This window comes from Leclercia adecarboxylata (assembly GCF_006874705.1).
In the GTDB taxonomy this organism is placed as follows: Bacteria; Pseudomonadota; Gammaproteobacteria; order Enterobacterales; family Enterobacteriaceae; genus Enterobacter; species Enterobacter adecarboxylatus_C.
The window spans coordinates 4,068,585-4,125,834 of the sequence record NZ_CP035382.1 but is presented as its reverse complement, the minus strand read 5'-3'; the positions used below and the strand labels follow the sequence as shown (position 1 = coordinate 4,125,834).

Sequence of the window (57,250 nt, the reverse complement as noted above, 5' to 3'; positions counted from 1 at the left end):
GTCAGGACTGGGCAATACGCTGGGCTGGGCCTGGGCGTGGCCGCTGAACCGTCGCGTGCTTTACAACCGCGCCTCGGCGGACATCAACGGCAAGCCGTGGGATCCGAAACGGATGCTGATCCAGTGGAACGGTGCGAAGTGGACCGGGAACGATATTCCGGACTACAACACCGCCGCGCCGGGCAGCAATACCGGGCCGTTTATCATGCAGCCGGAAGGGCTGGGGCGTCTGTTTGCCATTGACAAGCTGGCGGAAGGGCCGTTCCCGGAACACTACGAGCCGATGGAAACGCCGCTGGGCACCAACCCGCTGCACCCGAACGTGATTTCGAGTCCGGTGGTGCGTGTCTACGAGGAAGATGCCGTGCGGATGGGCAAGAAAGACAAGTTCCCGTATGTCGGCACCACCTATCGCCTGACCGAGCATTTCCACACCTGGACCAAGCATGCGCGACTCAATGCTATCGCCCAGCCGGAACAGTTTGTCGAGATCAGCGAGACCCTGGCGCAGACCAAAGGCATAGCCAACGGCGATCGCGTGAAAGTCAGCAGCCAGCGCGGGTTTATTCGCGCCGTGGCGGTGGTTACCCGTCGTCTGCAGGCCCTTAACGTTCACGGCCAGCAGGTGGAAACGGTCGGTATTCCGCTGCACTGGGGCTTTGAAGGGGTGGCGCAGAAGGGCTATATCGCCAACACCCTGACGCCATCGGTAGGGGATTCCAACTCGCAAACGCCGGAGTACAAGGCGTTTCTGGTTAACATCGAGAAAGCATAAGGAGCGAATAAATGTCGATGGAAACACAAGACGTCATCAAACGCTCCGCCACCAACGGCTTTACCCCCGCGCCTCGTGCGCGGGATTACAAAGCGGAAGTGGCAAAGCTTATTGATGTCTCCTCCTGCGTGGGCTGCAAAGCCTGCCAGGTGGCCTGCTCCGAGTGGAATGATATCCGCGACGAGGTGGGCCATTGCGTTGGCGTGTACGATAACCCGGCCGATCTGAGCGCCAAATCCTGGACGGTGATGCGTTTTAGCGAAACCGAGCAGAACGGCAAGCTGGAGTGGCTGATCCGCAAAGACGGCTGCATGCACTGTGAGGATCCGGGCTGTCTTAAGGCCTGTCCGTCCGCCGGGGCGATTATTCAGTACGCCAACGGCATTGTCGATTTCCAGCAGGATAACTGCATCGGCTGCGGGTACTGCATCGCCGGGTGTCCGTTCAACGTGCCGCGCCTCAATAAAGAGGATAACCGGGTCTATAAATGCACCCTGTGCGTGGATCGCGTCAGCGTTGGTCAGGAGCCAGCATGCGTGAAAACCTGTCCAACCGGGGCGATTCACTTTGGCACCAAGAAGGAGATGCTGGACGTTGCCCAGCAGCGGGTCGATAAGCTGAAGGCGCGCGGCTATGCCAACGCGGGCGTCTACAACCCGCAGGGGGTAGGCGGGACGCACGTGATGTATGTCCTGCACCATCTCGACCAGCCGGAGCTGTATCACAATCTGCCGAAGGATCCGGCGATCGATACCTCTATCAACCTGTGGAAAGGGGCGCTTAAACCGCTCTCCGCGGCGGGCTTTATCGCCACCTTTGCCGGGTTGATTTATCACTACGTGGGCATCGGGCCGAACAAAGAGGTGGATGACGATGAGGAGGAGCACCATGAGTAAGTCAAAGATGATCGTGCGCACGAAGTTTGTCGACCGCGCCTGTCACTGGACGGTGGTGATCTGCTTCTTCCTGGTGTCACTGTCGGGGATTTCATTCTTCTTCCCGACGCTGCAGTGGCTGACCGAGACCTTCGGTACGCCGCAGATGGGGCGTATTCTCCATCCGTTCTTCGGGGTGCTGATTTTCGTGGCGCTGATGTTTATGTTCGTGCGTTTCGTGCATCACAACATCCCGGACAAGCAGGATATTCCGTGGCTGAAGGGCATTGTTGAGGTGCTGAAAGGCAACGAGCACAAAGTCGCGAAAGTGGGCAAGTACAACGCCGGACAGAAGATGATGTTCTGGACCATCATGAGCATGATTTTTGTGCTGCTGGTGACCGGGGTCATTATCTGGCGTCCGTACTTTGCCCAGTATTTCCCGATGCAGGTGGTGCGCTATAGCCTGCTGATCCACGCGACCTCGGCCATTATTTTGATCCACGCCATCCTGATCCATATGTATATGGCGTTCTGGGTCAAAGGCTCGATTAAAGGGATGATTGAAGGGAAGGTGAGCCGCCGCTGGGCGCAGAAGCACCATCCGCGCTGGTACCGGGACGTGGAGCGACTGGAAGCGCAGAAAGAGAATCGTGAAGGGATAAAATGAGTGCCCCCCGCTCCGGACGGTGTTTCGGAGCGGGTATTTTGGGAGGTCAGGTGTTGGTGAACAATGCGTCGATGGTGGCGACGATATCTCTCCTGGCTGTATTGAGATGACAAATAAAATCCTTGTGTTTGATCTGGGATTTATCAATATGACTTATCATCGGAGCATAAATATTTAAAGTATCAAACTCAATATTCACTTGTGGGGCGATGTGACTGTACCATCGAGGTATTTTATGGTGTCTCATTAATGGCATAATAATGCGCGTACTAAGATCGTCATAATGGTCGTTTTGCACAACGACGTAATATGGCAACAAGTTCCTCGTATTAGTCGATGTATTCCGATAAACATTAAATTGTTTGGTCATCAGAGCACCCTGAAAAATTCATCATCTGTTAACATTCCATGTTCTGCTACAATTTCATTCATTATGCGCATGAATTCCTTATCACGCTTCTGTTGCTCGATGCGCTCCTCTGCTGTTAATACGGGGCGTGGTGGGACGCCAGTTAAATGATCCTTACCTGCGCTCTTTTCTTTGATGGCCATTTTCATTATTCGTTCTCCTGTTCTGGTGCAGTCATTATCAATCGCCAACAATAAAAAACAATACCGTTCCGCCTGGTAATTCAGGAATTGCGAGCACGCTTCCAGACCAAAGTAACAGGCTGAAAACAGACAGGGTTATTGTGAATCACCCTCCCGATAATTAACCAGGAGGGCGGTAATCATCAGAACTTCTCGTCAATATAACGGAACGGATAAGCGGTCGGTTTAACTTTGCCGATTTTACGTTTCGGTAATTTAACCTCATCTTCCGGCAGGTCTTTATAAGGAATCTGCGTCAGCAGGTGAGAGATAATATTCAGCCGCACGCGCTTTTTATCCTCGGAGCGGGCGACAAACCACGGGGCCCAGGCGGTATCGGTGGCCGCAAACATCGCATCGCGCGCCTCGGTGTACTCATCCCAGCGGTTAAAGGATTTAACGTCCATTGGCGACAGCTTCCAGGTTTTGCGCCCGTCGTTGATGCGGTCGCGCAGACGGCGCTCCTGCTCTTTGGGCGTCACTTCCAGCCAGTATTTGATCAGAATAATGCCCGCATCGACCATCGCCTTTTCGATGATAGGCGCACCGTCGAGAAACTTCTCGACCTGTTCCTCGGTACAGAAGCCCATCACGCGCTCCACGCCCGCACGGTTGTACCAGCTGCGGTCGAAAATCACGATTTCACCTGCCGACGGCAGATGCGGCACATAGCGCTGGAAGTAGAGCTGACTTTTCTCTTTCTCGGTGGGGGCCGGCAGCGCGACCACCCGGAATACGCGCGGACTGACCCGTTCGGTCAGGGCCTTGATAGTGCCCCCTTTACCTGCGCCGTCGCGTCCTTCAAAGACGACGCACACTTTCAGGCCCTTGCTCACCACCCAGCGCTGCAACTTAACCAGCTCTACATGCAGGCGATGCAGCTCTTGTTCGTACTCCTTACGCTTAAGCGGGACGGGAGGGGCACTCTTCGCAACGGGTTTGCTTTTCTTCTTTTCTTTATCGGCCATGATGCGTTCCTTTACGGGAGGTCTGACGGTACGGTGAGACATAACACTTTGAAGTGTAATCAGGGCTGAGCACCCTGGCGGAAAATATTCACCGCCTGGCCGAATTGATGGAGGAATCGGCCAGCGGCGCGATTTGAACTGGCTCACCATACAAGATTGGTCGATAATGGCTGTTGCAATTTTTTAACAAGTGGTTGTGGTATGAAAAAGACGGTGTTTTCGTTAGCACTTGGTACCTTTGGCCTGGGCATGGCCGAATTCGGCATTATGGGTGTGTTAACCGAGCTGGCGCGTGATGTAGGCATTACGATTCCCTCCGCCGGAAATATGATTTCGTTTTACGCCTTCGGGGTGGTGATAGGGGCGCCGATCGTCGCGCTCTTTTCCAGTAAGTTCTCCTTAAAGTCGATCCTGCTGTTCCTGGTGACGCTGTGCCTCGTTGGCAATGCGATTTTTACCTTCTCCACCTCTTACACCATGCTTGCTATCGGGCGGCTGGTCTCCGGTTTTCCGCACGGCGCGTTCTTCGGTGTCGGCACCATCATCCTCTCGCGCATAGCGCCGCCGGGCAAAGTGACGGTAGCGGTAGCGGGGATGATCGCCGGGATGACGGTGGCTAACCTTGCGGGCGTGCCGCTCGGCACCTGGCTGGGGCATCAGTTTAGCTGGCGCTACACCTTCTTCCTGATCGCCGCGTTTAACCTGTTGGTAATGCTGTCAGTTGTCCTCTGGGTACCGCAGACCTTTGATAAAACGCAGCTTCGCCTGAGTGAGCAGTTTCACTTTCTGAAAAAGCCGGAACCGTGGTTTATCTTCGCCGCCACCATGTTTGGCAACGCCGGCGTCTTCGCCTGGTTCAGCTTTGTGAAGCCGTTCATGATCAATGTGTCGGGCTTTTCCGAAGGGGTGATGACCGCGATCATGATGCTGATGGGGCTCGGCATGGTGCTGGGGAACCTGTTCAGCGGCAAGCTCTCCGGGCGCTACAGCCCGTTGCGGATTGCGGCGATAACCGATCTGGTGATTGTCCTGTCGCTGCTGCTGTTGTTTGCCTTTGGCGGGCTGCCTGCGGCCTCGCTGGTGATGGGCTTTATCTGTTGCGCCGGTCTGTTTGCGCTGTCGGCTCCGCTGCAGATCCTGCTCCTGCAAAATGCGCAGGGCGGGGAGATGCTTGGAGCGGCGGGGGGCCAGGTGGCGTTTAACCTCGGCAGCGCCATTGGCGCGTACTTTGGCGGGATGATGATCACCCTGGGCTTTAGCTGGAGCTACGTGACTCTGCCTGCGGCGGTGCTGTCGTTCTGCGCGATGTCCTCGCTGTTGATATACGGGTATCTGAAATCCCGTCGGGGGCAGGCTGACGCACAGGCGTTAGCCTGAGCAACGAGCGTGCTGGTTGCCCGGCGGCGCTGCGCTTGCACGGGCCTACGGTTCCATAAATCCGCGGTTTTGTAGGCCGGGTAAGCGCAGCGCCACCCGGCATAAAGCGCTCACGGCAAAGACGGTTCACCCAGAGTCAACATCAGCCGGTTAGCCCAGGCGAAGAACGCCGCTGACTGCACCAGATCCAGCTGGGCCAGGGTATCCAGCCCCTGACGTTCCAGCTCGGCCAGATGCCCCGGCGTTACCGCCGGCGGCGTCACCGACAGCGCGGCGGCAAAATCAATCCCCGCCTGCCAGCGTGGCGACTGCCCGCTGCTCAGGGACTGTCCCGGCTCTACCGCCAGCAGCCTTTCCACGGCATCATCATCTTTCGACAGCTGGCTGGCCTTACGCGCATGGACAGAGGCGCAGTAAATGCACCCATTCACTTTGCTGGTCACCGCGGCGGCCAACTCTCGCTCCGCACGAGACAGTCCACCAGGGGTATAGAAAATCCCTTTATCGGTGAGCGTTCGCTGCTCCAGCACCGGCAGATTGCGCCCCAGCAGGCGGAAATAGTCCGAGTCGGTATGGCCGAATTTGGCGAGGATCGCCTGTTCATCGGCGGTAAATTCCGCCAGCGGTTTGGGTGTCAGCCACGGCTCCCAGCCCAGCTCCAGCTGGGTAAATTCGACCGGCGCGGCTTTACCATTTTTGGTCAAAGGCACGGTGTGCCAGTGGCCCGCCACAACGGGGACATCGCTTGCCGCCACCGTTTTGTCATTAAGAAGACGCAGCCCAACGAGCAGGCGACTCTGGAAACTGACAAAGGCAATCAGCTGCGCCAGGGTCACAATACCTTCTTTGCTCCAGCCCGCCAGGGTGAGCGCATTGATCGCCCCCGGGGTGGCCTGGACCGGCGAGAAGGTCAGCAACCGGGCAAAGGCCAGGGCGGGGGTCAGGCGCACTGAGGTCGGGTCGGCCAGACCAAACCCGGCATAGTGGGCCGCCAGTGCGTCGACGTTGTGCCATTTCGCCACTTTTGCCGCCACGGCAAAGCGTTCGTCCAGCACAAAGTCGGCATCCTGCTGACTGAATAACGTTTCGTAACTCCCCTGAGCGTGACGCGTTGCCGCCTCGCGGGTGAGTCGTGCCTGTTCCAGCGGGGAACCCGGGGCAATCTCCGCCAGCCCAGCGAGAATATCCTGACTTAAAGCCATGGTGACTCCTTATAAAAGATGAGGGGCGATCTGCTCTGCGATTAACTCAATTGAACGTAAAGTGTCCTGATGCGACGGCTCAACCGAATGCACCTGGAATGAAATGTCGGTAGCGCGCGCCAGGACCGAATCCTGCGCCAGCGAGGCGAGGACCGTCTGCGGCGCGCCGATATGGGCATCGAACTGGCGAACGTGATCCGTGACGGTGTCACCGATCAGGGCGTGCCCGGCAGCCTGATGCTGCTGCGCCTGACGGGTCAGACCCGGTTCGGCCACCTTCAGCGCATATGCATCGCTGTCGGCGACAAATGCGGTACGCGAAGCCAGAATGCGCGGGGCCACGCCGGACGGCAGGGCGTCAAGATAGGCGTCGATAATCGGGTTCTGGATCGCATCCAGCGGCAACAGAAGATTGTCCGCCGGGCGCGGCTGGGTGCGGGAGAGCATCAGCCCGTGGCCCTGCTGCGCGGCACGCACCGCCCCCTCGACTGAAAAAGTCGCGATCCACACCCGCTCCGTCAGTCCTGGGGCGGGCGGATAGAGATGGTTATCGGGATGGGTCAGCGAATCCCCGCGCCAGGCGCTGTGGATCAGGTGCAGGTGATCGGCGAAGGTCGCCGCCCGTTCGTTAATGGTCAGCCCGAACGGCAAAAACGAGGTCGGCGTGCCGCCGGAACCAAACCCCACCTCCAGCCGTCCGTCGGATAAGAGGTCCAGCACCGCCGTGTCCTCCGCTACCCGCAGCGGGTTCTCCAGCGGCAGGGTGATAATGGCCGTGCCGAGGCGAATGCGGGTGGTGAACGCCGCCACATGGGCGAGGAACACCAGCGGCGACGGCAGGCCGCCCTCATGCTCGTGGAAGTGGTGCTGCGCGATCCATGCCGTGTCAAAACCGTAGCGTTCGGCATGGCGGATCTGCTCTGTTGCCAGGCGATAGCGTTCCAGGGCTGGCGCATCGTCCAGCAGGCGGGTGAAGAAACCCAGGCGTTTACGCGTCATGCGTACTCCTTCTGTGAAAAGTGGGGAATGGCGTCGATCAGCTCGCGGGTGTAGTCGTTTTGCGGCGAGGCGAACAGCGACTCGACTGCGCCATGCTCAACGACCTGACCGCTGCGCAGCACGGTAACGCTGTGGGCAATGCGCCGCACCGTCGCCAGATCGTGAGTGATAAACAGATAGGTCAGGCCCAGCTGCTGTTGCAGCTGCTGGAGCAGGGCGAGGATCTGCGCCTGCACGGTGACGTCCAGCGCCGAAGTGGCCTCGTCCAGCACCAGAATGGTCGGCTCGAGGATCAGGGCCCGGGCAATGGCCACGCGCTGCCGCTGTCCGCCCGAGAGTTCCCGCGCGGTGCGGGTTAACAGCTCCGGCGGCAACGCCACCCGCCGGGTGACGCTCTCCACCCGGGCGGCGCGTTCGGCCTTGCTGACCGGAGCGAAATTCTTCAGCGGCTCTTCGATGATCTCAAACAGCGTCTGGCGCGGATCCAGCGAGGCAAAGGGGTTCTGGTAAACGAACTGGATCTTCTGCCGCAGCTGGCGACGCGCTTCATGGCTCAGGGTGGTGGCGTCGATATCATCGATAATCACCTGGCCGCTGTCGGCCTGCTCAAAGCCCAGCAGAATACGGGCTAGGGTGGTTTTACCCGAGCCCGACTCGCCAACCAGCGCGTGGGTGCTGCCGCGCAGAACGGCAAAGCTAACCCCATCCAGAGCCTGCAACTGATGGCCTTTGCCCAGCGCAAAGCGTTTGCTGATCCCCTCGGCGCGAATAGCCGGAGAGGCCAGCGGACGACCCGATACCGGGGCGATAGTTAACCGCTGTCCGTTCAGATCGCTCAGCAGCTGGCGGGTGTAGGCGTGCTGCGGGGCCCGTACCACGTCGGCGGTGGCACCATGCTCCTGCACCTCGCCGTTACGGAACACCAGCAGCCGGTCGGCCCGCTGGGCCGCCAGGGCCAGGTCGTGGGTGACGAACAGCACCGCGGTGCCGGATTCGCGGCGCAGCACGTCCAGCAGATCGAGAATGCGTTTCTGCACCGTCACGTCCAGCGCGCTGGTGGGCTCATCGGCGATGATGACGTCCGGGCGCAGGGCGATAGCGATAGCAATCAATACCCGCTGCTTCATGCCGCCGGAAAGCTGATGCGGAAACTGCTTCATCCGCTGCTCCGGGTGGCTGAGGCCCACTTTAGTCAGCAGGGCCAGCACCTGATTATCGCACTCGGCCTTACCGATCTTCTGATGCAGACGCAGGATTTCACCCACCTGTGCGCCAACAGTTTTTACCGGATTGAGGGAGTTACCCGGATCCTGCGGCACCAGGCTGATGCGCGCGCCGCGCAGGCTGTCGAGCCGCTTCGCCGACCACTGGCTGAGATCTTCCCCGTTCAGACGGATGCTGCCAGCGTCGCGGCGGGCGTTGTCCGCCAGCAGGCCAATGATCGCCTGGGCAGTGGTGGTTTTCCCGGAGCCGGACTCGCCGACAAAGGCCAGCAACTCGCCGCGCCCGAGGGTAAAGCTGACATTATGTACCACCTCGCGCCACTCCCGCCCCGTGCGGTAGCTGAGGGTCAGGTTTTCAACAGATAATACGGTCATGAACGGCCTCCGCTTAACTGACGGCTGATACGGTTGGTCGCCAGCACCACGGCAATGACCACCAGGCCGGGGAAGGTGGTTAACCACCAGGCGGTTGAGAGATAGTTACGTCCTTCGGCAATCAGCAAGCCCCATTCCGGGATCGGCGGCGGGGTGCCGTAGCCCAGGAAGCTAAGGGTCGAGAGGGCCAGGATCGCCTGACCAAACTGCAACGTGGCAAAGGCCAGCACCGCGGTTAGCGAATTGGGCAGAATGTGGCGCCACAGCACCGTCCAGAAGGTGCCGCCGCTGCCAAACGCCGCTTCGACATAATCGCTATGGCGAATGCGCACCACTTCACCGCGCGCCAGGCGGGCAAAGCTTGCGATCGACGCCACCCCAACGGCAATGGCGGCATTCACCGTGCCAAAGCCCAGAAGAATGATTACCGTCAGCGACAGCAGCAGCGAGGGGATGGCGAGCAGAACGTCCACCAGCCGCATCAGCACTGACTCCACCCGTCCGGCAAAGGCCCCGGCAATCACGCCGATGGCGGTGCCAATAAACAGCCCCATCGCCACCGCCACCAGCGCGGCGCTCAGGGAGTGCGAGGCGCCATAGATGATGCGGGTATAAACATCGCGACCCAGCTGGTCGGTACCGAGCCAGTAGTCAGCCTGGGGTGCCAGCCGCTGCGCCCCGGCAATGCCTTCAATCGGGCTGTAGTGGGTAAACAGCCCCGGCGCGATGGCCGCCAGGGCGGCAGCGGCAATAATGGCGTACGCCAGCCACAGTCCAGGCTGCCAGCGCCATCCGCGCCAGGCCGGGATGCGCTTGCGCGCCGCAGCAGCATAATCAACAAGGCTCATGCAGCACCTCCGGTAACGGTTTGCAGGCGGGGATCGAACAGCGGCATCAGCAGATCCACCAGCAGGTTAATCAGCACAAAGCCGAGGGCGGAAATCATCACCACCGCATGTAGCACGGCGATATCCTGGTTGTTCACCGCCTGCTGGGTCAGCAGCCCCAGCCCGCTGCGGCCGAACACGGTTTCGGTGATCAGCGCCCCGGCAATCAGTTCGCCCAGCAGCAGCCCGGCGATGTTCAGCACCGGCAGCAGGGCATTGCCCGTGACGTGCCGCCAGAGGACCGCGGTTTCACTCAGCCCTTTGGCCCGCGCCACGGCAACGAACGGCTGGGCGGCCACCTGATCCAGACTGCGCATCAGGATCTGCGCCAGCGGGGCGGAGATGGGAATGGCGACGGTGACAATCGGCAGGATCAGCCCCTGCAGCGGGGTCGGGTTAATCACCGGGATCAGCCGCAGCTGGAACGAGAACAGCTGAATCAGGGCAATCCCCAGCCAGAAGGTCGGCAGGGAGATAAACAACACCGGCAGGGACTGAATGGCGTTGCTTAACCAGCGCAGCCCCGGCAGGCGCGAGGCCAGCGCCAGGGAGAAGGCCAGCACCACCGCCAGCGCAAAGGCGGGCAACGCCAGGCTTAAGGTGTCCGGCAGATTAGTGGCAATCAGCTCGCTCACCGCCACGCCCGCCTGCACCGAGAAGCCAAAATCGCCGCGCAGCATCGCCCCGAGGGTGTGCTGATACTGTTGCCACAGCGGGGTGTCGGCCCCGTAGGCGATGCGCATCTCTTCGATTTGCGCCGGGCTCAGACCGAGATCCGGGTTCTGGAACTTGATCAGCACCGCATCCCCCGGCAGTACCTGAAGCAGCACAAACGACAGGGTGAACGCCGCCCATAACACCAGCAGCCCCAGCCCGGCCCGTCGCAGCAGATAGTGACTCATCGTCGACTCCTTAATGTTTCTCGATCCAGGCGCCGTAGAACGACGGGCGACCGACCGCTTCAAAACTCACTCCTTTCAACCAGGGCGCACCGGCAAACACCTGCGGCTCTTCGAAGATTGGGATCACGTAGGCGTTATCCAGCAGATAGCGCTGGGCATCGCCGGTAAGCTGGAGGCGTTTCTGCGGGTCCACTTCGGCGGAGATATTCACCAGCAGCTCGTTGAGCTTGTCGTCGCGGAAGCTGTTCACCTTGTCGCTGGAGCCGCCTTTTTGCAGTAGGGCGTCGCGGTTATTCGGGTAGAACATGCTCTTCACCACGTCCGGGTCGGCGCGGCCCACTTCCGAGACGGTGAGTGGGGTCTTCAGCGGGTCGAGGTTGTCGAGAACGTGGCTTCCGGCATCACCGGCCTTCACGTTGAGGGCGACGCCCACCTGACGCCACTGCTGGGCCACCAGCTGCAATACCTCTTTATTCTGCGGCTGCGGCAGGGATTCATAGATAGTCAGGGCCAGACGCTGGCCGTCTTTGGCGCGGATGCCGTCGCTGCCCGCTTTCCAGCCCGCCTCATCCAGCAGGCTGCTGGCTTTGGCCGGGTCGAAGGTCAGCTTGTCGCTGAGATCGACATAGCCCGCGGCGGAGTCGGCTATGACCGATTTGGCCTGCGGATAGTTAGGCGAGAACAGGGTCTCAACCACCTGCTTCGCGTTGGTGGCGTGCAGCAGCGCCTGGCGCACCCGGATGTCGGCTACCAGCGGATTATCCGGGCGGAAGCTGATGCTGTCGTTTACCCCGCGGGTGGGGGCGGCGTAGATGTGGTATCCCTGATCGGTGGCCTGTTTTTCGTCATAGGCCTGCACCTGGCGGATAAAGTCGGCCTGTCCGGCCAGCAGTGCGCCGACGCGAACACTGTCCTCCGGGGTCACCAGATAGGTGATGCCGTCCAGGTTCGCCGGGCCCTGTTGGGCGAGGTTTTTCGGGCCCCAGGCGTAGTCTTTCCGCGCCTGAAGGTTCACCTCCCGGCCCAGTTTTTCGTCTTTCACCACGAACGGACCGGAACCGATGATATGTCGGGCATCACCCAACTCTTCAAAGTTACGTTGTAACGTGCTCAGGGAGACCAGACCCGAGCCGATAGTAGCGGTGCCCTGCAGGAAGCCCGGGGACGGCTTTTTGAAGTAGAACTTCACGGTCTGCGGATCGATCACTTCGCTGCGGTCGTAGTTGTTGATCACTTCCGATACCGGCAGGCGCTGGGCCTTGTTGCCTTTGCCGTAGGTATCAAAGTTCTTCGCCACTGCGTTCGCGTCCAGCGGTGTGCCGTCGGAGAAGGTCACGCCGGGGCGGAGCTTAAAGGTGTATTCGGTTTTATCGGCATTGGTGCTCCAGCTCTCGGCGATCCACGGCTCCACTTCCAGGGTCTTAGGGTTCTGCCAGGTGAGTTTGTCGGTGATCTGGTTCAGGATCCCGCCGTTGGGGTAAAACCCGCCCGCCGGGGGATAGAGATTGGTGTGAGCCTGTTGCTCCAGATAGACCAGCGTGCCGCCTTTAACCGGGGTATCGGCAGCATACGCCGCCGTCGTCGCAAGAATGAGCGCCGTCAACAGCGGCAGGCAAAATGGGGTTTGCATGGTGAATTCCTTATGTTTTTTCTTGTTAGCGTCGAATGCATCTTCGGGCGGGGCAGAAAAGAAAGGAACCAAGGAATTGAGCTAAGGATTTGCGGAAAATGGCAATAAAAAACCGCGCCGGCGGGGGCGCGGTGAGTCGTCTCTAGACAAATTTCGCCAGCGGATCGGCGGCGGCAAAGGCCATGGCGCGGTCTGCTGCGGGCGGGTAGATCAGTTCGTTGGTGATGGCGATTTTGATTTTCTTCGCCTCGTCGCGCACGCATTTCACTTTCTGGTCCCACCCCTCGCTGTAGACCGCGCCCCAGCCGCCCAGATCGAGACAGGTGACATAGTTCACCTGACGATAGGGATAGGGGGCCACGTCCAGCAGGCTGGCGGCGGCGTTGTGCCCGGCAAACTTGCCCAACTGGATGGCGTGTTGGCAGGTCATTAGCGCCGTGTTGCCGAGATCGTCGGTACGGGCATGGGCCATATCTCCGGTGGCATAGACCTCTGGATGGGCAGGTACCTGCAGGCTCTCGTTGACGATTAAGCGTCCCTGGCCGTCGCGTTCGCCCGCAATCTGCTGGCTGAGGGGATGCGCTTCCACGCCTGCCGTCCAGACGACGGTGGCGGCAGCGATGCGCTCGCCGTTTTTCAGCGTTACGCCTGTATCATCAATAGCTTTGATCTCACTGTTTAGCCGCCACTCCACGCCCAGTTCATTGCTCGCTTCTTCAATTGTATTGCGCAGCTCTTCACTGTAACGCCCGCCAATTACTGCGCCGCGCTCAACTACGATAATTTTAGTCTGCGTATTTTCGCCGAAACGGGCCCGCAGACGGGCAGGGAGTTCGGTCGCCAGTTCAATGCCGGTAAAACCGCCTCCGCACACTACCAGGGTGTTGCGTTCCGGCGTAGAAGGGCGTAGGGCCAGTGAATCGAGGTGATTTTCAAAAATCTGTGCGGATTCCAGCTGGTCGATATCAAACGCAAATTCGGCCAGACCGGCAATGGCAGGGCGTCGGGTCTGGCTGCCGGTCGCCACGATCAGACGGTCGTAAGCGGCCAGCGTCACGTTGCCCTGGCTGTCGCGATACCAGACACTTTTCTGCTTCGTATCAATACGTTCAGCGGATCCAGCAATAAAGTGAATGTTCAACTCAGCAAAAAGTTCGCTTAACGGGGCAGCAAAGCCCGCGACCTGCTCTTCATAAAAGCGCGGACGGATCCGCAGCTCCGGACGGGGCGCCAGGACGCTGATCTGCAGGTCGTCACGGCCCGTAACATCGGCCAGGCGCGCGGCGCTTACCGCAGCCCACATTCCCGCAAAACCGCTGCCCACAATTAAAATTTGCTTCTTCATCTTCGATCCTTTTTCTTATCAGACCCCGTGGCCGACGTGACTACAACTATACTTGTCGGAGTTAACTGCGACAACATCTTTCTGAGTTAAATAGCCGTGCACCGTAAAAACAGAGGGTTAGATGAAGAGAGGATTGTGACTGTCTTTCTTTTACGAAACGCGGCTATAATGACCCGGAATAATAACTTCGGAGTTAAGCATGGCTTTTTACAGTTCCGGCGTGGAGTACGGCATTCATAGCCTGATGACCATGGTGGATGCGAAAGGGAACGACTGCGAGATGAGCGTCAGGGAGATGGCAGCGCTACAGGGCGTGCCTTACGACTATCTGGGCAAGATTTTCACGCGTCTGTCGCGCGCCGGGCTGGTGAGCAGCACTGAAGGAAAGGGCGGCGGTTTTCGGCTGGCGCGGCCTGCGGAACTGATCACCGTGCTGGATGTGGCCCACGCCATTGATGGCGAGAAAAATACGTTTGAGTGTCGTGAAGTGCGTCAGCGGCTGGCGGTGTTCGACGAAACGCCTCCGGCCTGGGTCTGCGACGGACCGTGCGGCGTGCGCTCGGTGATGGACAGCGCCCAGCAGCGGATGGAAGAGGAGCTGGCGCGGCATACCATTCTCGACCTGGCGCGCAAAATGTACCGTAAGGCACCGGATACTTTTCAGATTGAGGTGCAGGAGTGGATTGCGGATCGGCGGAATTCGTAGGCCCGGCAAGCGTAGCGCCGCCGGGCATGCAGTGTTACAGGGGAGTGCGGCCCGTTCCCCCTCATCCTGACCCTCTCCCTCAAGAGAGAGGGAACAAGATTACGAACGGAAATCAATCACCATACGGCCGCGGATCTGGCCTTGCTCCATCTCTTTGAAGATGGCGTTGATATCGCCCAGCGGACGCAGCGCCACTTTCGGCACAACCTTGCCTTCGGCGGCAAACTGGAAGGCTTCGGCCAGATCCTGGCGGGTGCCGACCAGCGAGCCCACGACCTGAATGCCATCCAGCACCAGACGCGGAATATCGAGACTCATCGCCTCAGGCGGCAGACCGACCGCCACCACCCGGCCACCGGCACGAACCGCATCCACTGCCGAGTTAAAGGCCACTTTCGCCACTGCCGTCACTACCGCAGCGTGGGCGCCGCCGGTTTTTTCCTGAATGAATTTAGCGGCATCGTCGCTGCGGGAGTTGACGACCAGATCGGCGCCCATGCTGGTCGCCAGCTTCAGCTGCTCATCGTTAACGTCAACAGCGATCACTTTGGCGTTGAAAACGTTTTTGGCATATTGCAATGCCAGGTTACCCAGCCCGCCCAGGCCATAAATTGCAATCCACTGGCCGGGTTTGATCTCTGACACTTTCACCGCTTTATAGGTGGTCACCCCGGCGCAGGTAATGCTGCTGGCGGCGGCGGACTCCAGCCCGTCCGGCACTTTTACCGCATAATCGGCGGTAACGATGCACTCTTCTGCCATTCCGCCGTCCACGGAGTACCCGGCGTTTTTTACGGTACGGCACAGGGTTTCATTGCCGGAGTTACAGTATTCGCAGTGGCCGCAGCCTTCGAAGAACCACGCCACGCTTGCGCGATCGCCCGGTTTCAGCGAGGTGACGCCCGGACCGACTTCCTTAACCACGCCAATGCCTTCATGGCCGAGGATCACCCCGGTTTTATCGCCAAAATCGCCGTTTTTAACGTGAAGATCGGTGTGGCAGACGCCACAGCACTCCATCTTCAGCAGCGCTTCGCCGTGCTTCAGCGGGCGCAGGGTTTTCTCGGTCACTTCTACCTGATGGTCTTTAGTCACGACAGCAGCTTTCATATGTTTCTCCATTTTCATAATGAGGATCTGCGGGGCAGGTATGGCGTCCAACAGCGCGACATACTCCTTAAGGATTAATTTTTTTAATGATTGAGGCAAGGGCTGTGAAACATAATGTCATCATTTAACGCAGATTTATCGGAACGGCGATAGCGGATGCTGTAATAGCCATAATGAATGCATGGTAAATATTTCTGCAGTAAATCTGTCATGTTTCTGACATTTCGAAACCGTAAGGTGTGGTCTTCTTAAAAACCGAAGAGTTAACAAGACAATGCATCTGGTAAAAAAACTTCTCGCAGTGAGCGTCCTCCTGTCAGCTTCTGTGCAGGCACAAAATATTCTCGAATTCCCACAGCCTGATAATAATCCGGAAGAGTTTTACGCCGTCACCGAAATTCCGGCCGGCGGGATTATTAAGTATGAAACGGATGCCAAAACGGGCTTTATCGTGGCCGACCGCTTCCAGTCGATGCCGGTGGCCTACCCGGCAAACTACGGCTCGCTGACCCAATCCCTGGCGGGCGATGGCGATCCGCTGGACGTGATCTTCTATACCCGCGCGCCGATGGCCCCGGGTACCCTGATTAAACTGCGCGCCATTGGCGTGCTGAAGATGATCGACGGCGGCGAGAAAGACGACAAAATTGTCGCCGTACCGGCCAGCAAAATTGACCCAACCTATGACGATATCAAAGAGTTGAGCGATCTGCCGAAGATTGAGCAGCAGCGTCTTGAGTCGTTCTTCCGCGTCTACAAACAGCTGCCGGAAGGGCGCAAGTCGGTGGAGCTGAACGGCTTTAACGATGCCGCCACCGCGAAGCAGGAAATTAAACAGGCATGGGATGCCTGGAAAACGAATCAGCCGAAGTAAAAAAATGGCCCGGCGGCGGCTACCCGCCGGGCGATTTCCTACAGCTGCGCCGTCAGCGCGTCAATCTCCTCCTGCCACTGTGCCTGAAGCTGCGGCTTCTGATGTTTAGGCTTACGCAGCCGATCTTCTTCCAGCAACGTCTCAAGCATAATCAACCGTTCCAGCAGATCGTCATGTGCCTCTGGTTCATCTTGCTGTGCGGTCCGAACCGGCACGGCACTGACCCCGTTGCCGTCACGCAGTCGGGCAAACACCGCGTCGGCATCATGCCATTCGCTGAGTTGACCATTTTCAATCAGCCAGAAGCGGTTACAGCTCTGGCTGATTAACTGCCGGTCATGGCTGACCAGCAGCACACCACCCTCGAACTGTTGCAGCGTTTCTGCCAGGGCCTCTTTACCTTCCATATCCAGATGGTTGGTCGGCTCATCGAGCATCAGCAGGCTGAAGCGGGCCAGGGTCAAGCCAATAAACAGCAGCCGCGAACGCTCCCCGCCGCTAAGCGTACTGACCTTTTGCCCGTGCCGCGCCCAGGCGAATCCGGCGGAGATCAGCGCCATCTTGCGATCCTGAGGATTGGAGGCGAACGGTTCCAGAGCGTCGATCAGCGTGGCGTCGTCCGCCAGCTGATGCAGGGTCTGGTCGTAATACCCCGTGGCTACGCGCGGATGGATCTTCAGCCCGGCATGCATTTCGCTGGCAATAAACTGCTGCCAGATAAGCCGCATCAGGGAGGATTTTCCGCAGCCGTTGCGCCCGACAATCGCCACCCGATCGCCGCTTTTGAGACGGACGTTTTCTACTGAGAATAACGCCGGCAGGCCAGGCGCAGGCGCAACGCCGAGGGCGTCGATCTCCAGTAGCCGATCGGCACGCAGCGCATCGCCGCGTAGGGTTAGAGTCCATGGGCTGCCGGTTGTCAGCGTCGTCTGGCTCTCCTTCAGGCGCTCGACCTGACGTTCCATCTGTTTGGCCTTGCGGGCCAGATCCTCGTTATCGTAGACCTTGCCCCAGGTCGCCAGCCGTTTTGCGCTGGCGGTGACCCGGTCGATCTCCTTTTGCTCGGCTTTATGGCGCAGGGCATCGCTTTCGTCTTTCTCCACCAGCGCCTGACGTGCGCGGGTGCAGGGAAGGGCGAAGTAGTGCAGCGTTTTGTCGCGCAGGATCCAGCTGCCGTTGGTGACGGCATCTAATAGCTGTCTGTCGTGCGACACCAGCACAAAGCTGCCGGACCAGTTTTGCAGGAACTGCTCCAGCCACAACAGCGTCGGCAGGTCGAGGTGGTTGCTGGGTTCATCCAGCAGCAACAGATCCGGCTCATTAATCAGCGCCCGCGCCAGCAGCAGTCGGGTGTGCTGTCCGCCGCTGAGGGTGGCCGATTGCAGGGCGGTGTCCTGCGGTGTAAAGCCCATACCTGCCAGCAGGGTTTCCGCCCGCCAGCGCAGGCTTTCACGTTCGGCCACCGGCAGCTGCGCCAGCACTGCATCAATCATGGTCAGCGGATAAACAGATTCAGGCAGATGCTGCTCGACCCGTGCCATCAGGCAGTGCCCGGCCAGCGCCACCGTCCCGGAAAGGGGTGCGTCTGTGCCGTCGAGGATCTTCAGCAGGGTACTTTTGCCGCAGCCGTTATCGCCCAGCAGACCAATGCGGTCGCCTTTTTTCAGGCTAAAGGTGAGGTCGTTGAACAGCGTGTCAAAGGCAGTATCAACACGGAGAGAAAGTGCAGTCAGTAATGTGCTCATTTGCTTACTCAAGAGTTACAGGCATAAAAATGCCTCGTCATACATCGCTGACGATAACCCGGTAAGCCCGAGAGAAGGGATTCAGTCTTAGGTGTCTTCGCTCAAGCCGAAGTTATCGCAGCACGAAACCGATAACGCTTGAGCAGGTGCGATCACCAAGGTGAAGTGAAATATCAAAGATTTCACAGCACAGCATAATTAGCCTCCTTTTATATTCAGTAGGTTGATGGATGAAGGGAGTGTAGCGGGGAAAGTTACGTCCGGCAAGGCTGCGCAGTTTTCGCTGCGCTTGCCCGGCCTGTGTTCGGTGATGCTGTTGAAAGCCGGGCAGTCCAGCGAAAGCAAGGCGCCGCTATGATTTACTCCGCAACAAAGGGACGAATATGTCTGGAAAGCCAAAATTTCTCCGTTGACGAACTGAAGAAACCACAGCAACTCTCACGTTTAATACAGGACATACAGACAGGGTCCCAGCTATTTTTAAAGTCGCTGATACTTTGTTTGCAGCAAGCGTGAGTATCCGGATTAACCACACACAGTGGCAGGTTAAAAATCCGCACATCGATACCGTACAGCTGAAAAATCTCGATTGCCGCAGAGAGTTCATCTTTATAGTCCCATGGGTCGACGAATACCGCTTCACGGTTAAGCTTCGCAAAGCCCATATTCTCCATTCCCATCAGCGCAACATGTTTCACAAAGAAAAGATTCCGGGAGATAAATTCGGCCAGCGCTTTAAGATACGGCACCGTGACTTTGGTCAGCACGACACGCAGTTCGATATTGATCCCGTGTTTATAGCAATTTAACAGGCCAGCCATGGTCTGATTAAACGCGCCTTCAGCCTGAACGACATAATCATGTAACTCTGAAACATGACCAAAAAGTGGGATTCCTGCGAGTAGCTGAGGTCCACCGACGTGAGCCAGGCGGGCGGTATAGTGCTCATTGGATAAATAGCGACCATTCGTAAGGAGATGAATTAACGTCTGCGGCGTTCTGTCAGAAATGCCCTCGACAATGCGAAGCAAACCCTCTTTAAGCATTGTGGGTTCTCCGCCTGTTATACACAGTGACGCTGGCAAATTTTCATCATCAATGAGATTGAGCGTGTGTAATATGCGTTGCTCAATGCCTTCATGATTAACCAATGATGGCGGTTTCGGCGGTTGCGGACACATAATGCAAAGGTTATTGCAGGTTTCTGTCACCAGAAAGGCGTTGTTTTGCGATTTGGCCCGGAAATAGCGGTGAATGCGGCCACGCTCGCTCACGCTGATAATATCGCCCTGGCTGAAAATGACATCGGGTGCAATAACGATCAGCGGAACCATGCTATGCAATTTAAGCTTTTCAAATCGAGGATCGGTACTTGAGCAAATTATCGCGCGTACATGATGCAATGAAGGGAGTGGTCCTTGAGTATGCGCTGGCAGAAAAAGAATAGTATCTGCCAGATTTGCCTGCGTATCGGTCACAACCTTGCCAAATAGCGGCGAGGCCAGATGCAAAACGCGCTCTGCCTGCACAGAAAGAAAAAGCGTGTCTTCAGTGTAAGGCGTGTTCATTTCAAACCCCACTGCATCAACAGGCGACGGGTTTCGTCGTCACCTTCAGTGAATCTTTTAATCACCATTGAAATAATGCCTCTGTTTTTTACACAGAAGTCATCTTTTCCCGGCTGCCCATATACCGAACCTGTGACCTGATATCTGCGAACAGGGTCGGCTCCGCAGTAAGGAGCAAAGGCACAATCTGAACATACTGGCAGGCAATCATTCACGCCTGCCGCTGCCAGCTCTTGCATCACGGGACCAAAGAAAAGCTCCTCGCAGCTGTTCTCAAAAATATTGCCCATTTTAAAGTGCTGGTCGCCCGTCTCCGCCATCATTCGGCTTTCATCACTTGGGTAGATATTTCCATCGTAGTTATAAAGGGTGACGCCAAAACCTGAGCCGCAAGGTGACTGGAGGTCGACAAATCCTGTTGCCCAGGGGGTCATGAGCTTTTTCATGATCAGGCTGGCATAGGATTCACGAAACGCGATTCCCTGGCGGTTGAGGAGAAGAATGTAATCGAGACAGGTCTCGTAAAAAGCTAAAAATTGCTCTGTGCTGTAGCCAATCTTATGAAAATACTTATGCGCAAAACCATAGGGATTGAGTTCACGGATGAAGATGCTGCGAAATCCCTGCTTTACATACTCGTCAATAATTTCATGCGGAATTTCGAGGCTTTGTCGCGTAGTGGTCATCAACGCGCTCACCTTATCAAAAGCGTTACGCGCTTTGATTTTATCAAGCGTTGCAATTAATGCGTTCCAGGCACCCGTATTGCCATATCTCCGGTTAGCATCGTGCAGGTGCTGAGGGCCATCCAGAGAGGTGCTGATTGAAAATTGATGTTCCAGTAGGAAAGCCAGATCCTCATCATTCAAGTCACACAGATTCGTGCAAACGACAAACTGGATATCCTTGCGACTCTTTTTCGCCTTCACGAGCGCAACAGCCTGCCTGATAAGCGGCATATTAAGGGTGGACTCGCCTCCCTGAAACTCCAGCGTGAGCTTGTCTGAGGGCATTGACAGAAACAGCTCTACGCTCTTTTCCATTACTGCCGGGCTCATATCAAAGCGTGCCTGATCGGATTGACAGCTTTTGCGTGAGGCCTGGCAGTAAACACAGGAGTTATTACAGCGCACGGTGAGTACGAAGATATGCAGCTGAGAGAAACTCTCGAGAAATGCTTTTTTCGTTCTGTATCGCGAAGCCAGTAAAGCAATCCGGTTAGCATCCGTCTGCTCACTGACGACATGTTTGGCTTTTAACTCATACCAGAGCGTTTCGTTTTCAATTTTCTCTTTTTTGGTCAGCGCAATAAGGTCTGGCTCGTCAAGACACATCCACTCGCCATAGTCTGTCGAAAGGAAATAGCGTCCACTTTCAAGCCGGCTAAACCGGAACGGAAGGAGTTGATACGTATCACGGGTAAATTTCGCAGGAGCATGAAATTTAACGTTCATTATTCATGACCTCCTGTATGCTTAACTCAAGGATATTATTGAGAAATGTATGGATGATAGCTGAGCTTTCTGTCAGATATTCTTCTTTGACGCTCAGGGTCAGGGACATGTCTTCGCCAGTCGAACACTCTACACGCATAAATTCCACAAATTGCTCTGTCATCGCAGAGAGTGCGGTACGGGTATAAAACCCGGCATCTAACGTTATTTTCATAAAATCACACGGCTGACGTGAGGATAGTGAGAGAATCGTTCTGCGATTCGTTCTCAATCAGTGAAACAGCGGGTGCGAAAGCTTTTTTGATAATTTCTTCATGCAGGGTCGCTGTTTCCTGATGAATTATCTGGCGCATCTGATTTTCATTTAGCGCTTGTAAAAAAAGTCTGACGCCAGCATTAATATTTTGCTCACTATTGTCATCTTTCTTGCTATAAAAACAGATGCCCGTGGTGTTATCCACAACTTTTACAACATGGATGTAATAATCATCCGTAAATGCATAACATGTTTTCATAATTGCTTCGCGGCTGTAAGTGTCTTTATCAAGCGATAGCAAAAAAAATTCACCCAATGCATTAGCACCGTGCACGACATTATTCATTGTTATTACCTTCTGGATTGGCCAGCTTTGCAGCTGGCCTCGAGTATTAGCACGTCGAACCCGGTGTGCAGGAGTAGTGGCTGGAATGGCTGGCATGACTGGAGTGGCTGTAATGTGCGGCAAATGCCTGCCCATCAAGAGACGGTTTCGCCATAATGATAGCCGTATTGGTCTGCTGTGCGGTTTGATTCACAGCGACTTGTGGTTGAGTCGCAGAAGCTGGCGTTCCGCTGCTGGTGGACGCCATCGCCGGCATACTCACACCTGCGATAACCCCTGCAACGATACTGGCAACAATAGGAGTGATGTTTTTATGAGTAAGTTCGTTGACGGAACCTTTTGTGACTTTTGGCAATGCTTTCATTTTTAATCCTTACCAAACTGAGAAGACAACAAAATTGTTATCCTGAATATAATAAATCACGGCTATATTTGGTTAATGTCATATTTGTGCGTGGCGTTTGATTTGAATCATGCGGATCGCAATAAGTAAAGTTTGCGTTAAGTGCTTTTCTTAACAACTGAAAACATATTTTAAACAAGCTTTTATTAAGCATGCAGTGCTGACGCGATTGAGAGGTATTACCGTAATGAAAATGCTTTAGATAAATTTATGGGAAGGGGACTGCTTAAAAGCAGAAGCGGTCGCCAGGATGAATTCAAATATCAAAATACAGCATAATTAGCCTGCTTTTATATTGATTAAATTAATGAGTCACAGGCCTGCGTCGAACACTCTTCCGCCTGTAACACCATCGGCGCCACCGTCAGCCCTGTGCGTCGGCGATCGCTCATCGGATCGACGAAGTGCGCGACGGGGCAAGGTGGGCCGTTGTGAAGTAGCATGCTGCCATCTGAGGGACGAAAGGGATAAGTCATTTGGTTGCATTTTAAAACCAATTAACCTAACCTCCTTTTAGTTTTGTTTTGAAACCAGATTGCCGGAGCTCAAAGGTATGCATGCGCAACGCACAACGTCGCCCGAGCAGGGAAATATGTCACGCAGTCTGGTATGGCTCTTCGCCATCGCCAGCGGCCTGAGCGTGGCGAATGTCTATTACGCGCAACCGCTGTTGGACGCCCTGGCGCGGGATTTTGCCATCAGCCAGGCCGCGGTCGGCGGTGTTATTACTGCCACGCAAATAGGCTGCGCGCTGGCGCTGCTGTTTCTGGTGCCGCTGGGCGACAGGGTGGATCGTCGCCGCCTGATGGCGATCCAAATGCTGGCTCTGACTATCGCCCTGGCGGCGGTAGGGATGGCGCAGTCCGCGCCGGTATTGCTGGCTGGCATGCTCGCCGTCGGGCTGCTCGGGACGGCGATGACCCAGGGGCTGATCGCCTATGCCGCCAGCGCCGCGGCCCCTCATGAACAGGGGCGGGTGGTGGGAACGGCGCAGGGCGGGGTTTTTATTGGGCTGCTGCTGGCGCGGGTCTTTGCCGGGGGCGTCAGCGATCTGACGGGCTGGCGCGGGGTCTATTTCTGTGCCGCGCTCCTGATGCTGGCGATTGCGATCCCGCTGTGGCGACGGCTGCCCGTCCTGCCTCCGGCTTCTCACGCGCTGACTTATCCCCGTCTGTTAGCCTCGATGCTGACGCTGCTGCGTCAGGAGAAGGCGTTACAGGTGAGGGGCATGCTGGCGCTGCTGATGTTCGCCGTCTTTAACATCTTCTGGAGCGCGTTGGTGCTGCCCCTGAGCGCGCCGCCTTATAGCTTCTCGCACACAATGATTGGCGCGTTCGGGCTCGCGGGCGTGGTCGGCGCGCTGGCTGCATCGCGTGCCGGTCAGTGGGCGGATCGGGGATATGCCGGGCGCACCAGCGGAATGGCGCTTCTGACGCTGCTGCTGGCCTGGTGGCCGCTGTCGCTGATGGATATGTCACTCTGGGCGCTGGCGATCGGTATCGTGCTGCTGGATCTGGGCGGCCAGGCGCTACACGTCACTAATCAGAGCCTGATATTTCGCACCCGCCCGGATGCCCATAGCCGGCTGGTGGGGCTTTATATGCTTTTTTATGCCGTCGGTAGCGGGCTGGGCGCGATCGGTACCACCCTTACGTATGCCCATTTCGGCTGGCAGGGAGTGTGTTTGCTGGGGGCGATGGTCAGTTTGCTGGCACTGGCGTTCTGGTGGCTGACGCAGCGCCAGCTCACAGAAACGATGGACTGCGGCAGTGAACGCAGGTGAATTCCCGGCCGTACTGGCGTAAAATTAGTTTTTTGTCACAGGTAATCTCAGCAATGGCTCTGATCCCCAAAAACTACGCGCGGCTGGAAAGCGGCTATCGCGAAAAAGCACTTAAAATCTATCCCTGGGTATGTGGGCGCTGCTCGCGGGAGTTTGTTTATTCAAACCTGCGTGAATTAACGGTCCATCATATCGATCACGACCACACCAATAACCCGGAAGATGGCAGTAACTGGGAGTTGTTGTGTCTGTTTTGTCACGATCACGAGCATTCTAAATATACGGAAGCGGATCTGTACGGCACTACCGTGGTAGCGGGTGAGGACGCGCAAAAAGACGTAGGCGCGGCAACCTATAATCCGTTTGCCGATTTACAGGCGATGCTGAATAAGAAGAAGTAGATCGTACCAACATAAAAAAAGGCAACTTACGTTGCCTTTTTGCTTTTTAAATTGAGGTTCTGCGGTAGCTGCGGTATTCCGGCTGCCAGAAGTTCTCATCAATCGCCTGCTGCAACGCATCGGCAGACGTTTTCACCGCCACCCCTTGCTGCTGCGCCATCTTGCCTACGGCAAAGGCAATCGCCTTCGACACCACGTGAATATCCTTCAGCTCCGGCAGCACCAGCCCTTCGCCGTTGTTCACCAGCGGTGAATGCTTGGCCAGGGTTTCGCTGGCGGACATCAGCATCTCATCGGTAATGCGCGAGGCTCCCGAGGCGATCACCCCGAGGCCGATCCCCGGGAAGATATAGGAGTTGTTACACTGGGCAATCGGGTAGGTTTTATCCTTCCACACCACCGGGGAGAACGGGCTACCGGTGGCAACCAGCGCATTGCCTTCGGTCCAGGCAATGATGTCCTGCGGGGTAGCTTCCACACGTGAAGTCGGGTTCGACAGCGGCATCACGATGGGGCGAGCGCAGTATTTATGCATCTCGCGGATGATCTCTTCGGTGAACAGCCCGGTCTGCCCGGAGACGCCGATCAGAATATCCGGCTTGACGTTGCGTACTACGTCCAGCAGGGAGAGCACTTCGTTGTCGGTATCCCAGTTTTTCAGGTTCTCGCGCTTTTGCACCAGCTTGGTCTGGAACGGCAGCAGGTTCGGCATGGCGTCGGTGAGCAGGCCGAAGCGGTCCACCATAAAGACGCGCGAGCGGGCCAGCTCTTCGCTTAATCCTTCCCGCTGGGTCTGGGCGATGATCTGCTCGGCAATACCGCATCCGGCGGAACCGGCGCCGAGGAAGACGATCTTCTGATAGCTTAACTGGTTGCCCGCCGCGCGGCTGGCGGCAATCAGGGTACCGACGGTGACAGCCGCGGTGCCCTGAATGTCGTCGTTAAAGGAGCAGATTTCGTCGCGATAGCGGTTCAGCAGCGGCATCGCGTTTTTCTGGGCGAAGTCTTCAAACTGCAGCAGCACGTCCGGCCAGCGGTGTTTTACCGCCTGGATAAAGTCATCCACGAACTGGTAATACTCGTTGTCGGTGATGCGCGGATGGCGCCAGCCCATATACAACGGGTCGTTGAGCAGTTGCTGGTTGTTAGTGCCGACATCCAGCACCACCGGCAGGGTGTAGGCCGGGCTGATGCCGCCGCAGGCGGTGTACAGCGACAGCTTGCCGATCGGGATACCCATTCCGCCGATCCCCTGGTCGCCCAGACCGAGAATACGCTCCCCGTCGGTCACCACAATCACCTTGATGTTGTGGTTTGACACGTTCTGCAGAATGTCATCCATTTGGTGGCGATTCTGATAGGAGATAAACACGCCGCGGGAGCGACGGTAAATTTCGGAGAAGCGTTCGCAGGCGGCCCCAACGGTCGGGGTGTAGATCACCGGCATCATCTCATCGAGATGGTTTTGCACCAGGCGATAGAAGAGGGTTTCGTTGGTGTCCTGGATATTGCGCAGATAGATGTGCTTATCGATTTCGGTTTTGAAGCCCTGGTACTGGATCCACGCACGCTCGGCCTGTTCTTCGATGGTTTCCACCACTTCCGGCAGCAGGCCCAGCAGGTTAAAGTTGCTACGCTCTTCCATGCTGAAGGCGCTGCCCTTGTTCAGCAGGGGGAACTCCAGCAGAACCGGCCCGGCGTAAGGGATGTAAAGGGAACGATGTCGGGTTGCTTTGTTGTCCATGTTACTCACTTAATTTTTGGAAATCCGTCCCTGGCACTGGTGTTGATCATTGTCGCTGTCGTGCCCGCAGGGGATGTCAGGCGGGTAGTATAAAGGAGGTCAATGTTAAAAACCGCAACATACAAACAAAAACACCACCGGAGTAGCCGGTGGTGTCAGGTATGCTTTAGCGAACTTACTTAGGTTCGTGGCGTTTTCTGCCGGTAGCGTGGGTGACCTGCGTTTCGCTGTCGCCCTCAATCACCACTTTACGCTGGTTCGAGAGTTTGTAGTTCAGTCCCAGGATATGGCGTGCCTGACGGTTCGATTTCATATTAACTCCTCATTCCTGTTGATAGTGATAAGGCGAACGAAATGTAACCCCTAAGGTTGCAGATCCAGCATAGCAGGTTTTCAGAAACTGGCGTGCTGACCGCTGACGACGTAGTTAATGGTCTGCTGGTAGATGTCACTGAGGATGTCATTGTCTGAGGCTTCAACCCACTTGGTGAGTTCCATCAAAATGTCATCTTCGGTGACAGCGCCCAGTTCTGCGCGTAAACCCTGTGCAATTGCATTTACCAGCTCCGGCTGTGCGGATGGTGTGGTTGCTGAAGTATAAGTAAACATAGTGCCTCCGTGTCGTTTTCTGTCTAATGTTCCGGTTCGCAGTAACGTAATGCACATTCAGAATGGCAAACTTTTTTAGCGCTGTGTCTAAGACTCGTCCTGGAAATAAAAATATCATAATCACAGCACTTTCATGGATATATCACGGCTTCCAGCGACGCAGAGGCGTGTATTTTTCATAAGGCATGGGGGAGGGCCAGGATATCAATTCAATGACGCTGCCCCAGGGCGTTTTGCCGTAGCAAAAGACGTTGCCTTCTCCCTTTTCGGCCGGGAACGAGAGCGCCTTTGGCTCGGTAAACATCTCGCCACCCGCCGCGGTAAAGCGTTTTATCGCCTGTGAAAAATCATCGACATAGACGGCAAAGTGCTGAAGACCGAAGTCGCTTGCTCTGGCCGGGGACTGCTGCTCCGGGCCGTGCATTTCGAACAGCTCAATCCCGGGCCCGTGGGGCATGGCCAGCATTCGAATAGCGCGCACTTCCGTACCCGGGAATAATCGCAACGTCTTTTGCTGGGCGTCGGGATCAATATTACCGTCTCCGGGTTCTACGGAACGATATATTTCTTTTGCGTTAAACGCCTGTTCAAAAAATAGCGTGGCCTGAATAATGTCCGGTACGGTAATACCGATGTGATCGATGCCTCTGACGGGTAAATTCATTCTTCTCTCCTTAGCAAATATTAAAATATAGCAGGCTGACAGCGGGTGAATATTTGCACAATGGGGTGAGACTGTTCCGTCTTTGCCGCAAAGCCCGATCTCTCTTCTATACTTAACTCCTTGTATGCCAAAAGGAGAACAATTTATGACGATTCACAAGCACGGTTCGGCGCACTGGTCTGGCGATATTAAACGCGGTAAAGGGACAGTTTCCACCGAAAGCGGCGTCCTTAATCAGCAACCTTACGGCTTCAATACCCGCTTCGAAGGGGAAAAGGGCACCAACCCGGAAGAGCTGATTGGCGCAGCGCATGCGGCCTGCTTCTCAATGGCGCTTTCATTGATGCTGGGCGAGGCGGGCTATACCGCCGATTCCATCGACACTACCGCGGATGTGTCGCTGGATAAAACCGACAGCGGCTTTGCCATCAGCAAAATTGCGTTGCAGAGCAAAGTGACCGTGCCGGGCATTGACCCGCAGCAGTTTGACGGCATCATTCAGAAGGCCAAAGCCGGGTGTCCGGTGTCGCAGGTGCTGAAAGCTGAAATCACCCTCGACTATACCCTGAACTGATCCTTCCGCCGGGCCTTGCGCCCGGCTATCCCTTCACCGCCTCAGGAAAGACCTCTGCCAGCCAGGCGATAAACACCCTTAACCGCTGCGTCACATGCCGGTTTTGCGGATATACCACGTAAAACGGGTAGTCCGGCGGCCGCCATTTCACCAGAATTTCCACCAGCGTGCCTGCCTCCAGCATCGCCCCTACCGAATACCGAAAGGTCTGGATGATCCCCATTCCGGCAACCGCCGCCGCCAGGTGCGCGTTGCTCTCGTTGACGCCAATATGGTGCCGCAGGTTGATTTCGCGAACCTCATCGTCGTGCGTAAAGCGAAACGGCACCGCGCGACCGTTAGCCGGCGAGAGATAGCTCACCAGCTTATGACCGTTCCGCAGCTCCTCCGGGTAGGCGGGGATCCCGTGCTGTTTCAGATAGCCCGGCGTGGCGCAGGTGACCATCTCTGCATTGCCGATATGCCGGGCAATGAGGGAAGAGTCCCCCAGCGCGCCGCCGCGGATCACGCAGTCCACATTGCCGCTGATTAAATCCACCGGCCGGTCCGCCACGCCCAGGTCGATGCGGATGTCGGGATAACGGCGCATAAAATCCGGCAGCACCGGGATCAGCACGTCCCGCGCCGTCGAGCCCCCCACATCAATACGTAAATGCCCCTGCGGCTGCTGTTTCACCGCGTTGAACGAGGTGTCGATATCTTCGATATCAATCAGCACCCGTCGGGCCTTTTCATAATAGTCCTGCCCCTCCGGCGTCGGCGTTACCCGTCGGGTGGTACGTTGCAACAAACGCACGCCAAGGTGCGCCTCCAGCGCTTTTACCAGTTTGCTGAGGGTGGCGATGGGCATATTTAGCGAGTCTGCCGCCCGGGTAAAGCTGCCGGTTTCTACCACGCGCGTAAAGGCGCGCATTGCCATTAACTGATCCATAGAGCGGCGCCATCAAAACGGGGGATTATTCCCGTAGGGAAAAAGTGATTTCCATTTTTGCTGATTTTTCCCTAATCCCGCAAGCGGTAGAGTGCATCCACACCAACAACACAGAAGGTAAATCACATGAACTCAGCATTAACAGGTAAAGTCGCACTCGTCACCGGTGGTACCAGCGGTATCGGTCTGGCAACGGCAAAAGAGCTGGCCGCTCAGGGGGCGAAGGTGTACATCACCGGTCGTCGTCAGGCAGAACTGGACAACGCCGTCGCCAGCCTGGGCGGGCAGGCGATCGGTATTCGCGCCGATGCCTCGCGCCTTGACGATCTCGATACGGTGTATGCGCAAATCGCTGAACAGGCCGGGCGGCTGGACGTGCTGTTTGCCAACGCTGGCGGCGGAGATATGCTGCCGCTGGGGGCCATCACCGAAGAACACTTCGACCGCATTTTCGCCACCAACGTGCGCGGCGTGCTCTTCACTGTGCAGAAGGCGCTGCCGCTGCTGGTTTCCGGTTCCTCGGTGATCCTCACCGGCTCGACCGTCTCCGTTAAAGGCACCGCCAACTTCAGCGTTTACAGCGCCAGCAAGGCGGCAGTGAGAAACTTTGCCCGCTCCTGGGCGCTGGATTTACAGGGGCGCGGGATCCGCGTCAACGTGGTCAGCCCAGGCCCGATTAAAACCCCGGGGCTGGGTGAGCTGGTACCGGAAGATCGGCGCCAGGGGCTGTTCGATGCGTTAGCGTCGACGGTACCGTTGGGACGCATTGGCGAACCGGAAGAGGTGGCTAAAGCGGTGGCGTTTCTCGCTTCCGATGCCGCCAGCTTTATCAACGCCACCGAGCTGTTCGTGGATGGCGGGATGGCGCAGATTTAACGCTGATAGAGTAGTGTGAGATTGCCGCCGAGGCGGCGATCCTGCAACGGACGGCTGGTGTCCAGGCGTGACAGCGTCACTGATGTGCAGTGCTGCATGGCGCACCAGGGCTCCAGCCATTCGGGATGAGACTCGTCCTGCCGCAAAACATACCCCGCCAGCCGCGCCAGCGCGCCCTTGTTCTCCTGAATGACATCTACATGATTGGCTCTGGCAAAACTGGCGATCATCACCAGCGGCCGCAGAGCGTAATTGTGGTAGGCCTGCGCCCGCTCGCGGCGACGCAGTTCGTTTGCCAGCGTGCCGTCGGCGGCAATCTGCCCGGCGGCGATGCGGTACTCTTTTAATGACCAGGTGAATAAATCCCGCCGGTCGAGCGCCACGGCGCTGGCCATGACCGCCCATGCTGCCCAGTAGCTGTGATTATTGGTGCTCTCCAGCGGCAGGCCGTCCCACTCCCGTACCACCCGATCCGCCAGCTGGCCCAGCCAGCGCTCGGTGGCCTGCTGTCCGGCAAGCGACGTCCCGGGGGTAAACTTCAGCTCCAGCCAGCTGCTGGCAAGCGTTGCCAGCGCCCATTTGCGCATGGCGCGCCCGGTGTGGCTGGTCTCTTCTGAGAGCAAGGCCTCCGCGTCGGCCCATGTCGCGTAACCATTCAGAATACAGCGCAGGGTATGCGGATCTCCGCTCTGCTTATAGCGCCACACCATCTCCGAGATCCCGCGTTCAAAGCCGACGATGGGTTTAGACGCGGCGCGAAACGCCTGCTCGGCCTGCGGATTAAGGGTGGCGCGGGCGCTGTCCGATCCCTCATATTTACTGCGCAACGTCAGCGGGGCGGTAAAGGGCGCGGGCAGGGCTACGCAGCCGCCCGACGCGGTATGGGGCAGCGGGCGGGTAAAACCGGCAGGAGGCACCAGCGGAGCGGCCAGAGCGTATACCGGTAAACAGAGCAACAGTCGCAAGGTACATTTCACATTCGCCTCCGCCAGAATTAAACATTCACGTTGATTATTTTTGAGCCGAATCGCCTGTTTCCTGATATATCCTTTTAATACTATTAGTCGGCGATCGTAATTTATGTTACACAATAGCTTAAAAGGCCTAACAATCTATCGGGAACAATGGCTGTGCTGACTACACTCATTTACAAAAGCCAGTTAAATCCGTCCTGTAAATCTTTATCCCTCCTCTCACTTGTTGAAAAGGCCAAACACAGTAATACCGCGCTGGACGTCACGGGCATTTTGCTGTTTGACGGTGTCGAGTTTCTGCAGATCCTCGAAGGGTCTGAAGAGGTTATTGAGACGCTGTTCCTTAAGATCCGCGAAGACAAACGCCACGACAGCGTGGTGGAGCTGATGCGTGACTACGGTCCGCGTCGGCGCTTCGAGAACGTCGGTATGCTGCTCTTCGATCTGCGTATCGAGACGTCCAAATCGGTGCGTTCCTCCGTTTTGCGCTACAGCAAGCTGGATAATTATCTGGCGGCGGAAGATCGGGTATTTAAATTTATTCAGACTTTTATCAACCAGCAGAAAAAAGCGTTGGGCGGGTCAAATTTCCGGCCGGAGAAGTGGACACTGGCCCCGGAGCATGCCCCTTTTGGCAAATCCATCAACGGGCTGATTGATAACCAGGTCTGTCAATTTGCCCTGCAGCCGATCGTCCAACCCACCGAGGGTAAAATCTCCTCGCTGGAAGCGCTGATCCGCAGCAACGACGGCGGGAGCCCGGAGCGGTTCTTTAACACCATCGATCAGGACAAAGTGTATGAGGTGGATCTGCTGACCAAGGCCTACGCTTTTGCGCTGGCCGAGAAAATTGGCATCGGTGACCATAAAATTGCCATCAACCTGCTGCCGATGTCGCTGGTCAACGTGCCCGGCGCCGTCGATTATCTGATGGATCAGATCCTTATCCACGGTTTACAGCCGGAGCAGGTGGTGATTGAGGTCACTGAAAACGAAATGATCTCCGGCTTTAACCAGTTTAACAGCGCCATCAAGCAGTTGAGGGCGGCGGGGATTGGTCTGGCGATTGACGATTTTGGCTCTGGCTATGCCGGGCTGTCGCTGTTGACCCGTTTCCAGCCGGATAAACTGAAAATCGATCGCGAAATTGTCAGCAATATCCATTTAAGCGGCCCGAAGCAGGCGATTGTGAAGTCGATTATCAGCTGCTGTACCGACATGGAGATTGCGCTGGTGGCTGAGGGCATCGAGAAAATTGAAGAGTGGTGCTGGCTTGAATCGGCAGGCATCAAGCGTTTTCAGGGATTTTTATTCGCCCGGCCTGAATTAAACGGCGTGGGGGAAATTCACTGGCCGCAATTTACCAGCGCTGAATATTTAAACGATTAAATACGCCACCAATAATCATCTGCTAAACAGATAAAAATTTTCCATCTATCGCAGGGCCTGAATATAAGGCCCTGTCGTACAATTCGCTGATTTAAATAACGATTAACGACCCTCTTGATATTCTTATAAATAAATAACTTTAATTCAATATTAAGGGGCGGATGCCGATAACACTTCAGACCGTTTTATATCTGAGGTAGTTATGTCGTTGAAAAAGTCGTCCCTTGCCATTCTGCTCGCTTTGCTGTTTTTCTTTGTTGCCAGTGCCGCAACCAATGTCTGGCTGGCCATTAAAAGCAATGATTCACTGGATAACGTGAATAAAGAGATCCAGGTGGTGTTATCCATTATCGATCCCATTAACCACAGCCGTACCCTGCGCGTGCGGGTCATGGAGTACATGAAGCAGGCGGAGAGCGGAGATACCGCCGGTCTTGCGGAGAAGCTCGACTCGGTGAAGCTGGCGCTGACCAAGGCCGATGGCGCGTTTGCCGCCTTCAATGCCGCGCCGCGTCTGGCGGATGAAGCTCCGTTAGTGAAAGACTACGACGACGCCTGGCTCGCCTACCGTAATCAGGGGCTGGCACCGCTGATTGATGCGGCCTCGGCGCATGACGCGGCAAAATTTGACGCCCTGATCCCGCAGATCTCCCGTCTCGACCGCCAGTACGAAATCGTCCTCGACCAGGTGCTCTCCGTGCACCAGAAATACGCGAAACAGCTGAATGACGATGCGCGATCCCACTTTGCCTCCGGCTTAACCATTATTGCCGCCTTTGCTGCGCTGTTTGTGGTGGTAATTATCGGCGTGAGCGTCCTGATGAAGCGGTTTGTCTTTGCCCCGATTAACCTGGCGCGGGCGCACTGCAGCCAGATCGCTGCCGGTCAGCTGACGGAAGCGGTGCCGCAAAAAGCGGGCTCGAACAACGAAATCGATCTGCTGATGGGCTCGATGGAGCAGATGCGTCTGGCCCTGCTGGAGACTATCTCTCAGGTGCGTGAAGCCTGCCGTACCGTCAATTACGCTTCGCAGGAAATTGCCTCCGGCAACATCGATCTGGCCTCGCGTACCGAGCAGCAGGCGTCAGCCCTGACGGAAACCGCCGCCAGCATGGAGCAGCTGAGCGCTACCGTCGCCAATAATACCGACAATGTGTATCAGGCCGGGAAGCTGGTGCAGGATGCGGTGAATAACGCCCGCACGGGGGAGGCCGTGACCCGCGAGGTGATCGAGACCATGAACACCATCGCCGCTAACTCCCAGCGTATCGAAGATATTACCAGCGTGATTAACAGCATCGCCTTCCAGACCAATATTCTGGCGTTGAACGCCGCGGTTGAAGCCGCCCGCGCCGGCACCCAGGGACGGGGATTTGCGGTGGTGGCAACGGAAGTCCGTACCCTGGCGCAGAAGAGCGCCGTGGCGGCGAAGGATATCGAAAACCTGATCGCCCAGTCGGTCTCCAGCGTGAAAAACGGTTCTCAGCTGGTGAATCGCTCGGGGGAGGTGATCCATGCCATTATCAATTCGGTCAATAAGGTGAACGCGCTGATGGAGCAGATCTCGGTGGCGTCGGAAGAGCAGAGCCGTGGCATCGGCCAGGTCGGTCAGGCGGTGACCGAGATGGACGGCGTCACCCAGCAAAACGCCGCCCTGGTGCAGGAGTCCGCGGCCGCGGCCGCCTCGCTGGAAGAGCAGGCGAAACACCTGACCCAGAGCATCGCCAGCTTCAGACTGCCGGAACCGGCATAATTCCTCCCTGTAGCCCTTAATGCCCGGCGGCGCTGCGCTTGCACGGGCCTACGTTTCTGTAGGCCGTGTAAAGCGCAGCCGCTACCCGGCAAGACACATCGCAGCCTTTCGTAGGCCGGGTAAGGCGTAGCCGCTACCCGGCAATACAGTTCGCACCCTTCGCAGTGACCCATCTCACATTAATTTTCCTGGTCTATGCTTGATGTTCATGCGCGGTATCACGCCAGCGCATTTTCTCTTTTTCCCTCTGCTTAGCGATTAACGCCAGGCAACCCGAGGATCATGGGTCAAACGAGGTGGTGGAATGACAGCTAAATCTATTAGGTATTGGGGTTGTGAATATAGCGATGCGAACAGCGTTCGCTTTCATCTGTGGGCCAGCGGTCAGCAGCAAATTGCCCTGCGCCTGAACGACGAAACACTGCCGATGCACCCGACCGGTGACGGCGGATTTGAACTGACGGTCAACGATGTTGCCCCCGGTTCAGCCTACAGCTTTATCCTGCCTGACGGCACCGCGGTGCCCGATCCGGCCTCCCGCGCCCAGCAAGGTGATGTCAACGGCCCGTCGCTGGTGTGCGATCCTCACAGCTATGTCTGGCGCAATACCCACTGGCAGGGCCGGCCCTGGGAAGAGAGCGTGGTCTACGAGCTCCATATCGGGACCTTTACCCCGGAGGGCACTTTCCGCGCGGCCACCGACAAACTGTCGTATCTGGCCTCGCTCGGCGTCACCATGATTGAGCTGATGCCGGTCTCCCAGGCGGGAGGCAGTCGTGGCTGGGGCTACGATGGCGTGCTGCTGTATGCCCCGCACAGCGCCTACGGCACGCCGGATGAGCTGAAGGCCTTTGTCGATACCGCCCACGGCCTCGGCCTGTCGGTGGTGCTGGATATCGTGCTTAACCATTTCGGGCCGGAAGGTAATTACCTGCCGAAACTGGCACCGGACTTTTTCCACCCTGAACGCATGACCCCGTGGGGGAACGGTATCGCGTATGACCTTGCGTCGGTGCGTCAGTTTATTGTCGATGCGCCACTGTACTGGCTGACGGAGTTCCACTTCGATGGCCTGCGCTTTGACGCCATCGACCAGATCGAAGATACCTCCGACCCCCACGTGCTAATCGAGATCGCCACCCGCATCCGCGCAGCCATCACCGATCGGCCGGTGCATCTGACCACCGAAGACAGCCGCAACGTGGTGTTTCTCCATCCGCGTGAAGACGACGGCAGCGTGCCGCTGTTTACCGGGGAGTGGAACGACGATCTGCACAATGCCGTCCACGTGATGGCCAGCGGGGAAACCCATGCCTGGTACCAGGATTTTGCTGAAAAACCGGAGCAATGGGTGGCGAGAGCGCTGGCAGAAGGCTTTTCTTATCAGGGGGAACGTTCCCCGCAAAGCGGTGAGCCCCGGGGAGTGAAAAGTATCGCTCAACCGCCAGTGGCCTTCGTCGATTTCATCCAGAATCACGATCAGGTAGGCAATCGTGCTCAGGGGGATCGTCTGTTAAGCCTGATTGGGGAGGAACGTACCCGGGTGCTGATGGCCGCGCTGCTGCTGTCCCCCCATATCCCGCTGATGTTTATGGGCGAGGAGTTTGGGGAAACCCAGCCGTTCCTGTTCTTTACCGATTTTCATGGGGATCTGGCGCGCGCGGTGCGGGAAGGGCGCGCGAAAGAGTTCAGCGATCACGACGAGACGGTGCCGGATCCCAATGCACCTGAGACCTTTGCCCGTTCGAAACTCGACTGGAACAAACTCAACCAACCCGGCGGACAGACCTGGCTGCGCTTTACCCAACGGCTGTTGCAGCTGCGCCAGCGGGCGATTGTGCCGCTGCTGACCGGGGCACAGGGCGGTAGCGGCAGGGTGCTGAAAACGGCCCCGGGCTGCGTGGTCGTGAGCTGGATATTTACACAGGGCACGTTGACGCTGGCGCTCAATATTGGCGAACAGGATCAAATGATGCCCGATATAGCGGGTGAAACGCTGTTTGCCTGGCCTGAAGGCCGCACGGAACTGCTCGCGAACACCGTTATTGTACGTTTTGCACAAGGAGAACCGACCTGATGATCCCCACAGCGACCTGGCGTATTCAGTTTCGCAACGGCATGACTTTCGACCGTGCCGCCAGTCTGGTGCCGTACCTGCAACAGCTCGGCATCAGCCATCTGTATGCTTCGCCAATATTTACCGCCGCCCGGGATTCGACGCACGGTTATGACGTCACCGATGCCAACGAGATTGACCCGTCTATTGGAGGCCGCGCCGGATTTGAGCGGCTGGTCAGCGCCCTGAAGGCGGCCGGGCTGGGGTTAATCCTGGATATTGTGCCGAACCACATGTCCACCTCGCTGGAAAACGCCTGGTGGCGCGATGTGATTGAACACGGAGAGAAGAGCCGCTACGCCCGCCATTTTGATATCGACTGGTCGCGTCGGCTGACCCTGCCGTTTCTGGGTGATGACTTTGATGTGGTGCTGGCGAACGGCGAAATCAGCGTTCAGCGCGACCCTGACACCGGCAAACCGGCGCTGGCGTATTTCGACAACTTTTACCCGCTGACGCCTGACAGCTGGGAAGGGCGCGAAGACGAGGTTCTTCGCCTTAGCGATCCGGCGGCCATCACCCGGCTGCATGACCAGCAGCCGTGGCGGCTTACCAGCTGGCGCGATGCCCCGCGCGACCTCTCCTGGCGTCGCTTCTTCGAGATCACCGGCCTGGTGGGCGTGCGGGTTGAGGACGACGCGGTGTTTGATGACAGCCATGCCCTGATCCTGGCCCTGGTGCGCTCGGGTGCAGTTGACGGGCTGCGCATCGATCACGTGGACGGGCTCGCCGACCCGCGCGCCTATCTCCAGCGTCTGCGTCAGGAGGCGGGCCCCGACTGCTATATCACGGTGGAGAAGATCCTCAGCAAAGGCGAGAACCTGCCCAATGACTGGCCGATCTCCGGTACCACCGGCTATGAATTTATCGCCTCGCTATCGGAAGTGCTGATAGATGACGACAAAATCGATGGTCTGCGCCAGGCCTATGACAGGGTCATGGGCCGCCCGGTGGATATGCACGACGAACTGCGCGACGCGCGTCTGCTGATGGTGGACAGAAACTTCGCCGGCGAGTTTTCTACCTTGCTGACGCTGGCGAAAACCCTGGCGCAGACCGAAGGCGTCAACATCGAAGAGGAGCCTCTGCGGATGGCGCTGCGCGAGCTGCTGGTGGCCTTCCCGGTATACCGCACCTACGGCACGGCGCAGGGGATGTCCGCCGCGGATGTGCGGCTGCTGAACCATGTGGTGTCGACCATCAGCGCCGATCCCGACGCCATTGCGCTGCTGATGCGTATTCTGACCGGCGAGGTCTCTGAGGAGGCCCGCGATACCGCCACGAATTTCCGCACCCGTTTCCAGCAGCTGACCGGGCCGCTGATGGCGAAGTCGGTGGAGGACACGCTGTTCTTCCGTCAGCACATGGATCTGGCCCTCAACGAAGTGGGGGCCGAACCGGTGCCGCGCGCCTTTTCACTGACGCGTTTTCACACCGAGATGACCGCGCGGCGTGAGCGTCAGCCGGATGCGCTCTCCGGCACCTCAACCCACGATACCAAGCGTGGGGAAGATGCCCGCGCCCGGCTTTACACCCTGACCGAAGCCCCGGAGGTCTGGGCAGAGTGCGTGGCCCGCTGGCAGCAGCTGAACCAGACCCACGTGCGTTTTCTCAATGATGGTACGGCCCCCAGAGCCGCCGACACCTGGATGCTCTATCAGGCGCTGGCGGGGGTGTGGCCGCCACAGCTGGATCCGCAGGATGCAGAGGGGCTGAAGGCGCTGGAAGAGCGCTTCCTGGCCTTTGTTGAAAAGGCGCTGCGGGAGGCCAAGCTGCGTACCGACTGGGTGGACAGTAACGAAGCCTATGAAACAGTGGTGCTGGAGTATGCCCGCCATCTGCTGTCGCCGGAGAATCAGGATTTCCTGCAAGACTTCTGCACCTCGCTACGTCCGTTTATCCGCGCCGGGCTGGTGAACAGCCTGAGCCAGACGGTGATCAAACTCACCGCCCCGGGCGTGCCGGATGTTTATCAGGGCAGCGAGGGGCTCAACTTTAGCCTCGTCGATCCCGATAACCGTCGCGAGCCTGATTTCGACCAGCTCCGCCAGCAGCTGGCGTCGGCGGATCGGCAGATTACCACCCGCGAGGCGAGCTGGCAGGACGGGCAGCTGAAGCTGTCTGTCACCCGCACGCTGCTGCACTTGCGCCAGCGCAAACCGGCGCTGTTCCGTCTGGGCAGCTATGTTGCGCTGCTCACCCGCGGCGAGCGGGCGGATAAGGCGATTGCCTTTGCCCGCGTGGATGACGACGACGTGCTGATTGTGGTGGCACCGCGGCTGGCGCTGGCGAATGCCACCCGGGCGTTTCCCGTCACCGGGGCGGCTCTGTGGGGAGCGACCGAGGTGGTTCTTCCTCCCGATCTCGCCGGACGCAGCTATAAGGACTGTTTCAGCGGCGAAACCCTGGTGTTGGGTGAAAGTCTGCAATTGAGTGATGCACAGGATTGCTGGCGGGTGTTATTGGCCTGCGGCTAATGATTATTACTGTTCGAAGGAAAGACGTTATGGCATATGACAAAATTTATGAAATCCAGCCGGGGCAGAGTTACCCGCTGGGGGCGAATTACGATGACAAAGGGGTGAATTTTGCCCTCTTTTCGGCCTGCGCCGAACGCGTTGAGCTGTGTCTGTTTGACCCGAGTGGTAAATCTGAAATCGCCCGTCTGGAGTTACCGGAATACACCGACGAAGTCTGGCATGGTTATGTCCCGGATCTGAAACCGGGCGCACTGTACGGCTACCGCGTGTATGGCCCTTACGATCCGGAAAACGGGCACCGTTTTAACCCGCATAAACTGCTGATTGACCCCTATGCGAGGGCACTGACCGGGGAGCTCATCTGGAACCCCGCCCATTTTGGCTATGAGCTGGGGCATGACGAACTCGATCTCAGCTTCGATACCCGGGACAGCGCACCCTATACCCCAAAATGCCGGGTCATCGACCCGCGGGTGTTCGACGGGCAGGATCCGCATCGCCCGGCGGTGCCCTGGTCCAGTACGATTCTGTATGAAACCCACGTGAAAGGCTTTACCCAGCTCAACCCGGCGATCCCGGCCGAACTGCGCGGCACCTTCGAGGGGATGGGGCATAAAGCCACGGTGGATTACATCAAAAGCCTCGGCGTGACCTCCGTTGAGCTGCTGCCGGTACATGCGTTCCCGGACGATCAGCATCTGCTTGAGCGGGGGCTGAAAAACTTCTGGGGCTATAACACCCTTAACTTCTTCTCTCCGGCATCGCGCTACGGCGGCCCGAACGGCATTCAGGGCTTCCGCGACATGGTGCGCGCCTTCCATGATGCCGGTATCGAGGTGATCCTCGACGTGGTCTATAACCACACCGCCGAGGGTAACGAGCTGGGCCCGACGCTGTCGTTTAAGGGGATCGACAATTTCTCTTACTACCGCACCATTGCCGGTCAGCACCGCTACTACGTGAACGATACCGGCACCGGTAATACGGTGAATACCTCGCACCCTCGCGTGCTGCAGATGGTGATGGATTCCCTGCGTTACTGGGCGGAGTCGATGCATATCGACGGCTTCCGCTTCGACCTCGGCACCATCCTCGGGCGCGAGCCGGAAGGGTTCGATCAGCGCGGCGGCTTTTTCGATGCCATGATGCAGGATCCGCTCCTCTCGCGGCTGAAACTGATAGGCGAGCCGTGGGATATCGGCCCCGGCGGTTATCAGGTAGGGGGCTTCCCTCCAGGCTGGGGCGAGTGGAATGACAAGTATCGCGATACCGTGCGTGAGTACTGGCGCGGGGATAACGTCTCGTCCGATTTCGCCGCGCGTCTGCTCGGTTCCGGGGATCTGTATGACCAGCGTGGGCGTCGCCCGTGGGCAAGCATTAACTTTATCACCGCCCACGACGGTTTCACCCTCAACGACCTCGTCTCCTTCAACGAGAAGCACAACGAGGCCAACGGGGAAGACAACAACGACGGCCACAATGATAACCGGTCATCGAATTATGGCGCTGAAGGCCCGACCGACGACGAGCAGATTAATGCCCTGCGTGAACAGCAGAAGCGCAACTTCCTCACCACGCTGCTCTTCTCCCACGGCACGCCGATGCTGCTGGCCGGGGATGAGTTTGGCCGCAGCCAGCTGGGTAATAACAACGGCTACTGTCAGGACAGCGAAATCAGCTGGGTACACTGGGAGAATCTCCCGGAAAGCGCCGAGACGCTGCGCAACTTTACCCGGCATTTGATCAAGCTGCGCGCCAGCCAGCCGCTGTTGCACCGCGAGAGCTGGCGTGACGGGATGGAGATCACCTGGTTCAATGCCGGCGGCGGGCCGCAGCTGCCGGAGCACTGGGACGAGGGCACCACGCTGGGGCTGTACCTCACCCGGGCCGATCTGCACGGGCAAAAGGGGATCTGGCAGGAGGTGCTGCTGCTGATCAATCCGTATGAAGGGGCGGTGCCGTTCCGTATCCCGGAATGCGGTAAAGAGGGTTGGGTCCTGGAGCTGAGTACGGCAGGAGATGAGCATCTGGGGCAGGCGGTGATCCCGGATACCGATTTTCCGCTGCCAGGCCGCAGTATCGTGCTGTTACGGCGGCCATAACGCGGGGCGTTACTTGTTAGCCCGCGCTCTGTCCCACGGGCTGGTGGTCTCGTCGTCAGCTTTTGCTGGCGCGGGATCCTCCAGCGAGTCCAGATAGAGGGCTTCGACTTCGGCGCGGGCCCACGGGGTACGCCGTAAAAACTTGAGGCTGGATTTGACGCTGGGATCGCTGTTAAAGCAGTTAATTTTAATCAGCTTTCCCAGCTGCGCCCAGCCGTAACGCGCCACCAGGGCATTGACCTGCATCTCGAGCGTGACGCCGTGCAAAGGATCTTTCGAAGGGTGAGCAGTCACAGGCATCCTTTTATTATCTGGCAAGGGGTTCAAAGCGGGGAAGGGTACAAGAAAAGCAGGGGGCCAGCAAGCGCTCAGGCGGTCACCGGTTTTGTAAATTTTGTAGGCCGGGTAAGGCATAGCCGCCACCCGGCACGACAGATCGCACCCGGGTTTATGCCCGGCGGCGCTGCGCTTGCACGGGTCTACGATTCCGGGAATGGATGTTTTTGAAACGCCGTTCCGTTATACTGTCGCTCCCGATCCCGACGCCATTGAATCCATGACAACGCCTGATAAAAACGTTCGTGCCTTTCACTTTTCCGCTTTTCGCTATCTGTTTGCCGCCCGTTTTCTCACCGTGCTGGGCAATGGTATTGCCCCCATCGCACTGGCTTTTGCGGTCCTGGATATCGGCGGATCGGTCTCTGATTTGGGTATCGTTGTTGCCTCCCGGTCGATTTTCAACGTGCTGTTCCTGCTGCTGGGCGGAGTGTTAGCGGACCGCTATTCCCGCAGTCGGGTGTTAGTTTCATCTTCCCTGGTCGCGGCCATTTCGCAGGCGGTTGTGGCCTGGTCGGTGCTGGACGGTTCCGCCACGGCGATCGGACTGGCCTTGCTCGGTGCCCTGAATGGGGCCGCCGCCGGGATCGCCTTACCGGCCTCTTCCGCGCTCATTCCTCAGACGGTTCCCGCCCGCAATCTGCGTGAAGCCAATGCCTTTTTGCAGGCCGGTATTTACGGTGGAACGGTGATCGGCGCTTCGCTGGGGGGCATTCTGATAAGCGCCGTCGGGCCCGGCTGGGGGCTGGCCATTGATGCGCTGGGCTTCGCCGCGGCTGCGCCGCTCTATTATTTAATCCGCGCCTCGCCACGTGAAGCCGGTTCAATCCAAAGCAATATCCTGCAGGACCTGAAAGAGGGATGGAAAGAGTTCGCCAGCCGGGCCTGGGTGTGGGCTATCGTCGTGCAGTTCACCATTATTAATGCAGCCTTTAGCGGCGTGATGATGGTGCTCGGGCCAGTGATTGCCGATGCCTCCTTTGGACGTGCACATTGGGGGATGATAATAGCAGCCCAGAGCGTGGGGCTGATTGTGGGATCTTCCCTCGCGCTGCGCTGGCGCCCGCGCCGCGACCTCTTTATCGGGGTGCTGCTGGTGTCGTTTTGCGCCTTGCCCCCGTTCATGCTGAGCCAGCTTGCGGCCACACCCTGGCTGATGGCCGCGTTTTTTATTGCTGGCGTGACCTTTGGCCTGTTCGGTGTCGCCTGGGCCCAGTCGCTGCAAACCCATATCCCGCAGGACAAGCTGGCCCGGGTCTATGCTTATGATGCGGTGGGGTCTTTCGTCGCCATCCCCTTCGGCGAGCTTATCGCAGGCCCGTTGGCGATTGAGTACGGCACCAGCAACGTGCTGCTGGTATCCGCCGTTGCGGTGGTAATTGCCACGGCAGGGGCGAGCCTGGTGCCTGCTATCAGGCGGCTCGAGAGTGGTTCTGAGATGACATCGCACACAATGTCCGGGGAACGCAGCTCGTAGGCCGGGCAAGCGCAGCGCCCCCGGCGGTTCCTTCTGGTTTGATAAAACGAGGAAAATGATTCATTCGATGATGAATACGCAGATGATTTCCAGTCACGCTTTCCAGGTGCCGTTTCAGGGCAAATTCATCTATGCCGAAAGCACATTCGGGCGCAATGGCCATGTGCTGATGCTTCATGGGGGCGGTAAGGATCGCACGGTGTTCTATAAATACCGTGCGCTTCTGGATAGGTCAGGCATTGGAACGACGCTCTTTGACTTTGTAGGTCATGGTGAGACGGGGGGAGATATGCACGCGTCCTCTCTTTTCAGCCGCACGGCACAGGCAGAGGCGGTGATTGCGTTTCAGGGGCTGGCTCTCACGGGGTGTATAGGCGTAAGTATGGGGGCCTATAACGCCCTCCAGCTGAGTAAAACGATCCGGTTTCAATCCCTCATTCTCATGGTTCCCGGCATCTACTCAACGCCAGCCTATAAGATTAACTTTGGTCCTGAATTTTCTGCCATCATTCGCAAAGAGAGAAGCTGGGCGCAAACTGATGCCTGGGATATCGCAGCTGAATTTACCGGCAATCTGCTGATTATTGCCGCCGAAAATGACGCAATCATTCCCGCAGAAATACCGGAAAGACTGTTGTCCTCAGCAGCTGGCTGCCGCCAGAAGCAGCTGCTCACCATTCCTGGCGCCGGGCATAATACTATCTGGCAAAATTTAATGCTGTCAGACACGCTCTACGAAGAGGTGCGTTCAGCTTTTGCGCGGTGTTTATCCCATTGAACTTACTGTTTCGCCCTGGTCACAGCTGACCCTCTTAATGGTTTTCAGCTGGGGGCAAAGGCTACGACCCCCAACGCGTTCGCAGATAACGCACCGCCTCCTGCGCCTGGGGCTGATTGAGGTTGTTCTCCCGGAACAGGATCGTACCGTCAATCTGCGGCTCGGATTCGTTCAGATCCAGCTGTTTTTTCAGCTCCGGCACGCCGCCTTGCACCGTCCAGTCGGGCTCTTTGCTTGAGGGCTCGCCCACCTTATACAAGGCGACGCCAATATAGAGCCGGGTATGGGTAGGTTTCACCACCTGAGCCCACCATTTCGCCAGCACGTCATAGCGCGCCGCATCCCGGGAAAACGGCCAGTAGATCTGCGGGGCGATGTAGTCCAGCAGCCCCTGCTGCACCCAGCGACGGGTATCGGCAAAGGATTCGTCGTAGGCCGCTGCGCCCCGGGTGTCGGACCCGGCCGGATCGTGGGAGCGATTACGCCAGACGCCAGCCGGACTCACGCCAAACTCGACGTTGGGGTTGATCTGCTTGATGGTGCGTGACACCTGCGTAATCAGCTGCTGGGTATTGTCGCGCCGCCAGTCGGCTTTCGAGTCAAATCCCTGACCGTACTGGCGGTACGTCTGGCTGTCGTTCAGCGCCGAGCCTGCGGACTCGGCATAGAAGTAGTCATCGAACTGCACGCCGTCCACCGGATAGCGCGACACCACTTCGGCCACGATGCTGGTGATCCAGTCCCGGGCTTCCGGAATGCCGGGGTCGAGGACATAGCGATCTCCCGCGGTGCGGATCCACTCCCGATGCAGAACAAACACGCTCGGCGGATGGAGCGACAGGGTACGGTTCAGCTCCGCGACCGTGCCGGGCCGGGTGTTGGTTGAGACGCGGTAAGGGTTAAACCAGGCGTGAACCTTCATCCCGCGCTTGTGTGCTTCATCGAGCATAAACTGCAGCGGGTCGTAGCCGGGATCTTCCCCGATTTTGCCGGTCAGCATATCCGACCACGGCAATATCTTTGATGGCCACAGGGCGGTGCCGTCCGGTTTGACCTGGAAAAACACGGTGTTGATCCCGAGACTTTTCAAATTATCCAGCTTATCGGTCAGGGTCTTTTGCTGCATGGCGATCCGCGATGCAGCAGGGCGACCATTCACCGACGCCTGCGGCGGCCAGTCGAGACGAGAGACGGTCGCCAGCCAGACGCCGCGCACCGGCTCATGGCGTGCACTTTTATCCGGCAGCGGATGTTTAGCCACCGGCGGTAGCGGAGTGACCAGCGATTTAGGTGGTGTAGAGCTGCAACTGACCAGTAACAGCGCCCAGGCGATAAGGGCACCAGAGCGTTTAAGGTGGGTGGCAAGCTGAGAAGGACGTGAGCAGGCGATGATAGACTCCATTTCTACAGTGTTTCGCCGGGAACATTTATTGTCGTTCTATTCATGGGTAAGTCAATTCTTAACAATGATTGTAATTCCCCACTTTCTTCGTACGCCTTCCCATCGATTGCTTACACTTTATCGAGATAAATCTACACAAGAGGGGCTATGCGACAGACAGCATCTCATCTCTGGATCCTGTTGACCGGCTTACTGGGCATCCTTGTGGGGCGACATTGAGTCCGGAGACCACACTTCTGCTGGCGCGCAGTCAGTTCGCCTTTACCATCAGCTTTCATATTGTGCTGGCGGCGTTTACCCTCGGGCTGGCGCAGCTCTTGATGGTGCTGGAGGGGCTCTGGCTGTGGCGTAAGCAGCCCGTCTGGCTCGGTCTCTGGCGCTACTGGAGTAAGGTGTTCGCCCTGAACGTGGCGGTAGGGATCGTGACCGGAGTAGTGATGGAGTTCTCGTTCGGTACCAACTGGAGCGGGCTGGCGAGTCGTACCGGCGCGGTGCTGGGGCCGATGCTCTATATGGAAGTGCTGGTGGCCTTCTTTCTGGAAGCGGGCTTCATGGGGGTGATGCTGTTCGGGATGAATAAGGTGCGGCCGTGGATCCACTTTATGGCGACCTGCATTGTGGCGCTCGGTTCGGTGTTTAGCGCTTTCTGGATCCTCGCCGCTAACTCCTGGATGCAAACCCCGGACGGGTATCTGATTGGTGCCGATGGTCGCTTCCGGCCCGTTGACTGGTGGGCGGTGATTATCAATCCCTCCTTCCCGTGGCGGATGGCGCATATGGTCGTGGCCGCCATTCTCGGTACCGCCTGTCTGGTCGGGGCCTGTGGCGCATGGCATCTGCTGCGCGATGCCCGGCATCCGGCGGCCCGGCATATGTTTTCTATCGCGATGTGGACCTTGCTGATAATGGCCCCGCTGCAGGTGGTGTTGGGGGACCTGCATGGAGAGAATACCCGGGATCGTCAGCCGGTGAAGCTGGCCGCCATGGAAGGTAGCTGGGATCCCCCTCCGCCCGGACATGGCGAGCCGATGCGGCTCTTTGCGCTGCCGGATATGGCAGAGCGTCGCAATCATTATGAGCTGGCCATTCCTGATATCGGCTCCCTTTACCTGCGGCATAACCTGCAAGGGACGATCCACAGTCTTAATCAGTATCCTCCCGATGAACTGCCCTGGGTGCCGCTGGTGTTCTGGGCCTTTCGCATCATGGTGGGACTGGGTCTGCTGATGGTGTTTACCGCTATCGCCGGACTTGTTGCGCGTCTGCGCGGGCGATTATGGCAGGCGCGGCGGCTCCAGCGTCTGATGGTGGTTATGGCACCCGCCGGCTTTTTTGCCATGCTGGCGGGGTGGATGGTGACCGAAGCCGGGCGGCAACCCTGGACGGTCTACGGTCTGGTTCGTACCTCAGAGAGTATTTCGCCCGTTGCTCCGCATTTTGTACTCGGCTCATTAATTCTGATCGTCACGATTTACCTGGCGCTGTTCGGGCTGGGGCTGTGGTTTTTGCTGCGCCTGCTCGCCAGGCCGCCCACGGAGGACGAAGAAGGGGCAGAGCCCGATGTTGCCCGGCGGACCGGGAAAGGAGAAACCGATGCATGAGTTGATGGGATTACCGCTGTTACAAATCCTGTCAGCGGCATCGCTGGTGGTAAGCCTGTGGATCTACGTTCTGCTGGACGGAACGGACCTCGGCGCCGGAATACTCTGCGCCTTTCAGCGCGACGAGGCCTCCCGGCATAAGATCACTATTTCATTACTCCCCATCTGGGATGGGAACGAGACCTGGCTGGTGCTGGCGGCGGGAAGCCTCTTCGGGCTGTTTCCCCTTGCGTACGCCATTATTCGGAGCGCCTTGTATGTGCCGGTCTTTATCCTGGTGCTGGCACTGGTGGTGCGTGGAATGGCGATTGAGTATCGGCATTATGCCCCACGTCTGTTTGATACGCTGCTGGTGGCGGGGTCGCTGCTGGCTACTCTGGCCCAGGGGGTGATTGTCGGGAGTCTGATCCAGACGATCCCCAACGACGGTCAGCAGTTTACCGGTACCGGCTGGGAGTGGTTTAGCCCGTTTCCGCTCTTTTGCGCACTGTCGCTGGTGGTGTTTTATTGCCTGATGGGCGAGGGATGGCTGATCTGGCGGGGGACCGGGATACTGTTGCATCGGGCGAGGCGGGCGTTCCCCTGGCTGGCGACGATCGCGCTGTTGCTGATGGCCGGGCTACTGTTCTGGACCATGCAATTACAGGAAACCTGGCGTCTGCATCTGCAGAATTTCACGATCTGGCTGCCGTTTGCCGGGGCGGTGCTGGCGGGCGGGGGACTGGTGTGGTTCGGCCTTAAGCGCGGGTATCATTTTCTGCCGTTGGCCGGGATCCTGGTGCTGGTGAGTAGCGGCTTCGGCGCGCTGGTGTTTACGCTGTATCCGTGGATAGTTCCGGCGTCGATCGCTCTTCATCAGGCGGCCGCGCCACCGGAGACCCAACGTTTTCTGCTGATAAGCTTTGCGCTGCTGGCTCCGGTGACGCTGCTGTACAACACCTGGGGGTTCAGGCTGTTTAGCGGGAAAATTCGCTAATCGTTACTGCGCCAGGATCTGCTCCAGCGTGGCACCTATCGCCAGAATTTGCGCATCGCTGCCCGGCAAACCGTCTATCTCCAGCCCTACCGGCAACCGGCTGGTGGCGCCCACCCCGATCGGCAGGGTCAGCCCCGGCAGGCGGGCATTGCTTCCCGGATCCACATTGCGGATCAAGCGGGCAAAGTTTTCCGCGGAACTCACCTCATCATTCGCCAGCGGGGCGACGACCGGCGAAGTGGGGAAGATAAGCCCGTCGAGCTGGTGGTCGTGGAAGGTCCGTTCATAGAGGGCGATCAGACGCCCGATCCCCTGCGAAACTGCCTGTTGGTATAGTGGCGTCAGCGGAACCAGATTGCCGTCATTATCCGGGATCACCCCCGGGACAATGACGTGCTCAAAGATGGCGCGCACATCCGGGCTGGCGATGTGCTGCACGATATCCTGCAGGGTCAGCCGGGTGTCATGCGCCTGGAGATAATCAATCAGATCGTGCTTGCCTTCATGCATCACCACCGGGAAGGAGACGGCGGCATTGGCCTCTTCAAGCCCGGGCATCTCGACGGCAACCAGCGTGACTCCCGCATCGTGTAGCCTGGCGAGTGCGGCGTGGGCCTGCTGGCTGACCTCTTCATCCAACGCCTGCCAGAACCAGGGCGCAATTCCGAGACGAATGGTCCGGGCGGGTTTAGGGAGTAACACCTCGCCACCGGCCATCAGGCTGTCGAGCAGGGCAATATCCGCCACGTTGCGGGCCATCGGGCCCGCGGTATCCCGCGTGTGGGAGAGGGGGGTGATCCCCGCCTGGGAATAGCGCCCGGTGGTGGGACGAAAACCGACGCAGCCATTCAGGGCGCAGGGCTGGCGTACCGACGCCCCGGTATCGGTGCCGATGGCTACCGGTACCATCCCTGCGGCAACGGCCACCGCGCTGCCCGACGAAGACCCGCCTGCAATACGGCTGACGTCGTGGGCGTTGCGCACGCCCTTTATCGCAGGCGTGTGATACGCCGCGTTATAGCCGGTGACGCCAAAGGCCAGCTCATGCATGTTGCATTTGCCAATAATAATGGCGCCCGCATCGATAAGACGTTGGATCACCGGGGCGGTCGTTTTGGGCACAAAATTTTTCAGGGCTGGCGTCCCGGCCGTATTAGGCAAACCGGCGACGTGAATATTGTCTTTCACCGCGACGGGAACACCGCCCAGCGGCAAGGGGGCACCGCCGCCGGCGAGATGTTTATCCCAGGCCTTTGCCTGCGCCAGCGCCTGTTCGGCATTCACCGTAATAAAGGCGTTGAGGTGATCCTGGGCGTCGATGCGGGCCAGGCAGGCGCGAACCAGCGCTTCGCTCGACACTTTTTGATCACTGATGAGCTGTGCCGCGTCGGCGGCGGTGAGGGTATCCAGTTGTGCAGGGTTTGCGGGTGTTATTGTTTTCATGGGCTGTTTCCGGACAGTGGGTATCCGCAACATTTAGGCAAATCAGCCCTCCGCGCGCCATCCTCAGGATTGAGGAGGCGTTAATGCCTGAGCCGCGATGCCAGCTCCGTGCGGTTGGCGCAGTCGAGCTTTTTCAGGGCGTGATTCAGATGGGTGCGGACGGTGGTGAAGCTGATGTTCAGCAGGCGGGCGACCTCTTTATCGCCCAGACCTTTGCAGACCAGGCTGACCACCTCCTGCTCCCGGGCGGTTAACGACGGGGACTCTTCATTTTTCGGTAAGGCTCTGGCAAACCAGGGTTCCAGCAACTGCAACAGTGCGATTTCGCGCTGCCCGAACGGCGGGGCGTCTTTGGCCCGCCAGATGCGCAGATCGCCCACGTCGTCACCATCACGTAAAAAATAGACATTAACGCCGTGGTGCATGCCGCAGGGTTTCAGGAACTCATGGTAAAAGGCCGTTTTGAATAACTCGCGGGCAGGCATCACCTCATCCACCAGGGTTGGATGCTGTTTTGCGCGCAGAAGCGGGGTGATGGGATCGATGTATTGCCAGGTACTGGCATGCTCACGCATTGCTTTTTCAGCAATGTTCCAGCTGACGCCGTGGCGCGAGGTCCTGGAGGCAGAGGACCAGATGCAGGATGCCGCAAAATCGGCCTGCAACAGGGCGCAGACATTTTCCAGCGTCTCCTGACGCAGGGCTCGGCTGCCCTGGCCCGAACCGAGTTGCCACAGGATGTGCGAGAACAGACGAAGCTCACTGGAGGTTAACGGGATCTCCATTCCTGATGTTCTCCCTGTGGGTTTGTGTCAGTGAGTGTAGAACAGGTCGGGCGCAGCGCCAGAATTATCCGTAGTTACAACATACAATAAACTTATTACACTAAGACACGTCAACATCGTGCCCGTTTATCTTCGCTTTACAGCATGCGGGAGTCCGCACTGCGCCGTTTGCGAACAATACGTTAGCGCAAACGGCGACGGCTGAACAGATTAATGATTTATATCTCAGGAAACAGAATGCCGGTAAGCCGATCCCCGAACTTTCTCAACGGCCACTTTCCCGGCGATAAACGCATGGTCCGAATTGTAGTATTCCCATTCGCTGTAGCGCCCGGCCAGGGTGATGCCGTGCAGCAACAGCCATTTGCGGATCGTCTCCACGTTCTCCTTGCGGCTCTGATCGTAGATCACGTAGGCGTAGGGGATATCGATTTGGTTGGCGGTGATAATCTCATCCTCTGCTGAAATAATTCCGGCTTCGATGCACTCCTTAATGCAGCGGTCGATCAGCGCCTGGCCGTCAACCGGCAGCGGTTTATCCGGTGAGTAACTGATTTCACAGGTCAGGCCGCAGCTGCCCGCCGGGCTGCAGAAGGGGCTGGCGTTCCCCTGAACAAAAATGCGGTGAAATATTGTCTTACCGGCAAAGTAAATCCAGTGTTTGTCGGTCAGATTGTCACGGCCAACCCCCAGATTGACGCAGCGAACGGAGACGTGGCGCAGGCCTTTCGCTGCTTTGCGTACGTCAGGCGGCACTTCGTCGCCCATCAGGCGAATCAGCTCCGGCAGTACCAGAGTGCTGATCATATGTTCATAGCGATACTGCCGTCCGTCTGACAGCGCAACGATATGCTGATTGGCATAGATTTTACTGACCTCGGCCCCGGTCTCTATCCGGCCTTTAATGTGCGGCAGAAAACCGTTCATCAGCGCCTGGAAACCGCCCTGCAGCGGATAACCAAAGCGCGCATTGGGCCCCATCGGCTTTGAGGTCTCGTTCAGGGCGCCGTCGATAATTTGTTCCAGGTCGGGCAGGGGAACGCGGCCACCCAGCCAGGATGTCTCCATTTCCGACAGCGGCACCGTCCATAGCTTTTTATTATAGGGAATAGCAAAATGCCGGGCGATCCCCTTGCCCCATGTCTCATAGATAAAGGCTTCAAAGCTGCCTTTTCGTGGCGTTTTCTCCGCTGGATCGGCGCTGATGTAGTCCGGCACCGCGCCATCGGCGCAGCAGTCGTGGTGCTGTTTTCCCTGGCCGCTTTTCTCGCTGCAGGTCGTCATGCTTTGCACACCCGAACCCGTTCCGTATCGCGCCTCGATGGCACCCAGAATGCACTCTTTAACCACCGTGGCGGGCAACCCGTAAAGGGATCCCTGGAAGGGGTAGCGGGTATAAACGCCGTCGGTATAGACCCAGGCTTCACGGATCTGCCAGTGGATATTGTCCCCCAGTAACGTTTTGTACAGCGCCAGCACCTCTTCGTCAGCGGAAAACATAATGTGGCCCGCATAATCGAAGGTAAAACCTTTGTCCTGAATGGAGCGACAGAGCCCGCCGACCGTGGCATTGCGCTCAAGCAACGTTGCCCCTTCGCCATAGTGATAGGCCGCGCTCAGCCCGGTTGGCCCGGCCCCGAGGATTAAACATTTCTGTGCTTCTGTGCGGGCCGCCTTCTGTGGGATCAGCCGTAAAACCGGCTCGGAAGCGGATTCGTCGGAGCTGCTATCCGCTGCGTTGACCGTCGCAGCCGAGGCATCCAGATAGCGTAAAAATGCGTTCTCAATCAACGCGTGCATGCTCTGCACGGTTTTATCCCAGGAGGTGCTGGCGACAATACGCTGCATCGTCTGCTGCTGCGCTTTTCGGGTCTCTTCCGGCAGCGCCAGCGCCTGTTCGCAGGCGGCAATAAAGGCTGCCTGGTCGTGGGCAACAGCCACAACGTGGCTATAGGGTTTTTCAACATCGGCAATGGCGGTACTGACCACCGGCAGCTGCGCGGCCATGTACTCGAGCACTTTTGTCGGGCTAATGAACCGCGTAGATTCATTCAGCGCGAACGGCATCAGGCACACATCCCAGCCGGCAAGGAACTGTGGCAGGGCCTGATAAGGCTGCATGCCGGGATAATGAATGTTGCTGCGTCTGGGCAGGGTAGCGGGATCGATCTTCACCACCGGGCCGACCATCACGATCTGCCACTCCGGATGTGAATCCGCGAGAGCCGCAATCAAAGATAAATCCATACGTTCATCAATAACGCCGTAATACCCGAGCCGTGGATGGGGGATCTCGTCCTGCAGCGGGTGATGATTCGCCCGATCCAGCGCCTGTTCGAAATGCACCGCATCGACGCTGCTGGCAAAACAGTGAATATTCGGGTGACGGCCTTTCCTCGCTTCATACAGGCTGGGGCCACCGGTAAAGACAATATCCGCCCGGCTCAGCAGAGCTGACTCACGTTGCAACAGCTGGCGAGGGGCTTTCTCAAAGGCGGCAAGTTCATCCATGCAGTCATAGACCACGATCGCCGGAGTAAAGATCTTCAACAGCGGAAGCGCCATCGGCGTATAGAACCAGACCACCGGGGTTTCGTCCGGCTCCCGTAGCTCCGTCAGGAGCGTTTCCAGAAAGGCAATTTGCTCGTCGTGGAACCCGGCCGCCGTTGACGGGGTATGCGGCTGAACCACGGTGACGTTTGGGGCGGGCCGGGAGAGCTTCAGCTCCGGTTTCTCCGCTGAATAGAGCGGCTCCTCAATAAAGACAATGTGATAGTGCTGGGCAAGGCGTGTCATCAGATGCTGTGGACGCTGAAAGACAAAGTCCCAGCGCAGGTGACTAAAAACATATATTTTTTTCATATCTGATACCTCTGTGCCGGTGCAGGTAAAGGCGCCTGATGGCTGTTGAAAACGTTTCAGCCGGAGCTGGGTTTGCTCAAGCGCGCGTGCGTAAAGGGTATTAAGATGTCGCTCTTTATCGGGCGTAATGTCCCACAAACCGCAGTGATGCCAGACAGCACAGTTTTCCCAGTCGGGGCGGTCAATAATGGGGTAAAGGCAGATCCCTGAGAGCTCAACGCCCGCCAGCTGTGCCTGAGCAACCTCAGAGGCGACATCGTTAATCCAGGCTCCACGCCCACTGCCGACATGGCTTGTTTCGGCAAGCAGAATAGGGCGGTGATAGCGTTCATAGAGTTCCTGCAACATTTCGTGTAATCGTCGTCGTCGCCGGTCGCCAAGATGCCAGGCGAGGCGCTGGTTGTTTCCCATCATCCACTGGTTGTCGTGGTAGTAATTGGCCCCGATCAGATCCAGGTAGCGTGGGTTACCGCCGAGCTCGGGCTCATGCCGTCCCGCTAGCATGTCCCACGCCTGGTACTGCGCCGTGCGCAACGCCTCGGTTTCCTGTTCGGTCGTGGGGTCGTCGTCGGGAGAAATCAGATGAATCAGAGGGTCACAATGCAGAATTCTGGCCCGGGGATCGGCAGCCCAGATGGCGTCGCAGGCGGCTATCGTGGCGCGAACCAGCTGCCGCTTGATCTGCATGCTTTCCATCTCTTCCGCAAGGGCGGCGGGAAACAGGCCCACGGCAATCCCCCAGGCGGTAAAGGAGATCTCGTTGACCGGGGAGTAGACCGGCGGCTTCTGATACCAGGGGCGCAAAAAGGCGGCCAGCGCGCCGCACAGCCGGGCGAAACGCGTCACAAATGCCTCAGAGAAAAAATCGACATCGTCTGGCCAGCCGTAATGGCAAATCGTCCAGCAGATCTGGATACCGTTCTCCTTTGCCGATGCCATTTTGGCCGCGACGGCGGTAAAGTCGTAACCCTCTGATGTATCGGTAAGTCGCCAGCCGACGCTCTCCCTCACCGTGGCGATGTGAAAAGGGCGGAGTGCCCTGTAATCATCGTAATGTCTGCTGTCATGACCCGTTTCGTGATCCATTGAAAGGGCATGCCCTTGCCGCGTAACAAAATCTGCACCTTCAAACCCCGCCTGCCAGAATGAACTAAAAATAGGCATCTCACTGCTCCCGATGGATAGTGTTTATCAATAAAAAAAACAAACCGGCATGGTATTAAAATGGGGAAATAAATAATCCCTTTTTACGGATCACAATACGGCAGAATAATCAGGTCCTCACTCATATTTACGTCACAATCATGCATGCTTATCCCCTCCACGTATTTTATTAAAGGCAGAACAGAGTCAAAAATAAACCACCCGGAAGTACCAGGTTTGTTTCAACATCCCTTGCAGAAATAAGCGCGAACCAGCTTTACCGCTGTCTTATCTTTAAATGATAGACGGGAACACTGATGAGGAGCAGGGTCTTTTCATCGACGCTCTGCTTCGTTATTAGAAAAGATGATTAAAATCATCGTGAGACAGGAGTGCTTTTTTTACAGTTAACGCTTCGGTTAAGCGAAATTATTTTTTATAGGCTGCATAAAGTCCCCGGGGCCGCTACGTTAGTTTTTTGCATATGCAGGTTTTCTGGCTGTAATTAACGAACCGGTACGCGCCCTATATTTAATAGATTTCTTATTTGACGATCTCCCGCGGAGTAAATATAAATCACGGCACATTTAATAATGAATAAATAACTCCGGATAATACATATTATATGTAGTTACAACATACAATAGCCTTCTTTAACCCTATACCTCAGCATCGTGCTCAGTAACAAGGCCTTGCAGTTCGAAAGGGGTGGTTTGAACGTTTTTATCCTTTTCAGGGGATAATTTGCACTTATCCCCTGGAGGGGTTATTCTCATTTTATCCCCTGCAGGGGGTTTTCTCAAAATATCCGCTATGGGGGATAATCATGAAGGTGACATCGGCAGACGCACTGGCGCAGGCCGTCCGGGATCAGCGTAAGGTCAATAAGTTAACCCAAACGGCGACGGCTGAACAGGTAGGTATTAAACAAACCACCGTATCGGATTTCGAGAACAAACCGGGCTCCACCAAGCTGGACACCTTGTTCAAAATCCTCGCGGCGCTGGACCTGGAACTGCACGTGGTAAAACGCGGCGCCACGCTGCCGGACAATAACGCCTGGACGAAGGAGTGGTAAGCGATGCGCGCAAAACGTCTGACTGTCGCGATGAATGGCGATGTGATAGGCACGCTGCATCGTGATGGCAGCGGGGCGATGTCCTTTCAGTATGCCCCAGCGTGGCTGGCAGAGCCGGGTTCGCGAGCGATCTCGCTCTCTCTGCCGCTGCAACACGGCAGGATTAGCGGCGCGCCGGTCTTCAATTTCTTCAGCAATCTGCTGCCTGACTCCGAGGCGATTATTGCCCGCATGCAGGCCCGTTTTCAGGTGGAAACCACGCATCCTTTCGATCTGCTCGCTAGCGTTGGGCGTGACTGCGTCGGCGCCATTCAGCTCTATCCGCCGGGGCAGGAGATCCCCCCGGTAACGGATATCGTGGCCGAACCGCTGGATGACGATCAGATTGCCGCGCTGCTCGAGGGCTACCAGATGGCGCCGCTGGGGATGACAGAGGAGGGCGCCGATTTTCGCATTTCGCTGGCCGGGGCGCAGGAGAAAACGGCGCTGCTGTGGTATCAGGATCGCTGGCAACGGCCCCAGGGCAGCACCCCAACCAGCCATATCTTCAAGCTGCCGATCGGCAGAATAGAGCAGAATAACATCGACCTGAGCGAAAGCTGCGAAAACGAATGGCTCTGTTTGCGTATCGCCAAAGCCTTTGGTTTCCCGGTGGCGCATGCCGACATGGCGCAGTTTGGCCGGAAAAAGGTGCTGATTATCGAGCGTTTTGATCGTCGATGGGCCCGCAGCGGCTGGCTGATGCGCTTGCCGCAGGAGGACTTTTGCCAGGCGCTGGGCGTGTCGCCAGCGCTGAAATATGAGTCTCACGGTGGCCCCGGGATTGCAGACGCCATGAAGCTGCTGCTTGGCTCTCGCCTGGCGGGGCAGGATCGCGAGATGTTCTTTAAGGCGCAGATCCTTTTCTGGATGCTGGCCGCCATCGATGGCCACGGTAAAAATTTTAGCCTGTTTATTGAGGCCGACTCCTCGTTTCGCATGGCCCCGCTGTATGACGTGATTTCCGCGTTTCCGCTGTTCGACGCCGGGGGGATCCCCATCAAAAAGGCGAAGATGGCGATGGCGCTACAGGGAAAAAACCGGCAGTACCATTTCGCGATGATCCAGCCGCGTCACTTTATCAGCACCGCCGCCTTTGCGGGATTTTCGCAGGAGGCTGCCCGCCGTTTGATGACGGAGATGGCCGCGGTTACCGACGACGTTATCGCCACCGTCAGGGCAGAACTGCCGACGGATTTTCCGCTGCCGGTGAGCGAGGCTATTTTTCGCGGTTTAGCCCGCCAGGCGGCGCGGATAGGGCGATTCAATGAGTTAACCCCGTAATACAGCATGCCGGGCGCCTGCTTTGGGTACTAAAAATGGTAGGTAATTGAGATATATTTGCATTTGTAAATGATATTTATTTTCATTATCATTTTTCTTTACGTAAGCAACTGTAAAGAAAAATGACATGAACAACGCCTCTGCTGTAAAGAACAAAACGCTGTGTGCCCTCGCTATTTCACTGGCTATGCACTCTGGCTCGCTCTTCGCTAAAGAATTTACCGAGAAGGATTTCCTCGTTCAACCGCTGGGACATGGCGTGTATGAGCTGGCCTATGATAAAGACCAGAACGCGCTCTATGCAGCCTCTGCGCCCTCTTTTGATAAAGATAAAACCGCCGGGCTGGTCTTCCAGCTGGCCGCCCCCACGCTGAAAATTGAGCACCAGATCCCTACCGAACGCCGCACCTTTGCCGTCGCGCTGGATCAGGAGCAGCACATTCTCTATCTGGGTAATGCCCTGGAAGGGTCGGTCACACTGCTCGACACGCGTAACAATAAAATCATCAAAACGATCCAGCTGAGCGATGATTCAGATCCGAATAAAAAAGCCCACGTCCGCGAAGTGGTGCTGGATAAAAAACATCAGCGCCTGTATGTCTCCGGAATTGGTCGTAAGGGTAAAGGCCTGCTGTGGGTAGTCGATACGCAGAAGCAGGCTCTTGCCCAGACCCTCGAAAAACTGGAGCCCGTCGGTTTTGCCGTGGATGAGGCTGGCGACAAGGTTTACGTCGTCTCCGGCTCCGGGGAGCTGATCACCCTGGAGGGTAAAACCTCGCAGCTGCTCACCCGCGTGAAGGTCGATCCTGCCGACCCGGAACATTACTTCCTGAACATCGCGCTCAACACCGCGAAAGGGGTGGGCTATATCGCGGATACCAACACCAAAGATGTGCTGGTTGTGCAGCTGGATTCCGGCAAACTCCTGCACCGTGTCCCGACGCCTAATTCCGTCGGCGTGCTCTACAACCCCGCGCGTGAAGAAGTTTATGTCACCCATCGCAACGATCGCCAGATTAGCGTGATCGACGCGACCAACAATCGCCTGAAACACACCATTAAAACCGCGGCGATGCCAAACAGCCTGGCGCTTTCTGCCGATGCCAGCACGCTCTATGCCAGCGTCAAGCAGGATGAGAAAGCCAGTGCAGCTGACTACGTGCTCAAGATTGATTTAAACCAGTTCTAAGGATCCCGTTGTGATTAAGCAAACACGCATGGCCGTGGCGGTTTCGCTCGCCCTGGCTAACCTGCCGGTGGCCGTTTTCGCCGCAGAAAATACCGCCGTAAACGAAGATGAACTGGTAGTGACCGCGACCGGTTTTAGCCAGGAACGCCGTGAAGCACCGGCGACGATTTCCGTGGTGAA

General features: G+C 57.4%; 52 protein-coding genes (2 of these 52 only partly in view). 23 read left to right on the top strand and 29 right to left on the bottom strand.

What is annotated here, in order from left to right:
- The 3 genes in view from fdnG to fdnI are tightly spaced (at most 11 nt apart) and all read left to right on the top strand, a layout consistent with a single transcriptional unit that may run on beyond the window.
- On the top strand, positions 1-775 hold the end of the coding sequence (fdnG, locus tag ES815_RS20650; RefSeq protein WP_142489489.1) for a formate dehydrogenase-N subunit alpha. It extends 2,273 nt beyond the left edge of the window; only the last 775 of its 3,048 coding nucleotides appear in the window; the start codon falls outside the window, past its left edge; the stop codon is at positions 773-775.
- 11 nt (positions 776-786) lie between these two features.
- Positions 787-1,671, top strand: a complete 885-nt coding sequence (gene fdxH / locus ES815_RS20645; RefSeq protein WP_142489488.1) for a formate dehydrogenase subunit beta — start codon at positions 787-789, stop codon at positions 1,669-1,671.
- Positions 1,664-2,320, top strand: coding sequence for a formate dehydrogenase-N subunit gamma (fdnI, locus tag ES815_RS20640; protein ID WP_142489487.1), 657 nt, complete (start codon positions 1,664-1,666; stop codon positions 2,318-2,320). The genes fdxH and fdnI overlap by 8 nt, the downstream gene beginning before the upstream one ends.
- Positions 2,321-2,366: 46 nt before the next feature.
- Here the strand turns inward: fdnI and ES815_RS20635 are convergent, their stop codons facing one another.
- The 3 genes from ES815_RS20635 to ppk2 form a co-directional block, all read right to left on the bottom strand.
- Positions 2,367-2,690, bottom strand: coding sequence for a CcdB family protein (locus ES815_RS20635; RefSeq protein WP_142489486.1), 324 nt, complete (start codon positions 2,688-2,690; stop codon positions 2,367-2,369).
- A complete protein-coding gene (locus ES815_RS20630; protein WP_142489485.1) occupies positions 2,690-2,878 on the bottom strand; it encodes a hypothetical protein in 189 nt (62 codons plus the stop codon). Before ES815_RS20630 ends, ES815_RS20635 begins: the two co-directional genes overlap by 1 nt.
- Positions 2,879-3,054: 176 nt before the next feature.
- Positions 3,055-3,879, bottom strand: coding sequence for a polyphosphate kinase 2 (gene ppk2 / locus ES815_RS20625; RefSeq protein ID WP_142489484.1), 825 nt, complete (start codon positions 3,877-3,879; stop codon positions 3,055-3,057).
- A 201-nt stretch (positions 3,880-4,080) separates the two neighbouring features.
- Here ppk2 and araJ point away from each other — a divergent pair, with 201 nt between their 5' ends.
- Entirely contained in the window at positions 4,081-5,256 is a 1,176-nt protein-coding gene (gene araJ / locus ES815_RS20620) for an MFS transporter AraJ (protein ID WP_142489483.1), read from the top strand.
- A 110-nt stretch (positions 5,257-5,366) separates the two neighbouring features.
- Here the strand turns inward: araJ and ES815_RS20615 are convergent, their stop codons facing one another.
- From ES815_RS20615 to ES815_RS20585, 7 genes are all read right to left on the bottom strand, one after another.
- Complete coding sequence (locus ES815_RS20615; protein WP_142489482.1) at positions 5,367-6,458, bottom strand: alkylhydroperoxidase domain protein; 1,092 nt, start codon at positions 6,456-6,458, stop codon at positions 5,367-5,369.
- A gap of 9 nt (positions 6,459-6,467) precedes the next feature.
- Positions 6,468-7,457 carry a putative FMN-dependent luciferase-like monooxygenase gene (locus tag ES815_RS20610; protein ID WP_142489481.1) on the bottom strand — a complete coding sequence of 330 codons (990 nt, stop codon included), beginning with the start codon at positions 7,455-7,457 and terminating at the stop codon, positions 6,468-6,470.
- A complete protein-coding gene (locus ES815_RS20605; protein WP_142489480.1) occupies positions 7,454-9,055 on the bottom strand; it encodes a dipeptide ABC transporter ATP-binding protein in 1,602 nt (533 codons plus the stop codon). Before ES815_RS20605 ends, ES815_RS20610 begins: the two co-directional genes overlap by 4 nt.
- The gene (locus ES815_RS20600) at positions 9,052-9,903 is read right to left on the bottom strand and encodes an ABC transporter permease (RefSeq protein ID WP_142489479.1); all 852 of its coding nucleotides are present in this window, start codon (positions 9,901-9,903) and stop codon (positions 9,052-9,054) included. The genes ES815_RS20605 and ES815_RS20600 overlap by 4 nt, the downstream gene beginning before the upstream one ends.
- The gene (locus ES815_RS20595; protein WP_142489478.1) at positions 9,900-10,844 is read right to left on the bottom strand and encodes an ABC transporter permease; all 945 of its coding nucleotides are present in this window, start codon (positions 10,842-10,844) and stop codon (positions 9,900-9,902) included. The genes ES815_RS20600 and ES815_RS20595 overlap by 4 nt, the downstream gene beginning before the upstream one ends.
- A 10-nt stretch (positions 10,845-10,854) precedes the next feature.
- A complete protein-coding gene (locus ES815_RS20590; RefSeq protein WP_142489477.1) occupies positions 10,855-12,474 on the bottom strand; it encodes a TIGR04028 family ABC transporter substrate-binding protein in 1,620 nt (539 codons plus the stop codon).
- A 142-nt stretch (positions 12,475-12,616) separates the two neighbouring features.
- Positions 12,617-13,819, bottom strand: coding sequence for an NAD(P)/FAD-dependent oxidoreductase (locus ES815_RS20585; protein WP_142489476.1), 1,203 nt, complete (start codon positions 13,817-13,819; stop codon positions 12,617-12,619).
- A gap of 199 nt (positions 13,820-14,018) precedes the next feature.
- Here ES815_RS20585 and ES815_RS20580 point away from each other — a divergent pair, with 199 nt between their 5' ends.
- Entirely contained in the window at positions 14,019-14,525 is a 507-nt protein-coding gene (locus ES815_RS20580) for an RrF2 family transcriptional regulator (protein ID WP_142489475.1), read from the top strand.
- A 99-nt stretch (positions 14,526-14,624) separates the two neighbouring features.
- Here ES815_RS20580 and adhP read toward each other — a convergent pair whose 3' ends face one another.
- Complete coding sequence (adhP, locus tag ES815_RS20575; RefSeq protein ID WP_142489474.1) at positions 14,625-15,635, bottom strand: alcohol dehydrogenase AdhP; 1,011 nt, start codon at positions 15,633-15,635, stop codon at positions 14,625-14,627.
- A 274-nt stretch (positions 15,636-15,909) separates the two neighbouring features.
- Between adhP and ES815_RS20570 the strand changes: the two genes are divergently transcribed.
- The gene (locus tag ES815_RS20570; protein WP_059307925.1) at positions 15,910-16,509 is read left to right on the top strand and encodes an inorganic diphosphatase; all 600 of its coding nucleotides are present in this window, start codon (positions 15,910-15,912) and stop codon (positions 16,507-16,509) included.
- Between the two features lie 38 nt (positions 16,510-16,547).
- On the opposite strand, the gene ES815_RS20565 is transcribed toward ES815_RS20570, so the two are convergent.
- From ES815_RS20565 to ES815_RS23780, 7 genes are all read right to left on the bottom strand, one after another.
- Positions 16,548-18,254, bottom strand: a complete 1,707-nt coding sequence (locus ES815_RS20565) for an ABC-F family ATP-binding cassette domain-containing protein (protein WP_142489473.1) — start codon at positions 18,252-18,254, stop codon at positions 16,548-16,550.
- 359 nt (positions 18,255-18,613) lie between these two features.
- Positions 18,614-19,822, bottom strand: a complete 1,209-nt coding sequence (hxsC, locus tag ES815_RS20560) for a His-Xaa-Ser system radical SAM maturase HxsC (protein ID WP_142489472.1) — start codon at positions 19,820-19,822, stop codon at positions 18,614-18,616.
- Complete coding sequence (gene hxsB, locus ES815_RS20555) at positions 19,819-21,276, bottom strand: His-Xaa-Ser system radical SAM maturase HxsB (protein WP_142489471.1); 1,458 nt, start codon at positions 21,274-21,276, stop codon at positions 19,819-19,821. The genes hxsC and hxsB overlap by 4 nt, the downstream gene beginning before the upstream one ends.
- Positions 21,266-21,490 (bottom strand): hypothetical protein, encoded by a 225-nt coding sequence (locus ES815_RS20550; protein ID WP_142489470.1) that lies wholly within the window; start codon positions 21,488-21,490, stop codon positions 21,266-21,268. Before ES815_RS20550 ends, hxsB begins: the two co-directional genes overlap by 11 nt.
- A 4-nt stretch (positions 21,491-21,494) precedes the next feature.
- The gene (gene hxsD / locus ES815_RS20545) at positions 21,495-21,878 is read right to left on the bottom strand and encodes a His-Xaa-Ser system protein HxsD (RefSeq protein ID WP_185902357.1); all 384 of its coding nucleotides are present in this window, start codon (positions 21,876-21,878) and stop codon (positions 21,495-21,497) included.
- 46 nt (positions 21,879-21,924) lie between these two features.
- Positions 21,925-22,242 carry a hypothetical protein gene (locus ES815_RS20540; RefSeq protein ID WP_142489468.1) on the bottom strand — a complete coding sequence of 106 codons (318 nt, stop codon included), beginning with the start codon at positions 22,240-22,242 and terminating at the stop codon, positions 21,925-21,927.
- Between the two features lie 338 nt (positions 22,243-22,580).
- The gene (locus tag ES815_RS23780; protein WP_185902356.1) at positions 22,581-22,724 is read right to left on the bottom strand and encodes a hypothetical protein; all 144 of its coding nucleotides are present in this window, start codon (positions 22,722-22,724) and stop codon (positions 22,581-22,583) included.
- A 149-nt stretch (positions 22,725-22,873) separates the two neighbouring features.
- Here ES815_RS23780 and ES815_RS20535 point away from each other — a divergent pair, with 149 nt between their 5' ends.
- Entirely contained in the window at positions 22,874-24,064 is a 1,191-nt protein-coding gene (locus ES815_RS20535; protein ID WP_221888528.1) for an MFS transporter, read from the top strand.
- A gap of 53 nt (positions 24,065-24,117) precedes the next feature.
- Positions 24,118-24,465 (top strand): HNH nuclease YajD, encoded by a 348-nt coding sequence (yajD, locus tag ES815_RS20530; protein ID WP_106992874.1) that lies wholly within the window; start codon positions 24,118-24,120, stop codon positions 24,463-24,465.
- 46 nt (positions 24,466-24,511) lie between these two features.
- Here the strand turns inward: yajD and ES815_RS20525 are convergent, their stop codons facing one another.
- From ES815_RS20525 to ES815_RS20510, 4 genes are all read right to left on the bottom strand, one after another.
- Entirely contained in the window at positions 24,512-26,209 is a 1,698-nt protein-coding gene (locus ES815_RS20525; protein ID WP_142489466.1) for an NAD-dependent malic enzyme, read from the bottom strand.
- A 175-nt stretch (positions 26,210-26,384) separates the two neighbouring features.
- Positions 26,385-26,522: a stationary-phase-induced ribosome-associated protein gene (gene sra, locus ES815_RS20520; protein WP_032618124.1), complete on the bottom strand. Its 138-nt coding sequence runs from the start codon at positions 26,520-26,522 to the stop codon at positions 26,385-26,387.
- 80 nt (positions 26,523-26,602) lie between these two features.
- Entirely contained in the window at positions 26,603-26,818 is a 216-nt protein-coding gene (gene bdm / locus ES815_RS20515; protein ID WP_106992870.1) for a biofilm-dependent modulation protein, read from the bottom strand.
- A gap of 142 nt (positions 26,819-26,960) precedes the next feature.
- Entirely contained in the window at positions 26,961-27,482 is a 522-nt protein-coding gene (locus ES815_RS20510) for a VOC family protein (RefSeq protein ID WP_142489465.1), read from the bottom strand.
- Between the two features lie 145 nt (positions 27,483-27,627).
- On the opposite strand from ES815_RS20510, the gene ES815_RS20505 reads away from it, so the two are divergent.
- Positions 27,628-28,056: an OsmC family protein gene (locus ES815_RS20505; protein WP_142489464.1), complete on the top strand. Its 429-nt coding sequence runs from the start codon at positions 27,628-27,630 to the stop codon at positions 28,054-28,056.
- Between the two features lie 25 nt (positions 28,057-28,081).
- On the opposite strand, the gene ES815_RS20500 is transcribed toward ES815_RS20505, so the two are convergent.
- Positions 28,082-28,987, bottom strand: coding sequence for a LysR family transcriptional regulator (locus ES815_RS20500; protein ID WP_142489463.1), 906 nt, complete (start codon positions 28,985-28,987; stop codon positions 28,082-28,084).
- Between the two features lie 126 nt (positions 28,988-29,113).
- On the opposite strand from ES815_RS20500, the gene ES815_RS20495 reads away from it, so the two are divergent.
- Entirely contained in the window at positions 29,114-29,863 is a 750-nt protein-coding gene (locus ES815_RS20495) for a glucose 1-dehydrogenase (RefSeq protein WP_142489462.1), read from the top strand.
- On the opposite strand, the gene ES815_RS20490 is transcribed toward ES815_RS20495, so the two are convergent.
- On the bottom strand, positions 29,860-30,840 hold the full coding sequence (locus ES815_RS20490) for a mannuronate-specific alginate lyase (RefSeq protein ID WP_260609637.1): 981 nt from the start codon (positions 30,838-30,840) through the stop codon (positions 29,860-29,862). The two genes, ES815_RS20495 and ES815_RS20490, sit on opposite strands and share 4 nt — an antisense overlap.
- 153 nt (positions 30,841-30,993) lie before the next feature.
- Between ES815_RS20490 and ES815_RS20485 the strand changes: the two genes are divergently transcribed.
- The 5 genes from ES815_RS20485 to glgX all read left to right on the top strand — a co-directional run bounded on the left by ES815_RS20485 (position 30,994) and on the right by glgX (position 40,677).
- Positions 30,994-32,226: a diguanylate phosphodiesterase gene (locus ES815_RS20485; RefSeq protein WP_142489461.1), complete on the top strand. Its 1,233-nt coding sequence runs from the start codon at positions 30,994-30,996 to the stop codon at positions 32,224-32,226.
- 202 nt (positions 32,227-32,428) lie between these two features.
- Positions 32,429-33,979, top strand: coding sequence for a methyl-accepting chemotaxis protein (locus tag ES815_RS20480; protein WP_142489460.1), 1,551 nt, complete (start codon positions 32,429-32,431; stop codon positions 33,977-33,979).
- Between the two features lie 304 nt (positions 33,980-34,283).
- Complete coding sequence (treZ, locus tag ES815_RS20475) at positions 34,284-36,056, top strand: malto-oligosyltrehalose trehalohydrolase (RefSeq protein ID WP_142489459.1); 1,773 nt, start codon at positions 34,284-34,286, stop codon at positions 36,054-36,056.
- On the top strand, positions 36,056-38,572 hold the full coding sequence (gene treY, locus ES815_RS20470; protein ID WP_142489458.1) for a malto-oligosyltrehalose synthase: 2,517 nt from the start codon (positions 36,056-36,058) through the stop codon (positions 38,570-38,572). Before treZ ends, treY begins: the two co-directional genes overlap by 1 nt.
- Positions 38,573-38,601: 29 nt before the next feature.
- Positions 38,602-40,677 (top strand): glycogen debranching protein GlgX, encoded by a 2,076-nt coding sequence (gene glgX / locus ES815_RS20465; RefSeq protein ID WP_142489457.1) that lies wholly within the window; start codon positions 38,602-38,604, stop codon positions 40,675-40,677.
- A gap of 9 nt (positions 40,678-40,686) precedes the next feature.
- Here the strand turns inward: glgX and ES815_RS20460 are convergent, their stop codons facing one another.
- Positions 40,687-40,971: a VF530 family DNA-binding protein gene (locus ES815_RS20460; RefSeq protein ID WP_142489456.1), complete on the bottom strand. Its 285-nt coding sequence runs from the start codon at positions 40,969-40,971 to the stop codon at positions 40,687-40,689.
- 262 nt (positions 40,972-41,233) lie between these two features.
- Here ES815_RS20460 and ES815_RS20455 point away from each other — a divergent pair, with 262 nt between their 5' ends.
- On the top strand, positions 41,234-42,490 hold the full coding sequence (locus ES815_RS20455) for an MFS transporter (RefSeq protein ID WP_142490097.1): 1,257 nt from the start codon (positions 41,234-41,236) through the stop codon (positions 42,488-42,490).
- A gap of 67 nt (positions 42,491-42,557) precedes the next feature.
- Entirely contained in the window at positions 42,558-43,268 is a 711-nt protein-coding gene (locus tag ES815_RS20450) for an alpha/beta fold hydrolase (protein ID WP_185902355.1), read from the top strand.
- Positions 43,269-43,329: 61 nt separating this feature from the next.
- Here ES815_RS20450 and ES815_RS20445 read toward each other — a convergent pair whose 3' ends face one another.
- On the bottom strand, positions 43,330-44,670 hold the full coding sequence (locus ES815_RS20445; protein WP_142489454.1) for a glycoside hydrolase family 10 protein: 1,341 nt from the start codon (positions 44,668-44,670) through the stop codon (positions 43,330-43,332).
- 215 nt (positions 44,671-44,885) lie between these two features.
- On the opposite strand from ES815_RS20445, the gene ES815_RS20440 reads away from it, so the two are divergent.
- Positions 44,886-46,271 (top strand): cytochrome ubiquinol oxidase subunit I, encoded by a 1,386-nt coding sequence (locus ES815_RS20440; protein WP_142489453.1) that lies wholly within the window; start codon positions 44,886-44,888, stop codon positions 46,269-46,271.
- The gene (locus ES815_RS20435; protein ID WP_142489452.1) at positions 46,264-47,247 is read left to right on the top strand and encodes a cytochrome d ubiquinol oxidase subunit II; all 984 of its coding nucleotides are present in this window, start codon (positions 46,264-46,266) and stop codon (positions 47,245-47,247) included. The genes ES815_RS20440 and ES815_RS20435 overlap by 8 nt, the downstream gene beginning before the upstream one ends.
- A gap of 3 nt (positions 47,248-47,250) precedes the next feature.
- Here the strand turns inward: ES815_RS20435 and iaaH are convergent, their stop codons facing one another.
- From iaaH to ES815_RS20420, 3 genes are all read right to left on the bottom strand, one after another.
- Positions 47,251-48,690: an indoleacetamide hydrolase gene (iaaH, locus tag ES815_RS20430; RefSeq protein WP_142489451.1), complete on the bottom strand. Its 1,440-nt coding sequence runs from the start codon at positions 48,688-48,690 to the stop codon at positions 47,251-47,253.
- Between the two features lie 80 nt (positions 48,691-48,770).
- Positions 48,771-49,475: a response regulator transcription factor gene (locus ES815_RS20425; RefSeq protein ID WP_142489450.1), complete on the bottom strand. Its 705-nt coding sequence runs from the start codon at positions 49,473-49,475 to the stop codon at positions 48,771-48,773.
- 225 nt (positions 49,476-49,700) lie between these two features.
- Entirely contained in the window at positions 49,701-53,501 is a 3,801-nt protein-coding gene (locus ES815_RS20420) for an NAD(P)-binding protein (protein ID WP_142489449.1), read from the bottom strand.
- An 805-nt stretch (positions 53,502-54,306) separates the two neighbouring features.
- On the opposite strand from ES815_RS20420, the gene ES815_RS20415 reads away from it, so the two are divergent.
- The 4 genes from ES815_RS20415 to ES815_RS20400 form a co-directional block, all read left to right on the top strand.
- On the top strand, positions 54,307-54,558 hold the full coding sequence (locus tag ES815_RS20415) for a helix-turn-helix domain-containing protein (RefSeq protein WP_142489448.1): 252 nt from the start codon (positions 54,307-54,309) through the stop codon (positions 54,556-54,558).
- A 3-nt stretch (positions 54,559-54,561) separates the two neighbouring features.
- Positions 54,562-55,881, top strand: coding sequence for a type II toxin-antitoxin system HipA family toxin (locus tag ES815_RS20410; protein WP_142489447.1), 1,320 nt, complete (start codon positions 54,562-54,564; stop codon positions 55,879-55,881).
- A gap of 127 nt (positions 55,882-56,008) precedes the next feature.
- Positions 56,009-57,070 carry a YncE family protein gene (locus ES815_RS20405; RefSeq protein ID WP_142489446.1) on the top strand — a complete coding sequence of 354 codons (1,062 nt, stop codon included), beginning with the start codon at positions 56,009-56,011 and terminating at the stop codon, positions 57,068-57,070.
- A 10-nt stretch (positions 57,071-57,080) separates the two neighbouring features.
- On the top strand, positions 57,081-57,250 hold the start of the coding sequence (locus ES815_RS20400; RefSeq protein WP_142489445.1) for a TonB-dependent receptor domain-containing protein. 1,825 nt of this gene lie beyond the right edge of the window; the window shows 170 of its 1,995 coding nt (coding positions 1-170); it begins with the start codon at positions 57,081-57,083; its stop codon lies off the right edge, out of view.

Excerpts from the sequence above, each read along its gene's own strand:
- ES815_RS20565 (WP_142489473.1), bottom strand. The coding sequence starts at position 18,254 with ATGAGCACATTACTGACTGCACTTTCTCTCCGTGTTGATACTGCCTTT.
- treZ (WP_142489459.1), top strand. The coding sequence starts at position 34,284 with ATGACAGCTAAATCTATTAGGTATTGGGGTTGTGAATATAGCGATGCG.
- ES815_RS23780 (WP_185902356.1), bottom strand. The coding sequence starts at position 22,724 with ATGCTACTTCACAACGGCCCACCTTGCCCCGTCGCGCACTTCGTCGAT.
- araJ (WP_142489483.1), top strand. The coding sequence starts at position 4,081 with ATGAAAAAGACGGTGTTTTCGTTAGCACTTGGTACCTTTGGCCTGGGC.
- ES815_RS20505 (WP_142489464.1), top strand. The coding sequence starts at position 27,628 with ATGACGATTCACAAGCACGGTTCGGCGCACTGGTCTGGCGATATTAAA.
- ES815_RS20525 (WP_142489466.1), bottom strand. The coding sequence starts at position 26,209 with ATGGACAACAAAGCAACCCGACATCGTTCCCTTTACATCCCTTACGCC.
- ES815_RS20595 (WP_142489478.1), bottom strand. The coding sequence starts at position 10,844 with ATGAGTCACTATCTGCTGCGACGGGCCGGGCTGGGGCTGCTGGTGTTA.
- fdxH (WP_142489488.1), top strand. The coding sequence starts at position 787 with ATGTCGATGGAAACACAAGACGTCATCAAACGCTCCGCCACCAACGGC.
- ES815_RS20635 (WP_142489486.1), bottom strand. The coding sequence starts at position 2,690 with ATGACCAAACAATTTAATGTTTATCGGAATACATCGACTAATACGAGG.
- iaaH (WP_142489451.1), bottom strand. The coding sequence starts at position 48,690 with ATGAAAACAATAACACCCGCAAACCCTGCACAACTGGATACCCTCACC.
- ES815_RS20540 (WP_142489468.1), bottom strand. The coding sequence starts at position 22,242 with ATGAAAGCATTGCCAAAAGTCACAAAAGGTTCCGTCAACGAACTTACT.
- hxsD (WP_185902357.1), bottom strand. The coding sequence starts at position 21,878 with ATGAATAATGTCGTGCACGGTGCTAATGCATTGGGTGAATTTTTTTTG.
- ES815_RS20450 (WP_185902355.1), top strand. The coding sequence starts at position 42,558 with ATGATGAATACGCAGATGATTTCCAGTCACGCTTTCCAGGTGCCGTTT.
- ES815_RS20600 (WP_142489479.1), bottom strand. The coding sequence starts at position 9,903 with ATGAGCCTTGTTGATTATGCTGCTGCGGCGCGCAAGCGCATCCCGGCC.
- ppk2 (WP_142489484.1), bottom strand. The coding sequence starts at position 3,879 with ATGGCCGATAAAGAAAAGAAGAAAAGCAAACCCGTTGCGAAGAGTGCC.
- ES815_RS20605 (WP_142489480.1), bottom strand. The coding sequence starts at position 9,055 with ATGACCGTATTATCTGTTGAAAACCTGACCCTCAGCTACCGCACGGGG.
- ES815_RS20630 (WP_142489485.1), bottom strand. The coding sequence starts at position 2,878 with ATGAAAATGGCCATCAAAGAAAAGAGCGCAGGTAAGGATCATTTAACT.
- ES815_RS20445 (WP_142489454.1), bottom strand. The coding sequence starts at position 44,670 with ATGGAGTCTATCATCGCCTGCTCACGTCCTTCTCAGCTTGCCACCCAC.
- sra (WP_032618124.1), bottom strand. The coding sequence starts at position 26,522 with ATGAAATCGAACCGTCAGGCACGCCATATCCTGGGACTGAACTACAAA.
- ES815_RS20535 (WP_221888528.1), top strand. The coding sequence starts at position 22,874 with ATGTCACGCAGTCTGGTATGGCTCTTCGCCATCGCCAGCGGCCTGAGC.
- ES815_RS20480 (WP_142489460.1), top strand. The coding sequence starts at position 32,429 with ATGTCGTTGAAAAAGTCGTCCCTTGCCATTCTGCTCGCTTTGCTGTTT.
- ES815_RS20455 (WP_142490097.1), top strand. The coding sequence starts at position 41,234 with ATGACAACGCCTGATAAAAACGTTCGTGCCTTTCACTTTTCCGCTTTT.
- treY (WP_142489458.1), top strand. The coding sequence starts at position 36,056 with ATGATCCCCACAGCGACCTGGCGTATTCAGTTTCGCAACGGCATGACT.
- adhP (WP_142489474.1), bottom strand. The coding sequence starts at position 15,635 with ATGAAAGCTGCTGTCGTGACTAAAGACCATCAGGTAGAAGTGACCGAG.
- ES815_RS20435 (WP_142489452.1), top strand. The coding sequence starts at position 46,264 with ATGCATGAGTTGATGGGATTACCGCTGTTACAAATCCTGTCAGCGGCA.
- bdm (WP_106992870.1), bottom strand. The coding sequence starts at position 26,818 with ATGTTTACTTATACTTCAGCAACCACACCATCCGCACAGCCGGAGCTG.
- ES815_RS20570 (WP_059307925.1), top strand. The coding sequence starts at position 15,910 with ATGCATCTGGTAAAAAAACTTCTCGCAGTGAGCGTCCTCCTGTCAGCT.
- hxsB (WP_142489471.1), bottom strand. The coding sequence starts at position 21,276 with ATGAACGTTAAATTTCATGCTCCTGCGAAATTTACCCGTGATACGTAT.
- ES815_RS20580 (WP_142489475.1), top strand. The coding sequence starts at position 14,019 with ATGGCTTTTTACAGTTCCGGCGTGGAGTACGGCATTCATAGCCTGATG.
- ES815_RS20425 (WP_142489450.1), bottom strand. The coding sequence starts at position 49,475 with ATGGAGATCCCGTTAACCTCCAGTGAGCTTCGTCTGTTCTCGCACATC.
- fdnI (WP_142489487.1), top strand. The coding sequence starts at position 1,664 with ATGAGTAAGTCAAAGATGATCGTGCGCACGAAGTTTGTCGACCGCGCC.
- glgX (WP_142489457.1), top strand. The coding sequence starts at position 38,602 with ATGGCATATGACAAAATTTATGAAATCCAGCCGGGGCAGAGTTACCCG.
- ES815_RS20410 (WP_142489447.1), top strand. The coding sequence starts at position 54,562 with ATGCGCGCAAAACGTCTGACTGTCGCGATGAATGGCGATGTGATAGGC.
- hxsC (WP_142489472.1), bottom strand. The coding sequence starts at position 19,822 with ATGAACACGCCTTACACTGAAGACACGCTTTTTCTTTCTGTGCAGGCA.
- ES815_RS20415 (WP_142489448.1), top strand. The coding sequence starts at position 54,307 with ATGAAGGTGACATCGGCAGACGCACTGGCGCAGGCCGTCCGGGATCAG.
- ES815_RS20610 (WP_142489481.1), bottom strand. The coding sequence starts at position 7,457 with ATGACGCGTAAACGCCTGGGTTTCTTCACCCGCCTGCTGGACGATGCG.
- ES815_RS20420 (WP_142489449.1), bottom strand. The coding sequence starts at position 53,501 with ATGCCTATTTTTAGTTCATTCTGGCAGGCGGGGTTTGAAGGTGCAGAT.
- ES815_RS20405 (WP_142489446.1), top strand. The coding sequence starts at position 56,009 with ATGAACAACGCCTCTGCTGTAAAGAACAAAACGCTGTGTGCCCTCGCT.
- ES815_RS20590 (WP_142489477.1), bottom strand. The coding sequence starts at position 12,474 with ATGCAAACCCCATTTTGCCTGCCGCTGTTGACGGCGCTCATTCTTGCG.
- ES815_RS20495 (WP_142489462.1), top strand. The coding sequence starts at position 29,114 with ATGAACTCAGCATTAACAGGTAAAGTCGCACTCGTCACCGGTGGTACC.
- ES815_RS20550 (WP_142489470.1), bottom strand. The coding sequence starts at position 21,490 with ATGAAAATAACGTTAGATGCCGGGTTTTATACCCGTACCGCACTCTCT.
- ES815_RS20615 (WP_142489482.1), bottom strand. The coding sequence starts at position 6,458 with ATGGCTTTAAGTCAGGATATTCTCGCTGGGCTGGCGGAGATTGCCCCG.
- ES815_RS20510 (WP_142489465.1), bottom strand. The coding sequence starts at position 27,482 with ATGAATTTACCCGTCAGAGGCATCGATCACATCGGTATTACCGTACCG.
- ES815_RS20500 (WP_142489463.1), bottom strand. The coding sequence starts at position 28,987 with ATGGATCAGTTAATGGCAATGCGCGCCTTTACGCGCGTGGTAGAAACC.
- yajD (WP_106992874.1), top strand. The coding sequence starts at position 24,118 with ATGGCTCTGATCCCCAAAAACTACGCGCGGCTGGAAAGCGGCTATCGC.
- ES815_RS20585 (WP_142489476.1), bottom strand. The coding sequence starts at position 13,819 with ATGAAGAAGCAAATTTTAATTGTGGGCAGCGGTTTTGCGGGAATGTGG.